Here is a 57,671-nt window from a genome sequence, read left to right as displayed (position 1 = left end):
TGACGTTGCCATTGGCCGACGCCAGGGCGCTGAACATAGTGAGTGCTGCAAACAAGGCATATTTCATGGTGTTACTCCGCAGTTAGTTAGTTAGTAAGTGAGTCGCAGAGCAAGGCGTCATCTGTCTTGCTCATGGGGTGAATTCTAAGAGTGCGTCGAAGTTTTAAGAAATGGTCGATATCGATAGACGCCATCATCGAAAGTGATGGAATAACACGGTCTTTATTAATATCGGGTTAATTGTTCCGGAATCGGTAATTAACTGTTACTGGAACAGACACTTGATCAGCCTTTTTCGCAGTCATCGCCCAAGCGGGTGTATTCGAGCCTGTGACTGACGCCTTTGCTGTCGACATATTCCATCTGCGCCTTGAGTGGCCCGCATTCGCTGGCTGTGCTGCCGGCGTTGCTGATCCGCACCACCTTGGCGATGTCCAGGTCCTGGGTGTAATCGTACTGATCGTTCTGCCCGGCAACGCTCGATGCATCTGCGGCGTTATCGTTCGCGGACGCAAAAAGGCTGAACATGGACAAGGCTGCAAACAGTACATATTTCATGACGAACTCCCCACTCATCTGGCAGTGCAAGCGATGTTGACGACGAGGCTTGCTGATGGGGTGATTCTAAGTAGCGCGTTGAGTGGATCAGAAATACTGTCTCTCGATACGGCTTATCAAGCGCGGTGATACTTCAAATACATAGCGATACGTTAACGCAACTGGCGAGAATAAACGTCAGTGGCTCATTCTGAAACAGGGAAGGTCGATAACCCGGATTCGCCTGTGCAGGGCGAATCCGCTCACTCAGTTCGGTCTTGGCCGGGTTTATGCGCCGAGTGTCTGCACAATCTCGGCAAACCCGGGTCTTTGCATGACATCGTGCTGCACGCATCTGGCTTGCAAGGCCTGCAACGCCGCAGCGTCGCTTTCGCTGGCATCGCAACAGGCCAGCAGCTCTGCCATCAAGATACCGAAGGCTCGCACCTCAACGGATTCGAGCATCTGCCCGGTGTCCTGATCGGGATAGAACGCCGCCGCGCCAAAGTCACCCAGAAGGCTGTCCCCGGTCTCTTTCCAGAGAATGTTGTGGGCGTACAGATCGCCATGGTTGATCCCGCGAGCGTGCAGATGACGACAGGCTGCCGCGATGCCCGCTGCCACGCGTCGCACGGTGGCCAGGTCCATGCGCGTGCCGTCGTAGATGTCCCGGGTGCAAGACTCCAGGCTCGGCGGGCGGGCGAGGGTGACGTAGGTCGGGGAGATCAGTTGCATCACCAGGCCGCGAGCCTGCTGTGGATGCCCCAGAATCTGCCCCTCGACCGGGATCAGGTTCGGATGCTGGCCCGCCGCGATACACGCCGCCATTTCATTGAGCGGCGAGCCATCGCTGGTCAGTTCGCCCTTGTACAGTTTCACCGCGACGTCGTGGCCCGCCCCATCGTCATCGACCCAACGGCCTTGCTGGATCACCCCGGAAGCGCCTTCGCCGAGCACCTGCTGCAGCGTCAGTTGCTGCCACGGAATCTGCTGGATAGGGTTTTGGGTGTGAATGTCGTTCAGTGGATTGCCGGCGAATGCCAGCCAGGCCAGCGCCGGCATCTTGAGCAACCAGTGGGGAATCTGCCGAAACCCGTTAGCGGAGATGCGCACCAGCTCCAGGCGATGACACGCTGCAAGGGATTCAGGCAGGCTGCTCAGGCGGTTGCCGGCGAGCATCAGCTTTTGCAGATGCGGGCAGTGTCCGAGTTCATCGGGCAGCGATTCGATGCGGTTGTCGGTCAAGACCAGCGAGCGCAACTGCGGCGGCAGTGAACGTGGCGAAACCTCCACGATCTCGCAGGCCTTGAAACCGACGAAAAACAGCTGCTCGCACTGCCCCAGCGCCTCGGGCAGGCGAGTAAACGGGTTGTTTGAGCAGAAGAGGATTTTCAGGTGCTTGAGGCGGTGCAGATCGGCTGGCAGTTCGGTCAGGCGATTGCCACTCAGGTTCAGCACTTGCAGCGAATCGCTGAGGCTGAAAATTTCGTCGGGAAACGTTGTCAGGCCGCAGCTGAGGTCCAGCCGCGTCGCGCCCGCCAGCTTGCCGGCGCGCAGGTCTGCAAGTGTATGCATGGGGAAGAAATGCCCGTAGTGGGAAGCCCGCCATGATAACGATTTAGCGCTGGGTTGTGCTTGTTAGCGTGCGTTCAACCGCGGACCGTCATCCCAGGCACCGATCCAGCAATTGATGCATGCGTGCGAGCGTGGGTGCGGATTCGGCGTAGAGGATGCGATACACCATGGGCGCGACCACGGCGTCGACCAGTTCATCGGCCGACGGACTGCGTTCGCCGCGAGCCTGCGCCCGGTCGATGATGATCTGCAATTGATCGCGGACCATGTTCAGGCACTTGCCGGAGCAGAGCGTCGCGCTGCTGGCGACCACGTCGCGCATCATCTCGCGGCCGGGCGCAGAATTGGTTTCTTCGAGGTAGACCTCGACCCAGGTGCGCAGATCGTCACGCAGATTCCCGCAATCCACCGGTTCGTCGGGTCGCAGACGCTCGACGGCGGCGTCGGCGAGCAACGACGTGAGATCGCCCCAGCGGCGATAGATGGTCGACGGCGTAACGCCCGCGCGCGCTGCAATCATCGGCACGCTCAGCGCCGAACGCTCCTGTTCCTGGAGGAGATCGCGCACTGCAGCGTGGATCGATGTCTGCACCCGGGCACTGCGGCCGCCGGTGCGAATGCCTTCTTTGATAGCCATGGAGCGGACCTTAACACAAAGTATTTGCTTTAAGCGGATTCAGCTCGCACACTCGCTAACGCTAAAACATAGCTTTTGTGGTGTGCTTTTTCGGGAGAGTGTACTCGTGTCTGATTCTTTGCAGAACCCGCAACTCGATGGTAGGGGCCGCGGTCACCTTGGGTACCTGGCGTTTGTGATGCTGTGCTTTTTTGCGGCCTCCAGCGCGCCGACGCCGCTTTATCACGTGTACCAGCAGGCGTGGGGATTTTCCTCGGCTCTGTTGACGCTGATTTTTGCCGTCTATGCCTTGAGCCTTCTGACGACATTGCTGGTCTTCGGTTCACTGTCGGACTACCTGGGACGCCGCCCGGTGATCCTGGTGGCGCTGCTGCTGGAAATCCTCTCGATGCTGTTGTTCATCGGCGCCACGGACGTCAGTTGGCTGATTGCCGCCCGGGTGCTGCAAGGCGTTGCCACCGGTATCGCCAGCAGCGCACTGGGTGCGGCAATGCTCGACACCGATCAGCAACAGGGACCGCTGATCAACAGCATCGCGCCGATGTTCGGCATGGCGATCGGGGCATTGGGCACCAGTGTATTGGTCGAGTTTGCGCCGATGCCGCTGTTGTTGGCGTTTCTGGTGTTGTTGGCCGCGTTTGTGTGTCAGGTGGTGTACCTGTGGCGGGTTCAGGAAACGGTCACCCCACAACCCGGTGTGATGAAGAGCCTCAAACCTGCGCTGCATGTGCCCCAGCGCGCCCGCAGCACGTTGTTGCTGGTGTTGCCGGCGGACATCGCGGCCTGGGCGCTGGGCGGCTTCTTTCTGTCGCTGGCGCCTTCATTGCTGACGGCGGCAACGGGGTCCAGATCCGTGCTCAACGGCGGCCTGGCCGTTGCAGCCCTGACGATCAGTGGTGCGATTTCGATCATGAACCTGCGTCTGCGCGCCCCGCAACTGGCGTTGCTGGTGGGCTGCAGTTTCCTGGCGGTCGGGGTGTCGGTGATTCTTCTGGCAGTGAACCTGGGGTGGCTGTGGCTGTTCTTCACTGGGGCCGTGGTGGCGGGTGTCGGCTTTGGCGCCAGTTTCCTCGGCGCGTTGCGCTTGTTGCTCCCCTTGGCCCACGCCCATGAACGGGCCGGTTTGATGGCGACGTTTCTGGTGCTCAGCTATCTGGCGTTCTGCATACCGGCGTTGGTCGCGGGGCTGGCTGTGAAAACCGAAGGGCTGATCGTCACCACCAACGTCTATGGATCGGTGGTGGTCGTGCTGGCGCTGCTGGCCCTGGCGGGCCTGCTGACACAGCGCGCCGCCCGGCCCAAGGCTGCTTGATCGCCCTTGCGTGCGACCGTTGCGCATTGGCGTCTGCCCACGCCATCCGGACAGAATCAAAAGTCTGTTCAAAGACGCCACCGCCTGCAAGCCGTACTGCTACAAAAGCTGCGGGATTGCAGGACACGCCGAACGCCTTCTGGCCAAAGGCCGTGGGAGCCCGACTTGTCGGCGATCTGGCGCGCAGCGCCAGCAAAACCTGTGTGTGCGGTGTGCCTGATGCGCCGAGCTGGCTGATCTTACTGCCGGTACCCGGCAGATCGCCGACAAGTCAGGCTCCCACGCCCTCCGGGCAGCCTCAAAAGCCTGCTAAAAGACGTTACCGCCAGCCAGGCCTGTTCAACGACGGCACCGCCGGCAAGCCGTACTGATACAAAAGCAGCGTGCTGAGGCTCCATGATCGCTGGGGAGCCGGCTGTGCCAACGGACTGCGCAGCCTCGTGCGCTCCTGCTAATTTCATTCCTGTGTCGTCAGCCCTCATAAAAACAATCACAGGGATCCACGGATGAATGACAGAAAACCCGCGTCCGCGAGCGCGCACTACGCCCGGCATCATCAACGTTCCATCGCCGATCGTGAGCAATACTGGGCCGAACAGGCAAGGCGCCGGGCTCCAGCAACCGAGCGGTCCCCGGTTACGCGGTTCAGGTCATGGACGAAGCCGGGCATCTGCTCGAGGCCGGTGAACAGGGCTCCATCGTCATTGCGCTGCCGCTGCCTTCCGGCTGTAGCCAGACGCTGTGGGGTGATCATTCGCGCTATCTGCAAGCGTATCTGCACGCTTTCCCCGGCTACTACAACACCGGCGACGGCGGTTATGTGGACGAGGAAGGCTTCGCCGATCACGAGGGCTATACGACTCCAGCGACGATTGACGACCCTGCGATCCTCGCCGAAATCGCCAAGGCCCTCGCTTGATCGTTGCTTTGTATCACTCAAGTTACACATCGAGCGGCCGACAGTCTGTGTAGGGCAATACCCATCTACTCGGACATGGAAGTGACATGACAGCGATTTCTTCTGTTTCGGCCGCTCAACCCCTGGTGGTTGCCAAAGTGGCGACCAGCGAGCCGCTCACCGGCAACGTCGTCACGTCGGCGAACAGTGCGTCTTCTCCCTCATCGGTCGTGAGCCTGGGGCAGGACGCCGCTATCGTCGACGCTCAGACGTATAACGTCCGAGGCCTGATCGCCAACCCTGACATCCCGCCCGCCTGGGAATACACCCAGCAGGACCAGGTGTCGCTGAACATGATGGGCAACTTCAGCACCACGTCCGGCGTCGGTCGTTTTCAGGGGTTGGGCGCTTCGCTCATGTCGCAACTGGCACACACCGGCAAGAGCATTTCCCAGTCGGTGATTCGCACGTCTACCGCCAAGGCGCTCGAACCGGCCGAGCTCGCGGCGGCCCAGGCCAAACTGCACAGCGCGGCTGCCGACAATTCCATCACGCTGACGCTCAAGACCGCCAGCGGCAAAACCGTGCAGTTGACGCTGACCAGTCAGGATAACGGGCTGGCGGTGCAGGCCCAGGTCTCCGGGGGCGACCTGAGCGATGACGAGCTGTCGGCGCTGGGCCAGATGGCCGACGGCTTTCAGTCCGCCATCGACGGCCTGACCGCCCGGCCGCCGCAACTGAAGCTGGACGCGCTGACCCAGTTCGATGCCAGCGTGTTCTCATCGGTCGACCTGAATACCCGAATCAAGCTCGATGAGCAGAGCATCCAGACCCTGCAATTGCACGCCGATGCCGACGTGCGCTCGGTAAAGATGAGCGGTGCGCTGGGCAATCTGGACATGTCAGTGGACCTGAAAAACGCGGCCGTGCTCGGCGACAGCGACCAGCAGGCCAAGGCGCTCAAAGGCTACATGAGCCAGATCGAGGCGGCGCGCAAACGTGGCGACGGCGATCAGCAATTGCTGTCGATGTTCGAAGATGCGTTCACGACTCTGCACAGTCACTACCCAGCCACCCGAGTGTCCGACGCGCCGCAGTCGGTCAGCTCCATCGAGCTGACCGACACCGATCACAGCCTGCTCACCGGCCTTGCCGACTTCAGGGCGTCGGTCAGCGAGAAAGGCGAATACGCCAACCCGGCGCGACCCAGTGAGATGGACAGTTTCGCCTATGACCTGTCGCAGTCGACGCAATCGAAGGGCCGTGATCAGCTCAACCGGAGCATCGTTCAGGAGCAGCAGTCGCACTTGACCGCCAGCTACCACAAGCCATTGTGGTCGGGGCAGAAGCTGGACCTGAGCAGAGACCCGGCTTCGCAGAATTACCTGTATTACCAGATCAGCGATCAGGCCAGCAGCAAGACCAGCATCGGCTACGACAAGGGCGCACTGGTGAATGCGAGCGTGAGTCAGTCGGCCAGTCAGTCCACGCGGATCTCCCGTTACGTCATGGGACATCTGGAAGACGACAAGACCACGCCGCTGAAATCCTCGAAAACCCAGAATTTCCTCAGTGTGCTGAACCAGGCCTTGCAGCAGGACAAGGAAGCGAAGCTCGGCCACGGGGTTTCATGGCTGAAGCAGACACTGGCCGGGATTCAGGACAAGGTGCTGTTGCAGAGCGATCCGGCTCGGCTGCAGGGTCAGGTTTGACCCGTCTGATGCACCCGATTGCCTGTCTCCCGTTGCCAGGTGGCCAACCCGTTTCGGGATTGGCCACAGACCCGCAACGGCCGATGCCCTGCTAGATCGGTTGCTTGATCGCCTGGCGCGCGGCCTGGGCGGCGGGGTCGTCTGCCGGGCCAACCACAGCGTAGTTGTAACGCCCGCTTGACCAGTAATCGGCCTGCAACTCGCCATCGCGACGGGTACCGCGAGGCAGCAGGTGATTTTGCACTCCCGGTGGGCGGATGTAGAAACTCAGCGTGCGTCCGTCGGCATCCTTGTACACCACCATGGCCGCGGCGCCCTGTTCGGTGCTGGTCAGGCGTCCGCTCACCGGCTTGAAGCCGGCTGACTCAAGGTCCGGCAGACGATTGGCCTGAGCGAAGTTCTTGTCCAGCCAGACTTGCACATTGTTCGGTTTACCCGCGTTCCAGTCGCTGGCCATGCTGTCGTTGACCGCGAACATCCGGTACGCCTGGACCGCGTCCGCCATGGGCAGAACAGCGCTGGCCAGCGTCATCTCACGGGCCTGCCAGCCACTGAGGCCGCCAATGCCCACGGCGATCAGCAACACCGCCGCGGTCGCGAAGTGACGCGTGCGATTGCGGCGTAACCGTTGACGAATGTACGCAGGGTCCAGTTCCGGATTCATCGGTCTGTGCAGCTCGCCACTGAGGCCGGCGCGCAGGTTCTGAACATCCCGTTGCCAGGCTTGCAGTTGCTTTGCCATCTCCGGGTTGGCCGCCAGATAGGTTTCCAGGGTTTGTTGATCGGCGTCGTTGAGCTGACCGTCGACGTAGGCGTGCAGGTCGCGTTCGCTGGGGGGCAAGGTGATCATTTCAATATCCGCAGGACAGGGGTGGTGATTTCGCCTTCGCTGAGCAGGCGCAGGGCCTGGCGCGCGCGTGACAGGCGGGACATGACAGTGCCCACCGGTACATCGAGAATTGCAGCCACTTCGTTGTAGCTCAAGCCTTCGACCGAGACCCAGAGCAACAGTGCGCGCTGCTCGGTGTTCAGCCGCTCGAAAGCCTGCAAGGTGGTCTGGGCGACGACCGTGCGCTCGACGGAGGGCTCGAAATGGTCCTCCTTGCCACCGGTGAACAGCTCGAGCATGCGGCTGTATCGGCGCGAACGTCGATGACTGTCGAGAAATTGCCTATAAAGAATGGAGAACAGCCAGGCACGCAAGTCGCCGTCAGGCCGCTTGCTGCTCCAGGCCGACAACGCTTTTTCCAGGCTCGACTGCACCAGATCGTCGGCGCTGCTGGGGTCGCGGGTCAGCGACACGGCGAAGCGGCGCATGCGTGGCAGCAGTTCTCGTAATTGATCGTCAACATCATTCATAGGAGGCTTCCAGGTCGATCAGCGGGATCGTTTCGGATCGTATGACCAGAAAGACGCACGCCAATGCAAGTTATTCCACCGCTAAAAAAATAACTATCGTGTCGTGGAATAAAGCCTTGGCTGCCACGTCCCACTGCACCCTGACTGATTGATAGCAGTCAACCGACGTTTTTCTTAGAGGCCTCAGGCCCGGAGAGTTTTCCATGGTAGACCGTGAGCCGCCGTACCCCCGCAAACCGCCCCTCAGTACGCCGCAGAAACTGGCGCGCATGGCCGGCATTGGCCTGGTGGTGCTGATCGCTGCCGGGGCCTTCGCCTATGTCAACGGCAGTCTGGACCCGCAACGCCTGACCCCGGCACGGGTGGTCGATGTGTTCGAGCACAACAATGGCGTTCACCCGGGGTATCGGCGCAATCACCCAAAAGGCATTTGTGTCGCCGGGTACTTTGAAAGCAATGGCGCGGCGGCGACGCTGTCCAGAGCGCAAGTCTTCGCGGCGGGCCGCACCCCGGTGATCGGGCGACTGGCGCTGCCGACCGGCAACCCTTACTCGCCCGACAGCGCCGCGCCGCTGCGCAGTTTCGCGGTGCAATTCACGCAACCCGACGGCGAGCAGTGGCGCACCGGAATGAACAGCATGCCGCTGTTCCCGGTCGGCACGCCGCAGGCCTTCGTCGATCTGCAAAAGGCCACGGCGCCGGATCCCAAGACCGGCAAGCCTGACCCATCCAAACCCCCGGCATTCTTCGCCGCGCACCCCGAGGCCCAGCCGTTCCTGGCGTGGGTCAAGACCGCGAAACCGTCCGCCAGTTTTGTCACCGAGACTTACAACAGCATCAACGCGTTCGTGCTGGTGGATTCGAACGGCAAGCGACAGGCCGTGCGCTGGAGCCTGGTGCCTGAAGCCACAGCGAGTGAGCCGGCGCCCGACGCCAAGGATTACTTGCAGAAGGATCTGACAGAGAAACTGGAAAGCGGCCCGCAACGCTGGAAGCTGGTGCTGACAGTGGCCAATGCTCAGGATCCGACCAACGACGCGTCGAAAGCCTGGACGGGCAAGCACAAGACCGTCGACGCCGGGACGCTGGTGGTGGACAAGGACAGCCCGCAACTCAATGGCGACTGCCGCGACATCAACTATGACCCGCTGATTCTGCCAAGCGGCATCGAAGGTTCCGACGACCCACTGCTGGCCGCGCGTTCGGCGGCGTACGCGGCGTCCTACATGCGTCGTACCAGTGAAGTCGATCAGCTGAAAGCCGAGCCCGCGCAGGAGAAACAGCCATGAGTACGCCAACCCCCCATTTCGCCCCACTGGCACGGGCGCTGCACTGGCTGATGGCGCTGATGATCATCGCCATGCTGTTCATCGGCGCCGGGATGGTCGCCTCCGTGTCCGAGCGCCACGAGTGGTTACTCAATCTGCACAAGCCTCTGGGCATCGCGATTCTGTTGCTGGTGATCGTGCGTCTGATCGTGCGGCTGTGCACCCACACGCCGCCGTTGCCCGCCGACTTGCCCGCCTGGCAGGCACTCGCGGCGAAGCTGTCGCACTATCTGCTGTATGCATTGATGCTGGCGATGCCGTTGATTGGCTGGGCGATGATTTCAGCGGCCGGGGACCCGGTCGTGCTGGGGACCTCGTTGCGCCTGCCTTCGATCGTGGCTGCACACGCCGAAACCTTCGCGTTCCTGCGCAAGGCCCATCGTTATCTGGCCTATCTGTTCTTCCTGACCATCCTCATGCACCTGGCGGCCGCACTGTTTCATGGCTGGATCAGGAGGGATGAGGTGCTGGACAGCATGTTGCGCGGGAAATAAACGTGAGCGGTGCTGGAGGCATCGACGCTGCCGGGCTGGTGTGAGAGCGGACCTGCTGGCGAATGCACTGGATGCCTTGCCTGGCGCCTGCACAATGCATGAACCGTAGCGGTCCGGCTTGCCGGCGGTGGCGTCTCTGACAGTGCCACCGCTGGCCCGCCGGGCTGCTACAGGGGATGTGTGTTCAGCGACAGACTCAGCGCAGCACCGAAACCATCTGCCCCAACGTGGTCAACACATCCCGCGCCAGCTGCATCGAGCGTTTGCCTGACCAGCCAGTGACGACATCGGGCGCGTCGTCGTTGTCCTTGAACGGCATTTCCAGGGTCAGTGCCAGGCATTGGTAACGCTCGCCGACGCTGTTGCACGCCAGGTTCATGTTGGCCTTGCCCGGCGCCGATTTCGGGTAGCCGTATCGGGTCTGGAAGTCGGGGGTGAGGTTGCAAAGGCGTGTGCGGAAGTCGGCTTCCAGCGCCTTCTGCTTGTCGGTGTAACCGGGGTTGCCTTCGCACGCGGCCGTGAAGACGTAAGGGATTTCTTCGTCGCCATGTACGTCGAGGAACATGTCCACGCCATACTTTTCCATCTGTTCCTTGATGAAGAACACCTCGGGGCTCAGCTCGGGGGTCGAATCCTGCCAGGCGCGGTTCAGGTCCTTGCCCTGCGCGTTGGTGCGCAGGTGGCCGTGGAACGAGCCATCCGGGTTCATGTGCGGCACCAGGTACAGATCGGCCGAGGCGAGCAGGGTCTGCAACTCTGCGTCGTTTTCCTGCAGGCGCTCGATCACGCCTTCCATGAACCACTCGGCCATGTGCTCGCCGGGGTGCTGTTGGGCGATGATCCAGATCTTGCGCTTGCCTGGCGCGCCGTCACCCTTGCGCAGCAACGGAATCTCACGGCCTTCGACGCTTTTGCCGGTGGCGAGCAACTCTGTTCCGGCCTTGTTCAGTGCCTGATCGATCAGCCAGTCATGACGTTCGCGGCTGTAAGGCTCGAAATAGGCAAACCAGATCTGCGGCTGTTCGGGAGTGAGGTTGAAATTCAGCGCCTTGCCGTCGAAGTGGCTCGGCACGCGAAACCAGGTCTTCTGATCGTACGACGCGGCGGCGTTGTAGCCGGTCCAGGCGCGGTTGTAGCTGGATTCGCTGGCATTCGTCAGGCTGAACCCGTGGGGCTGGCCGACCCGCATGCCGTCGACCTTGAAGTGAAACCATTGGAAGTGCGGGCTGCGGGTGTCGGGGCGCATGGCCAGTTGCACATGCTGCGGATCGCTCGCATCGAGCACGACGATGTTACCGCTGTCGAAATCGCAAGTAATGGAAAGGGCGGTCTGGATCACGGAAAGTTCCTGAGTACGTTAATGCCAACGCAACGCCACTGGGTGGCTGTTATGACAGGTACTTTACACGGATCGAGAAAACCGGCGGCGACAGAAACGGTTGACGATGAGACTCAGGTGAAGGCTTCTGCGGCGACCAGCAAGCTGCACAGAAATGCGGTCAACAGCAACCAGCCGATGTAGACGCGGCGTTTGCGTCGATGCCAGCCGCTTGCGCCCAGAATCGCCGCCGGCGCCTGAAGTCTGCGCCACAGGCGTTCGGTGGCCTGGAAAGCGCTGAGGTGCAGGGCGTCGGCATCCAGCCAGTGGCGGAATTCGATACGCTGGCTGGCCGTGGCCTGCGGGCTTTGAAGATGCACATACCAGCGCACCGCCTGCAGGTTGATGGGCGCTGCGGTGTCGTCGCTGCACTGCTCCAGCACACGGATCATGCAACGCTCCACGGATTCGACGTCCTGTTCCAGCAGGTGCGCGATGTCGGCGTAGGGCAGTTGGTCGAGACGACTGAGCAGGAAGATTTGTTGGGTTTTGCGCGGCAGTTTCTGGATGCGACGGCGATAGGCGTCGGTTTGCTGGCTGACCGGCAATTCGGGGAGCCGATTGGGCAGCGTGAACAGGGAGGTGAGCTGATTAGTCATGGCATTTCACTCTCGGGTCATCCGTGGGTCGTCCTTTGAGGAAGGAGTGGGGGGCATCGTCCGTGACGCGGATCGATGCTAGTGCATATGAGATCCATTCTCAAGTTAAGTCGTTTATGGCTGATTTTTTACCAAATATGTCTTTTTTGACCTGCGTGGCGGTTCAGCGCTCCATTTTCTTTTGCTATCATGCGCGCCATCGCGCTCGCCTCACCATCGCGAACCCTCTTCATTAGCCTGAAGAAAGCAACACACGACCAACCCAGACCCTGAAAAAGGGCAAAAAAAGACCCGGCGAAAAAGCCGGGTCAAAAACCGTGATTAGCCTGATGAGAAGATAATCCAGAAGCCGACCTAAGGCTTCAGGGTTACCAACCGATCTCGCGACCGGTTGCGCTCAATAATAATCATTATCATTTGCACGTCAAATGTTTTTTCGCTTTCTCGCGAAATAAATTTTCCGTGTGCCTAATCGATGGGCAGCTCCGTCGTTCTCTTCACTACGCTCATTGCAATGTTCGAATGTGCTTCCTGCACGTGCGGGCTCTGCAGCAGGTGATCGCGCAAAAAACGCTCGTAGCTGGCGATGTCCTGCACCACGACCTTGAGCATGAAATCCATATCCCCGGCCATCGTGTAGCACTCCAGCACCTCGGGAAAGCCGATGATCGCGTTCTCGAACTCGGTCAGGTAACGCCGTCCGTGACCGGATAACTTCACGTCGACGAACACGGTCATGGTCAGGCCCAGTTTGGCCGGGTTGAGCAGAGCGACCTTGCGCTCGATCACGCCTTCTTCTTCCAGCCGATTGATCCTGCGCCAGCACGGCGATTGCGACAGCTCGACGCGTTCCGCGATCTCGGCGGCAGAGAGGTTGGCATCGTGCTGCAACAGGCGAAGGATTTTGCGATCAATGGGACTGAGTTTGACCTGCATGAATTGACCCTTTTTTATTGTTTAAATGGAACAGGCATGCACGATATGAGCAGATTTCGGCCAATTTAGAAAGAAAAAGCCCACGCCGCACAGGCAGTATTTGGCCTGTGAGCGCCGGGCTGAACCGTCCCGGCGTCCGAGCGACAAACGACTGGCTCACGAGGCCCAGGCTGCGCCGCTCACCACATTCAAAACGCACTGATAAAAACAAAGGAGTGCCTGAATGTCTTTGGCCGATATTCGTCTGGACGATAAGTACCGACTCGCAACCGGCAACCTGTACCTGACCGGAACCCAGGCGCTGACTCGCCTGCCGATGCTGCAAAAGCAGCGCGACGAGGCCAGGGGCCTCAATACCGCCGGCTTCATCTCCGGTTACCGCGGCTCGCCACTGGGCAATCTCGACAAGAGCCTGTGGGACGCCAAGGATTATCTCCAGGAGAACGCCATCCATTTCCAGCCTGGGGTCAACGAAGAGTTGGCGGCCACGGCGGTGTGGGGCAGCCAGCAGGTCAACCTGTTTCCCCACGGCAAGTACGACGGCGTGTTCGCGCTGTGGTACGGCAAGGGGCCGGGTGTCGACCGTTGCGGTGACGTGTTCAAACACGGCAATTCGGCCGGTGTCGCGGAAAACGGCGGGGTACTGATCCTTGCCGGCGACGACCACGGCTGCAAATCATCGACCATTGCGCACCAGAGCGAACACGCCTTCATCGCTTCGATGATTCCGGTGCTCAACCCGAGCAACGTTCAGGAAATCCTCGATTACGGCATCGTCGGCTGGGAACTGTCGCGCTACAGCGGGTGCTGGGTGGCGATGAAGACCATTGCCGAGAACGTCGATTCCTCGGCTGTAGTGGAAGTCGATCCACTGCGCATCCAGACGCGTATTCCCGAAGACTTTCAGTTGCCCAAGGACGGCCTGCACATTCGCTGGCCGGATCCGCCTTTGGCCCAGGAAGCGCGGCTCAATACCTACAAGATCTACGCCGCCCGTGCCTTCGCCCGCGCCAACGACCTGAACAAGGTGATGATCGATTCGCCGCAGCCGCGCCTGGGTATCATCACCACCGGTAAATCCTATCTCGACGTGCGCCAGGCCCTGGAAGAACTGGGCATCGACGAAGACCTCTGCGCCTCGGTGGGCATTCGCGTGCTCAAGGTTGGCATGAGCTGGCCGCTGGAGCCTGTGTCGGTGCATGGCTTCGCCGAAGGCCTCGACGAAATTCTGGTGGTCGAAGAAAAACGCAGCATCATCGAGGATCAGCTGACCGGCCAGCTGTACAACTGGCCGGTGGATCAGCGTCCGCGGGTTGTCGGTGAATTCGACGAAGAAGGCCGTTCGCTGTTGCCGAATCTTGCAGAGTTGACGCCCGCGATGATCGCCCGGGTGATCGCGAAACGTCTGGCGCCGATCTACAGCAGTCCGAAAATCGAAGCGCGTCTGCAGTTTCTGCAAGACAAGGAAAAGGCCCTCGCCGCGCCACTGTTCAAGACCCAGCGTACCCCGCATTTCTGCTCGGGCTGCCCGCACAACAGCTCGACCAAAGTCCCCGAGGGCAGTCGCGCCCTGGCGGGCATCGGCTGCCATTACATGACCATCTGGATGGACCGCGAAACCGACACCTTCACTCAGATGGGAGGCGAGGGCGTGACCTGGATCGGTCAGGCCCCGTTCACCGAAACGCCCCACGTGTTCCAGAACCTGGGTGACGGCACCTATTTCCACTCCGGTCATCTGGCGCTGCGTGCTGCCGTGGCATCAAAGGTCAACATCACTTACAAGATCCTCTACAACGACGCCGTGGCCATGACCGGCGGGCAGCCCATCGATGGCGTATTGCGCGTCGATCAGCTCAGCCGTCAGGTCTTCAACGAAGGCGTACAGCGTATTGCGCTGGTGTCGGACGATCCGGACAAATACCCGAGCCGCGAGCAGTTCGCCCCGATCACCACCTTCCACCATCGCCGTGACCTGGACGCCGTGCAACGTGAACTGCGTGAATTCAAAGGGGTGTCGGTCATCATCTACGATCAGACCTGTGCCACCGAGAAGCGCCGCCGTCGCAAGCGCGGCACGATGGTCGATCTGGACAAGCGCGCGATCATCAACCCGGCGGTTTGCGAAGGGTGTGGCGATTGCGGTGTGAAGTCCGGATGCCTGTCGATTCTGCCCAGGGAAACGGCACAAGGGCGCAAGCGTGAAATCGATCAGAGTGCCTGTAACAAGGACTTCAGCTGCGTCGAGGGTTTCTGTCCCAGCTTCGTGACGGTCCACGGTGGCAAGTTGCGCAAGCCGCAGTTGCCGGAACAGGTGCAGGCGTTCGCGGCATTGCCTGAACCGACGCTGCCGAGTCTCGATCAGCCCTACAACATCCTGCTGCCGGGCGTAGGCGGTACCGGTGTAACGACCGTTGGCGCGATGCTCGGTTACGCGGCGAACCTGGAAGGCAAGGGATGCAGCGTGCTGGATCAGGCCGGGCTGGCGCAGAAATTCGGCCCTGTGGTGAGCCACATTCGCATCGCAGCGCGTCAGCAAGACCTGTTCGCGGTGCGCATCGCTGCCGGTGAAGCGCACCTGCTGCTGGGCTGCGATCTGCTGGTGTCTTCGGGCCCCGATGCGATTGCCAAGTTAAACAGCGCAAAATCCCACGCCGTGGTTAACAGCCAGCAAACCCCGACCGCCGAGTTCACCCGCAACCCGGACGCTGAGTTCCCAGCCGACGCGATGATGCAGACCATCATCGAGGCGGTCGGTGAAGAGAAAACCCATTTCGTTCAGGCGACCGACCTGGCCACCCGACTGATGGGCGACAGCATTGCCAGTAACCTGTTCATGCTCGGCTATGCCTTCCAGCTTGGGTTGATTCCGCTGACCTCGGCGGCCATCGAGAAGGCCATCGAACTCAATGGCGTGGCGGTCAATCTCAACCAGCAGGCGTTCCTGTGGGGGCGTCGAGCGGCGTTCGACCTGCCGGGTGTACAGACTGCGGCCAACCCTCAGGCGGCGCCGGTTCAGGAACCTGAAGCGCCGAGTCTGGAGCAGCGTCTTGCAATCAACGTGAAAAATCTGACCGAGTATCAGAACGCGGCCTACGCCGAGCGGTATCTTGCCCTGGTGCACAAGGTGCGCGATGCCGAAGCCAGACGGTTCCCGGGCGAACCAGCGGTATTGACCGAAGCGGTGATGTTCAACGGCTTTAAACTGCTGGCCTACAAGGACGAGTATGAAGTCGCACGCCTCTACAGCAACGGCGAGTTCACCCGGCAACTGGAGGCGCAATTCGAAGGGGATTACCGCCTGGAGTTTCACCTGGCACCGTCATCGCTGGCCAAGCGTGACCCCAACAGCGGCGCGCCTCGCAAGCGCAGTTTCGGTCCCTGGATGCTGAAGGCTTTCGATGTGCTGGCGAAGTTCAAATTCCTGCGTGGCACGGCATTCGATCCGTTCGGTCGCAGCCTGGAACGGCGTCAAGAGCGGGCGTTGATCGACAGCTATGTGTCCGACATCGAACTGATTCTGACCCATCTGAACGCCGCGAATCGCCATACAGCCCTGAGCCTGGCGCGGCTCCCCGAGCGGATTCGCGGTTACGGTCACGTGAAGGAAAGCGCGATGAAGGCCGCAGCGTTGCAGGCAGTGCGGATGCGTCAAAGCCTGATCAGCGGCGAAGTGGAATTGCCGAAGTTGTATGAAGTCGCGGCGTAAGAAAGAAGTCGCAGCGTAAGAAAAGGGTGAGGCCATTTAAGCCTCACCCTTTTTTTGATGCTGCCCTTGACCCGCCAGGCCGGGCGCCGGTCCGCTGGTTGGCGATGGCACAGACGCCACCGCCAGCGAGCCGCGCGGCTACAGGGGTTGGGTGCTCAGTTCTACCAGCACCGCCCCTTCGGCGACCATCTCACCTTCAGCGCAATACAACGCAGCGACTGTCCCGGCGCAATTGGCCCGAATGCTGTGTTCCATTTTCATGGCCTCCAGCACCACCAGCGGCGTACCTGCTTCGACCTGCTGACCCGCTTCGACCAGCACCCGCACAATACTGCCGTTCATGGGCGCGCTCAAGCCGCCTTGCTGAGTCTGGCTTGCCTCGACGGTGGCAATCGGATCAACCCGCTGGACTGCCAGCAGGTCCCCTTGCCGGCGCAGATAAAGCGTGTCGCCCCGACGGATCGCCAGCGTCCTATGCTGCATGCCATCCAGATCGATCGACAACTGATCGCCAACGAGCGCGACGCTCCGGGACTGGTCTCCACGCAAATGCAGTGTGCGCGTCTGGCCTGCGCAGGCGAGGTGAAGATCGATTTCGCTCGGCAGTCCCAGACGCAAGCCGCTCACCGCCGACCAGGGCGAATGAGGGTCATCGCGACGGGGCAACGAGGGCGTGCTTTCCCGGTAGGCGTGCCCGGCGATTTGCCAGAATTCGTTCGACAGTGGCGCGGGCTCCGGCAACAGGTCCGACTCATGTCGGGGGATGAAACCGGTGTCCAGCTTCGCCTCGGCAAACGCGGGATGGCCAATGATTCGCCGCAAGAACCCCAGGTTGGTGCGCAGGCCGCTGACGGCGAACTCATCGAGCATCGACAGCAGCCGCAGACGCGCCTGTTCCCGGTCCTCACCCCAGGCAATCAGCTTGCCGAGCATCGGGTCATAGAACGGTGAAATCTCGTCGCCTTCGCTGACACCGCTGTCCACCCGCCGACCGGGGCCGGGCATCGATTCGCGATAAATCTCAAGCCGGCCGGTGGCGGGCAGAAAGTCATTGGCCGGGTCCTCGGCATACAGCCGCACTTCGATGGCGTGGCCGTTCAGCGGGACCTGATCCTGGCTGATGGGCAGTGCCTCACCCTGGGCGACACGGATCTGCCAGGCGACCAGGTCCAGCCCGGTAATCGCTTCGGTGACCGGATGCTCGACCTGCAGACGGGTGTTCATCTCCATGAAAAAAAACTCGCCGCGCACGTCCAGCAGAAACTCCACCGTACCGGCGCCGACATAACCGATCGCCTGAGCGGCACGCACGGCGGCTTCGCCGATGGCGCGCCGCAGTTCAGGGCCAAGACCGGGGGCCGGCGCCTCCTCGACGACCTTCTGATGACGACGCTGAATCGAGCAATCGCGCTCGTTGAGGTACAGGCAGTGTCCGTGCTGATCGGCGAATACCTGGATCTCCACGTGACGCGGCTGCAACACGTATTTCTCCACCAGCATGCGCGAGTCACCGTAGGAAGACAGGGCCTCGCGCTGCGCAGAGGCCAGTGCGTCCGCCAGATCCTCTTCGCGTTCGACCACCTTCATGCCTTTGCCGCCGCCGCCGGCCGTGGCCTTGAGCAATACCGGATAACCGATCCGCGCCGCGGCCTCGCGGAAAGTGGCAGCGTCCTGTGCTTCGCCGTGGTAACCCGGCACCAGCGGCACGCCGGCAGCTTGCATCAAGGTCTTGGCCGCCGATTTGCTGCCCATGGCATCGATGGCCGAGGCGGGCGGGCCGAGGAAGACCAGGCCCGCCCGCTCCACGGCACGGGCGAATCCGGCGTTCTCGGACAGAAAGCCATAACCCGGATGAATCGCCTGTGCGCCGCTGCTTCTGGCGGCGGCGATCAGCTTGTCGATCTGCAGGTAGCTGTCCGCCGCTTTGCTGCCACCCAGGTCCACGGCGATATCCGCTTCGCGAACGTGCCGAGCATCGCGGTCGGTGGCGCTGTGCACCGCGACGGTGGTCAGGCCCATGGCCTTGGCGGTGCGCATTACCCTGCAGGCGATTTCGCCGCGATTGGCGACCAGTACACTCGTCAGCGCGATGGTTTTCGGGGCGCTCATCAACGGGATTCTCCATGCTTGTCGTTGTCACCGCGCCAGGCGGGTTCACGCTTGTGCAGAAAAGCGCGCAGGCCTTCCTGGCCTTCGGCGCTCACCCGGATGCGGGCGATCGCGTTTTCGCAGTAGCGGCGCAGGGCAGGGGTCAGCTCACCATGGCCGACTTCACGCAGCAATTCTTTGCTGACACGCATGGCCTGGGGGCTATTGAGCAGCAGATTGTCCACCCAGCGCTCGACCTGATCATCCAGTTCGGCAGCCGGAAAGCTCTCGGCCAACAAGCCGATTTCCCGCGCGCGTGGCCCGCTGAAACGTTCAGCCGTCAGGGCGTAGCGACGGGCGTGGCGTTCGCCGATGGCCTGAGTCACGAACGGGCTGATGACCGCCGGAGCGAGGCCGATCTTGACCTCGGACAGGCAGAACTGCGCCTCGTCTGTGCCAATGGCCATGTCGCAGCAACTGATCAGGCCCAGTGCGCCGCCGTAGGCTGCGCCTTGCACCACTGCCAGCGACGGCAGTTTGAGTTTGGCGAGGTTGTACATCAGCTCGCCCAGTTCGCGGGCATCGCCCAGGTTGGTGTTGTAGTCCAGATTGGCGGATTCCTGCATCCAGGCCAGGTCCGCCCCGGCGCTGAAATGTTTGCCTCGGGCGCGCAACAGCACAAAGCGCAGGCTGCTGTCGCTCTGGATTCGGTCCAGGGCGATGATCAGCTCGCGAATCATCTGCGCATTGAAGGCGTTGTTCTTTTCCGGGCGATTGAGCCACAGGGTCGCGAAGCCCCGTGGGTCGAACTCAAGTTCCAGGGTGTGGAAGTCATTCATGGGTCTTTCCTCGGTCACATCCGGAACACGCCGAAGCGGGTCGGTTCGATGGGCGCGTTGAGTGCGGCGCTGATCGCCAATGCCAGCACCTCGCGGGTTTGCGCCGGGTCGATCACACCGTCGTCCCATAAACGGGCGCTGGAGTAGTAGGGGTGACCCTGGTGCTCGTATTGATCGAGAATCGGCTGCTTGAGCGCAGCTTCCTGCTCGGCGCTGAAGGTATGGCCGCTGCGTTCGGCCTGCTCGCGCTTGACTTGCGCCAGCACGCCCGCTGCCTGTTCGCCGCCCATGACGCCGATACGTGCGTTGGGCCACATCCACAGAAAGCGCGGGTCATAGGCGCGCCCGCACATCCCGTAGTTTCCGGCACCGAAGCTGCCACCGATGATCACCGTGAACTTGGGGACGCGCGCGCAGGCCACGGCGGTGACCAGCTTGGCACCGTGCTTGGCGATGCCGCCCGCCTCGTACTTCTGACCCACCATGAAGCCAGTGATGTTCTGCAGGAACAGCAGCGGAATCCCGCGCTGACAGGCCAGTTCGATGAAGTGCGCGCCTTTCTGCGCGGCCTCGGCGAACAGAATGCCGTTGTTGGCGAGAATCGCGATGGGGTAACCGTTCAGGTGCGCGAAGCCGCAGACCAGCGTCGTGCCAAACAGGGCCTTGAACTCATCGAACACTGACCCGTCGACCAGCCTCGCAATCACTTCCCGCACGTCGAACGGCTGCTTGGGATCAGCGCAAATGACGCCGTACAGCTCTTCAGGCGAGTAGAGCGGGGCGATGGGCTCGCGTGTCTGTAGCTCGCCCAGCTTGCGCCAGTTCAGGTTAGCCACGCTGCGACGCGCCAGTGCAAGGGCATGTTCGTCGCTGTCGGCATAGTGATCGGCAACGCCTGAAACCTTGCAGTGCACATCGGCACCGCCCAGCTCTTCGGCAGTGACCACTTCGCCCGTGGCTGCTTTCACTAACGGAGGGCCTGCGAGGAAAATCGTCGCCTGTTGGCGCACCATGATTGCCTCGTCGGCCATCGCCGGGACATAGGCGCCGCCGGCCGTGCACGAACCCATCACTACCGCTATCTGCGGGATGCCCTGGGCGCTCATGTTCGCCTGATTGAAAAAGATCCGGCCAAAATGCTCGCGGTCGGGGAACACCTCGTCCTGGCGAGGCAGGTTGGCGCCACCCGAGTCCACCAGATAGATGCACGGCAGGCGGTTCTGCTGGGCGATGGTCTGCGCCCGCAGGTGTTTCTTGACGGTGAGCGGGTAGTAAGTGCCCCCTTTGACCGTGGCGTCGTTGGCAATGATCATGCATTCAACGCCTTCGACCCGACCAATGCCGGCAATCACACCGGCTGCCGGAACGTCCTCGCCATAAACGTCATGGGCCGCCAACTGGCTGATTTCCAGAAACGGCGAGCCTGGGTCCAGTAAGCGGTTGATGCGGTCCCGGGGTAACAACTTGCCTCGCGAGGTGTGGCGGTCCTGCGCTTTGGCGCCGCCGCCCTCATGAACCTGTGCCAACAACTGGCGCAGATGATCGACCTGTTTTTGCAGGCTGGCGCTGTTGGCAGAAAATTCCGCCGAGCGCGGATTGATGCGGGTGTGCAAGGTAGTCATGCGGCCTCCGGCGCTGTCAGCGGGTTTCGTTGAACAGTTCGCGACCGATCAGCATGCGACGAATCTCGCTGGTGCCAGCGCCGATTTCGTACAGCTTGGCGTCGCGCAGCAGACGGCCTGCCGGAAACTCGTTGATGTAGCCGTTGCCGCCAAGAATCTGAATGGTGTCCAGCGCCATCTGGGTGGCACGCTCGGCGGAATACAGAATCACCCCGGCGGCGTCCTTGCGCGTGGTTTCGCCGCGCTCACAGGCTTGGGCCACGGCGTACAGGTAGGCGCGGCTGGCGTTGAGCTGGGTATACATGTCGGCGACCTTGCCCTGGATCAGCTGAAACTCGCCAATGCTCTGGCCGAACTGCTTGCGGTCGTGGATGTAGGGCAGAACCACGTCCATGCAGGCCTGCATGATCCCGGTAGGGCCGCCGGAAAGCACGACGCGTTCATAGTCCAGGCCGCTCATCAGCACCTTGACGCCACCATTGAGTGTGCCGAGGAGGTTCTCTTCCGGAACTTCTACATCGTCGAAGAACAGCTCGCAGGTGTTGGAGCCGCGCATGCCCAGCTTGTCGAACTTGTTGCCCCGCGAGAAACCTTTCCAGTCGCGCTCGACGATGAACGCGCTGATGCCGTGAGGACCTTTTTCCAGATCGGTCTTGGCGTAGATCACGTAGGTATTGGCGTCGGGTCCGTTGGTGATCCAGGTCTTGCTGCCGTTGAGCACGAAGCGGTCACCGCGTTTGTCCGCGCGCAGCTTCATCGAGACCACATCGGAGCCGGCATTCGGCTCGCTCATGGCCAGTGCGCCTATGTGCTCGCCGCTGATCAGCCTGGGCAGATAACGGGCCTTCTGTTCAGGATTGCCGTTGCGGTTGATCTGGTTGACGCAGAGGTTGGAGTGCGCGCCGTAGGACAGCGCCACCGAAGCCGAGCCCCGGCTGATCTCTTCCATGGCCACCACGTGGGCCAGATAGCCCAGTCCGGCACCGCCATATTGTTCATCGACCGTGATACCCAGCAGGCCCATCTCGCCGAACTTGCGCCACATGTCGGCGGGAAACAGGTTGTCCTGGTCGATCTGCGCGGCGCGTGGGGCGAGTTCCGCAGCGACGAAGGCCTGCACCTGATCGCGCAGCATGTCGAGGGTCTCGCCTAGACCGAAATTGAGCGTGGGGTAGTTCATGAGCCTGCGTTCCCTTGTTGTTTTTAGAGGGGAGGTCAGATGGCAACAATCTGTGTTACCTTTACGTTAACGTAAACCTGCGGGCGTCAGAATGTCAATGTCAGGACTGTGCTGATGGAGAGTAGAGAAGGGGGATTTCCGAACGCCAGACAGCACGAAGGGGAGCCAAGGCTCCCCTCCAAGTTCAGTTGCATGCTCTTTTTTATTTTTAGGCGGCCTGTTGTTGTTTTTGGTGGCCCTACCTTTTTTGCTTTTTGAGCGACCCCCATTCGGGGTCAAGAGCAAACGTATTTTTTTGAGCGCTGATGCTGCTTCGATCTTGCGATTCAACCGGGCCTTGCGCTACCTGAAGGTAGTTTTATTGTTCTCTGCCTGGTCCAGAGGCCTGCGCCTCACAAAGCGATCCACTCCAAAAAAATCAGTTAGCTGCGTCTCTGTCCGTGTTGTTCTTGTTATGTCAGAGCCGATTCGTCTTGTTTTTATTGGTTTGCTGCCATTTGTTATTTTTGTTGTACGTAAGACATAGCAGAAGCCATGCCAACTTTTCTCGATCTTGCTGAAGGCCCGGAAGACGGGGCTTTGCGCAAAAACCTGAAATCGCGGTGCTGCTTGATCCGTGATCAGGTGTTTCCGTGTTACCCGTTTCTTTCCCTCCATTGCCCACAAGGGTAACACTGTGTGACAAGTTGTCGCACATCAGCCCGACAAACGCGCCTTCGCCACCCGCGATCCATTGGAACGGCCCAGCACGTCACTGATCCGTTGACCCGCCGCAATCAGCTTGTCGAGATCGACTCCGGTGTCGATCCCCAGGCCATTGAGCATGTACAGCACATCCTCGCTGGCAACATTGCCACTGGCGCCTTTTGCATAGGGGCAGCCGCCGAGGCCCGCGACAGAGCTGTCGAACACTTGAATGCCTTCCTCCAGGCCGGCGTAGATGTTGACCAGCGCCTGTCCGTAGGTGTCGTGAAAGTGCCCGGCGAGCCTGCCACGGGGAATCTGTCCGGCCACCGTGTTGAACAGCTCACGGGTCGCGCCCGGCGTGCCCGTACCGATGGTGTCTCCCAGTGACACTTCGTAACAGCCCATGGCGAACAGCTCATTGGCGACGGCTGCCACCTGTTTGGCCGGGACCACGCCTTCGTAGGGGCAACCCAGCACGCATGAAACGTAACCACGCACCCGGACACCGTGCAGCCGGGCAGCTTCCATGATCGGCAGAAAACGATCCAGGCTTTCACTGATCGAGCAATTGATATTGCGCTGCGAGAACGCTTCGGAGGCGGCCGCGAACACCGCGATTTCCTCGGCCCTGGCAGCCAGCGCATCTTCAAAACCGCGAAGGTTCGGTGCCAGTGCTGCGTAAGTGACGCCGGCCTTGCGTTCGATGGCGGCAAACACATCCCCTGATCCGGCCATTTGCGGCACCCACTTGGGCGATACGAAACTGCCGACCTCGATGTACCCCAGGCCAGCGTCCGACAGATCGTTCACCAGCCTCACCTTGTCGGCGACGCAGATCGGTACAGATTCGTTTTGCAGCCCGTCACGGGGACCGACTTCAACCAGGCGAACGCGTTGGGGGAGCGACATGATGAGGGCAGTCCTTTCTTGAACGTTTCTAGGAAGTTCGTTTAACGATCTGTCAGTCAACGGAATTGCCCAGTGCGAGCTTGCACCGTTCTTCGGCAGTATCCAGTTCCATTTGCATCTGCTGAATGTCCAGCAACTGCTGATCCAGTTGCGCGCGACGCTCGGCAATCTTCCCCAGCATCGTGGTCAGTTGCTTCTGGTTACCGCCGCTGGGGTCGTAGAGCCCAATCAGGTCGCGGCATTCGGCGAGGGAGAAACCGATGCGTTTGCCCCGCAGGATCAGCTTGAGGGTGACTTTGTCGCGGGCCGAATAGATCCGCTCCAGGCCGCGCCGCTCCGGGCTGAGCATGCCTTGTTCTTCATAAAAACGGATGGTGCGAGTGGTGATGTCCAGCTCGCGGGCGAGGTCGGAAATGCTGTAGGTCAGGTTGCTCATGGACGTGCTCGTAGTAGTCGTGCTTCCGGCGAACGTACGGCTACCTTGACGTTAACGTCAAGGTCGCAAGCGAGCAAACGTCTCCCGATTTGCAGTCATGCTTGAGGCGTTCGTGAAATCGCAACTGCCAGCAAGCCGGACTGATACAGATGCGCGGGGTGACGCGGGTTCCATGATCGTTCCTCGAAACCACCTGAAGTGTGACTAGAAAGCACATGAGGTATTTCGCGTAAATTCAAATAGAACAATTACCTGACTACGGCCTCAAGTTCTTTCTCCAGCTTGCGTTCCTGCGCCACCACCAACTGGCACAGTTCGATGATCTGTTCGCGCATCCAGCGATTCGCAGGATCCTGATCAGTGCTCTCGTGCCAGTACAGATGGGTCTCCACGGTCGGCACGTCATTGACCGGCAAATGAACGAAGTGCAGATCGTTGCGTCGGGCGAAGCGTTCCGGGACGGTCATCACCATGTCGGTCTGTTGCAACACCTGTGACGCCATCAGATAGTGCTGAGAGCGCAGGGCGATCTTGCGCTGGATACCCATTTTTCCCAGCGCCAGATCCACATACCCCAATCCGCTGCGGCGACTGGAAATATGGATGTGCGCCACCGACAGGTAATCGTCCAGGCTGATGCGCGCCTTCGGCGCCAGCGGGTGGCCTTTGCGCATCGCACAGACGTAGTTGTCCTCCATGAGCTTGACGTGGCGCACCTGGGGATCGGTGTTGAGCGGCGCATCCACGGCGAAATCCAGCCGGCCGGCGGCCAGTTCCTTGGTGGTTTCCCGACGCTTGGACAGAAAACTTTCGATGGTCACGGCAGGCGCAAGGCGGCGAAGACGCTGGAACAGCGCCGGCAGAATGATCGCCTCGGTGAGGTCGGTCATGCTGATGCGGTAGTTCTTGTTGGCCTGGAGGGGGGTGAAGATCCGGCTTTCCTGGACCGACACCCGCAGCAGCGACAAGGCGTTGCGCACCGGCCCGATGATGTTCTGCGCCATCGGCGTAGGCACCATGCCTTGGGCGGTCCGTACGAACAGCGGGTCGTTGAAGGTTTCCCGCAGTCGGGCCAGGGCGTTGGACACAGCGGGCTGGGTGATGCCGACGATCTGACCGGCACGGGTCAGGTTGGCTTCGGTATAGATGGCGTCAAAGACAATAAAGAGGTTGAGATCGACCTTGCTCAGGTTCATTGCTGTGCGCCTCACGCTGCTTTTGTTATTGGGCTGTGATTCGGACCTGACTTGGTACGGACGTTCAGGAACGGAGTGATCATATATCGGTTATGAATGTTTATACACGCCGAGAATAGGTTAGATAAATACAGGGCCCTGATCTAGCATCCCGTCATGACTTGAAATCACCTCATAGAAGGTAGCTGCCCGATGGATTTCGCTTACTCCCCGAAGGTTCAGGAACTGCGCGAGCGCGTCACTGCGTTTATGGACACCTACGTGTACCCGGCCGAGCCGGTCTTCGAGCGCCAGGTCGCCGAAGGGGACCGCTGGCAGCCGACCGCGATCATGGAAGAGCTGAAGGCGCGCGCCAAGGCCGAAGGGCTGTGGAACCTGTTTCTACCCGAGTCCGAGCTGGGCGCAGGCCTGACCAACCTTGAATACGCGCCACTGGCCGAGATCATGGGCCGTTCGCTGCTGGGGCCGGAGCCGTTCAACTGCTCGGCGCCTGATACCGGAAACATGGAAGTGCTGGTGCGTTACGCCAGCGAAGGTCAGAAACAGCAGTGGCTCGAACCTTTGCTGCGTGGCGAGATTCGCTCGGCGTTCGCCATGACCGAACCGGACGTCGCCTCGTCGGACGCCACCAATATGGCCGCCCGTGCCGTTCGTGACGGTGATGAGTGGGTCATCAACGGTCGCAAGTGGTGGACATCCGGCGCCTGCGATCCGCGCTGCAAGATCATGATTTTCATGGGCCTCAGCAATCCCGATGGTCCACGCCACCAACAGCATTCGATGATTCTGGTGCCTACCGACGCGCCCGGCGTGAAAATCGTGCGTCCCCTACCGGTGTTCGGTTACGACGACGCTCCCCATGGGCATGCCGAAGTGCTGTTCGAGAACGTGCGGGTCCCGTACGAAAACGTCCTGCTGGGAGAAGGGCGTGGCTTCGAGATTGCCCAGGGACGCCTCGGCCCTGGCCGGATTCATCACTGCATGCGTTCGATCGGCATGGCGGAACGGGCGCTGGAATTGATGTGCAAGCGTTCGGTGCAGCGCACGGCATTCGGTCGCCCGTTGGCGCGCCTTGGCGGCAATATCGACAAGATTGCCGATTCGCGGATGGAAATCGACATGGCGCGGCTGCTCACCCTCAAAGCCGCTTACATGATGGATACTGCGGGCAACAAAGTGGCGAAGAGCGAGATTGCCCAGATCAAGGTGGTCGCACCCAACGTTGCGCTCCGGGTGATCGATCGGGCGATCCAGATCCACGGCGGTGCAGGTGTTTCCGGCGACTTCCCGCTGGCGTACATGTACGCAATGCAGCGTACGCTGCGCCTGGCCGACGGCCCGGATGAAGTGCACCGTGCGGCCATCGGTAAATATGAAGTGGGTAAGTACGTGCCCAAAGAGCTGATGCGCAGTGAGCATCGTTGAGTCATTGGCAATGACACCCGGTAGCCGTGCTCCTGCTTTTGATTCTGGCCGAAAGCCGTGGGAGCCGGCTTGCTGGCGAAAGCGTAAGGCCCGTTACATCGATGTCGAATGCCTCACCCGTTCGCCAGCACGCCGGCACACGTATCCCAACGCTACTCCACCCACACCTCGACGCGTCGATTCTTGATCCGGCCTTCGTCGACATCATTGGTTGCCACGGGCATCTCGTCGCCAAAACCGCGCACATCATGCAGGACAACCTGGCTTTTCAGCAGCTCTCGGCGCACAGCCATGGCGCGCAGTTTCGACAGCAGCTGCGCCCGCGCAGGGTCGCTTTTCGCATCGCCAAAACCCACCAGCGTGACTTTCTGATCGAGCTTGTCATGGGCTTTGAGGTAATCGACCACCCGTTTGAGGTCCAGCCGGGCTTTGGTGTCCAGTGAAGCGCTGCCCTGTGCGAACCGGAAGTTCACCGACAGTCGCTCGGCCTCTCGAGTCAGGTTCTGATACTCCAGGGGCATCTGTGACGTAGGCCGGACTTTGACGGCCTGAATCGTCTGGGCGACGAATCCGTTCTGCGCAACGATGGACTGGCCCTGCGGGCTCTGGGCAAACCGGACCAGCGCCTTGGCCCAACGCTGTCCGGATTCGGGGGGTAGATAGAAATAGAGTCGGCGGGACAAGGGATAGTCTTCGGTGGCGATCAGGCTGACGCTGGGCAACATGGCCTTCGATTCACCGTCGATGATCGCCACGGCTTTCGCTTTGCGCACGTAGGGCAGGCCGATGAAGCCGATGCCCTGGCGGTCGTTGCTGACCTCATCGGACAGCCCTTCGCTGGACTCGAAGCGACGGGCATCGCGGGCCAGGCCTTTGTCGAATCGGGCCAGCACCAGTTCATTGAAGGTGTCGAACGTACCGGATTGCTGATCGCGAGCATAAAGGTGAATGGCGCCGCCCGTACCGCCCAGTTGCTCCCAGTCATGGATCTCGCCGCAGAAGATCCTCGCCAACTGATTGATGCTCAGTTCTCGTACCGGGTTGGAGGGGTGCAGGATCACCGCGACGCCGTCAATGGCGATCACCTGCTCGGCGTTCTGGCTGCGCAGGTCACCCAAGGCTGCCAGATCGCTGACTTCACTGTTCTTGATAGGCCGTGAAGACGCGGCCAGATCGGCTTGACCTGCTTTCAGCGCCGTGAATCCGGTGCTCGACCCGTGCGCCGCGATCTCGACACTGAGGGTCTGACCGGAAGGCATTTGCCCAACCACACGGATTTCGTTAGAGCGCGTTCCCGATTGCTGTTGGACGTTCTGCGCGCCTTGCTGAGTCAGCAGGCCGACGACCAGCGCCGGGCCGAGCTGCGCACCGATGGTATTGGAACCCTGGATTCGCAATGCGGGCAGATTATCGGACGGCAAGGGCAGGGCAGTTGCCTGTGCTCCCAGCGAAAAAGCGCCAGACAGCGCTGCTGCAAAAACGAAACGAAAAAATCGGCTGCGCTGCATGTGCGGCATCGTCCAGGGGCCAAGGGTGGCCGGAGAATAAGACAGATGCGTTACGCCGATATGACAGGCCGGTGCGGGCGCCGGCGCTGGTTTCCAGATCGTAAACCCTGTAGCAGTCCGGCTTGCCGGCGGCAGCGGTCGCGTAACCGCTACTTGCCGGCAAGCCGTGCTGCTCCAAAGCTCACTGGAGTGATTCAGCTCAACTCAAGCCAGATCGGCGCGTGATCCGACGGTTTTTCCATCCCGCGCAGATCATAATCCACGCCCGCCGCCTTGATGCGCGGTTGCAGGCCGTGAGACGCCAGGATCAGGTCGATGCGCAGACCACGCTTGGGCTGGTCCTCAAAACCACGGCTGCGGTAATCGAACCAACTGAACTGGTCGACCACTTCCGGATATAGATGACGGAAGCTGTCCACCAGGCCCCAGTTCTTCAGCTTGGCCATCCACTCGCGCTCTTCGGGCAGGAAACTGCACTTGCCGGTCTTGAGCCAGCGTTTGGCATTGTCAGGGCCAATGCCGATGTCGCTGTCCTCCGGCGAGATGTTCACGTCGCCCATCACCACCAGCGGCTGGTCGTTGCTGAACCGGGTTTCCAGCAGTTGCTGAAGGTCGGCGTAAAACCGGGTCTTGGCCGGGAACTTGGTAGGGTGGTCGCGACTTTCGCCCTGAGGGAAATAGCCGTTCATGATCGTCACCGGCGTGCCGTTGCGATCAGCGAACGTGCCCCAGATGAAACGGCGCTGGGCTTCCTCGTCGTCGGTGTCGAAACCTTTGTGCAGCGACAGCGGCGGCAGACGCGACAGCAGCGCAACGCCGTAATGGCCTTTCTGACCATGGAAATGTACGTGGTAGCCCAGCGCTTCGATGTCTGCCTGGGGGAATTGGTCGTCCGAGACCTTGGTTTCCTGCAGACCGATGACGTCAGGCTGGTGTTTTTCAATCAGCGCTGCCAACTGATGGGGGCGGGCGCGCAGGCCGTTGATGTTGAAAGACACAATTTTCATAGACGGCAGTCCTGGCAAAAAACAAACAGCGATGCTAGCCGACCTGTCTGCCAACGGCCAGCACCATAGCGGCATCTCGAAACGGACGGGCTGCTACGCTGTGACAAATGCCTGAAAAATCGCCGGAACTGTCGTCAGAGCCCACGACTCGAACGCTTGACACTGCGAACCCGTCCCACCGAGGCGGGTCGTCATCGAAAGGGACACCATCACATGCCTGAATCAACGACTGCATTGGCCGACATTCGCCAACTGGACAGCGGATATTCCCGAGAGGCCCGCTCTCTGTTGTATCAGGCCTACCGCCACGAACCGAGCTTCGGCTATCTGTTCGAATCCGGTCGCACCGGCTACGAGCAGCGGGTGCGCGCGACGATTCGCGGACTGGTGAAGCAGCACTTTTTGCAGGACCTCCCGGCACTGGGCCTGTTCGTCGAGGACCGTCTGGTGGGCGTTGCACTGATCGCGCCACCTCAGCGCCGTTTGGGCATCACCGAAAGCTGGGCGTGGCGTTTGCGGATGGTCATGGGCACCGGTCTGCGCTGCACCCAACGCTATCTGGAGTACTACAACGCGGTGCTGGCGTGCCTGCCGAGCGACGCGGTTCATGTCCTGCCGCTGCTGGGGATTCATCCGGATTTTCAGGGGCGTCACTACGGCGAGCAACTGTTACAGGCGCTGCACGACTGGTGCGCGGTCGATGAGAACTCACAGGGCATCGTGCTGGACACGGGCAATGGTCATTATCTTGAGTTCTACAAGCGACAGGGGTACGAGGAAATCGGTGAAGTTGCCGTAGGACCCATCCGGGAGCACGTATTTTTCCACCCCAACCCTCAGGTTTCATTGGGCTCCATGGCTTGATCGCGGGTCATCTCTCCATTTTTGCGGGTTCCAGCAGCACCCGCCGCTCGTGTTAGCATCCGCGCCTATGAAGTTTCCCGGTCGATTTACCAGCGGTTTTCTCCTGATGTTTTCCAGTTGTGCGGCGTTCGCCGATGCCCAGCTGGACGTGCGGATCAAACCTTCCAACTCCGAGCTCAAATCCAACATTGAAGGGTACGTGGGCGATCTTGGCGAGCGCGACGAACAGGCGCTAGAGCGTTTCAGCGTGGGCGCTGTCGAGCAGGCGCAAAAAGCCGCCCAGGCGTTGGGCTACTACCAGGCGCAGATCGACAGTGAAGTCGAGCGCAGGGACAAGGACCTGCACCTGGTGCTCAACGTCCAGCCTGGTGAGCCGGTGCACCTGCGCAAGGTGACGGTCCGGATCGACGGGCCCGCCAGCCAGCTCAAGGCGTTCAGGGTGCCGAAGAGCGACGCGCTCAAGTCCGGCGCCGTGCTCAACCACGGACATTACGAAGACGCCAAGCGCCTGATACAGAATCAGGCCGCGCGTTATGGTTTTTTCCAGGGGCGCTTTGTCACTCAACGTCTTTCGGTTGATCCCCGTGCCGGTGTCGCCGACATCGAACTGGTCTATGACAGCGGGCCACGTTTTTCTCTGGGCAAGGTGTCGTTCAGCGGCGATTCTCCTTTCGATGAGGACCTACTGCGGCGCATGGTGCCATTCAAGGAGGATACGCCCTACGACTCGGAGCTGATCGCCGAGCTGAATCAGGCCATGCAGTCCAGCGGGTATTTCGAAGGTGTACGCGTGGATGCGTCGCCCACCGATGCACAGGGCCAGGTCATTCCGGTCAACGTTCAACTGGAAACCCGCAAGCCCCGCACCATGGGCCTGGGGCTGGGGTATTCCACCGACGTTGGCCCTCGCGTCAAGGCCAACTGGACGCGGCACTGGGTCAACCCCCAGGGCCACAGTTATGGCGTGGAATCCGAGCTATCCGCACCTCGGCAGAACGTCGGGCTGTTTTACGACATTCCGCTGGACCCGCCGCTGACCGACAAGCTGCGTTTCGCTGGCGGTTATCAATACGAAGAAATAGCTGACACTGACAGCCTGAGTAAATTGCTCACCGTGGGCCCGGAGTGGCACAGCAAATTGCCCAGTGGCTGGGAGCGCGTCATTTCCCTGAAGTGGCAACGCGAAGAATACCGCCTTGGCGATGACGCAGGCTTGAGCACGCTGTTGATGCCTGGCATCAGCTACTCCTATCTGCGCAGCGACAACCGCATCGACCCGCACAATGGTTACCGCTTGCAGTTCGACACTCAAGTGGCGAAAGAAGGGCTGGGCTCGGACGCCAACGTCGTGCATGGCACGGCATTGGTGAAAGGCTTGACGACCATCGCGCAGAACCATCGTTTTCTGGGGCGTATTCAGGTCGGTGGCACCGCTACCAACGGCTACAAATCCATCCCGCCCTCGCTGCGCTTCTTCGCCGGTGGCGATCAGAGCGTGCNGACAAGATCGGGGGTCGCTACATGGTTGCTGGCAGCGCCGAATATCAATATTCGATCGCTGAGAAGTGGCGAATCGCGGCGTTCGTCGACGAAGGCAATTCATTCAACTCGCTGGACCTTCCGAACCTGAAGACAGGCGTCGGTATCGGTATTCGCTGGGTTTCACCCGTCGGCCCGCTGCGCCTGGATCTGGCACACGCACTGGACGACGACGGCGGTATTCGTCTGCACTTCTCGATGGGACCTGAACTGTGACGCGTACGGCACTGTTTAAACGTGGCGCACTCATTGTCGCCATGGCTCTTTTAACCCTCGTTCTGCTGATTGCCGTAGCCATTGGCCTGGTGCTGGGCACCCAATCCGGCAGTCGCTGGGCGCTGGAACGGGTGCCGGGCCTGCACCTGGAGAACTTCTCCGGTCATCTCGGCGGCGGATGGCAGGCCGATTCGCTGGTCTGGCAACAGGGTGAAAGCAAGGTCCAGGTCCAAGCGCCGGTGTTCGAGTGGTCGCCGTCGTGCCTGACCCGCATGACGCTGTGCATCGACACCTTGCAGGCGGGTGACATTCGCTTGCAGTTCCCGCCCTCCAGTGGCGCAGCCAGTAGCGGCCCGATCACGCTGCCTGATCTCAAGCTGCCGCTGGCCATCGAACTGGGCCAGGTGCAGATCGGCAGTCTGCACCTGGACGGCAGCGAGCAGGTGCGCGACCTGCAACTGGCCGCACACTGGACTGCCGACGGTTTGAAGATCGATTCGGTTCATGCCCGGCGTGACGACATCGTTGTTGACCTCAGCGGTTTGCTCAAGCCCGCTGCCGACTGGCCGCTGACGGCCCAGGGCCAGGTCAAACTGCCGGATGTGAGCGGCCAGCCGTTGTCCCTGACCTTGAACGTTCAAGGCGATCTGCTCAAGACCCTCACGCTCAACGGGCAAACCAGCGGTTACATCGACGCGAAGCTGGTGGGTGAGTTGCAACCGCTGGTGGAGAATCTCCCTGCGCAAATCGCGATCACCAGCGACCGGTTCAAGGCCAGCGCCAATCTACCGGATACCCTCCAGGTCAACACACTGACCCTGAACGCCAAGGGCGACCTGGCACAGGGTTACGCGATTCTCGGCAATGCCAGTTTGCCCGCCGAACAGGGGCCAGTGACGCTGGCACTGCAAGGGCGAGTCGATGCAAAGGGCGCGCAAGTGACCACGCTTGATCTGACCGCCAGCGCCGAGCAACGGCTCAAACTCAGTGGCACGGTCGACTGGCAGAAAGGCCTGAGAGCCGAGGCGAAGATCGACTGGCTGGACTTCCCGTGGCATCGCCTGTACCCGGTGATCGACGAGCCACAGGTCAGTGTTCATGCCTTCAATGGCGAGGTGTCTTACACGGACGGCAAGTACCTGGGCAACTTCGCGGGAGACTTCAAAGGCCCTGCGGGTCCGTTCAGCCTGACAAGCCCTTTCAGCGGCGATCTGCAGCAGATTTTCCTGCCGCAGCTGGAGCTTGTCGCGGGGCAGGGCAAGGCCAGCGGTCACCTGAATGTGCAGTTCGCCGATGGCGTTGCGTGGGACACTGCGCTGGATCTGAGTGCCATCGATCCGTCGTTCTGGGTCGCGGAGCTGCCGGGTTCTCTGGCAGGTCCCTTGCGCAGCAAAGGTGCGTTCAAGAACGAGCAGTTGAATCTGAATGCCGATCTGGACCTCAAGGGGCGGTTGCGCGGTCAGCCGGCGGTGTTGCAGGCCAAGGCCGACGGCGCGGGGGACAAGTGGAACGTCAGTGCCTTGCAGATTCGCCTGGGCGACAACCGCATCGACGGTACCGGCAGCTTGCAACAGAAACTTGCCGGGCAACTGGACCTCAATCTGCCGCGTCTGGGTCAGTTGTGGCCGCGACTGCAAGGCCAGGTCAAGGGCCGCGTGGATCTGGCGGGAACGCTCCAGGCGCCCCAGGGGCAGTTGGCGTTGCAAGGCAATCAGCTCGCCTACGAAACCAACAAGCTGCAAAGCCTGAACCTGACCGCGAAACTGGACAACGCTCAACGCGCCGCCATCGACCTGAAGACCCGGGGCATTCAGGTGGGCGATACGGCGCTGGGCGCGCTGACGGTCAATGGTCAGGGCGATATCAAACGTCAGCAGGTCAAACTCGATCTGCAAGGGCCGCTGCTCAAGCTGGCCCTGGCGCTGGACGGTAATCTGGACAAAGGCAACTGGCGCGGTCGTCTTGCCAGTGGCGATATCCAGACCGGGGGCCAGGACTGGAAGCTTCAGCAGCCGGCCAAGCTCGAGCGTCTGGCCGATGGCAAGATCAATTTCGGCGCACACTGCTGGATGTCGGGGCCTGCAAGCCTGTGCGGCGAGGATCAACGGCTGATGCCCGACCCGCGCCTGCGTTACCACCTCAAGCAATTCCCGCTGGAAAGTCTTGCGCAATGGCTGCCCAAAGACTTCGCCTGGAAAGGCGCCCTCAATGCCGATGTTCAACTGGACATTCCGGCTGCGGGCCCCAATGGCCAAGTGGTGATCGATGCCAGTGGCGGCACCTTGCGGGTCAAGGAAAAGAACCAGTGGCTTGATTTTCCTTACCAGATGCTGAAGCTGACCAGTAGCCTGACGCCGAAGAAAGTCGACACCGCCCTGGATTTTCGTGGCGGCAAACTCGGCGATCTGCTGGCGCGACTGAGCATCGATCCTCTGGCGAAGAACAAGACCGTCAATGGTGATTTCAACCTCAGTGGCCTGGATATTTCCGTGGCGCGCCCATTCGTGCCCATGATCGAAAAGCTCAATGGCAAGCTCAATGGCAGTGGCCGGATATCGGGTGGATTGCTGGCGCCGCAGGTCAACGGCAACGTGGCATTGAGCGACGGCGAGGTGTCCGGGCCGGAGCTGCCGGTCAGCCTGGAAAAGCTCAGCGTACAGGCCTTGATTGCCGGCGAGAACGTGCAGCTCAAAGGCAACTGGAACAGCGGCCCTACAGGTCAGGGCAGCATCGGCGGGCACATTGCGTGGGCCGAGGCCCTGGATGTCGATGTCAGCCTGCAAGGCTCGCATCTGCCGATCACGGTCGAACCCTATGCCAAGCTCGAGGCTGCGCCGGATCTGAAAATCACCCTCAAAGGGGAACGACTGGCCGTTTCCGGCAAGGTCTTGATCCCCAAAGGCGAGATCACGGTTCGCCAGTTGCCACCCTCAACGGTCAAGGTTTCCGACGATACGGTGATCGTCGGCGCGCAGACGGAGCAGGGTAAGCCGCCGATGGCGATCGCCATGGACGTCAACGTCGAAGTCGGGCAGGAGAAACTCAGTTTCAGTGGCTTCGGCCTGACCGCCAATCTCGCGGGGCATGTGCACATTGGCGACAACCTCGACACCCGTGGCGAACTCAATCTCAACGATGGTCGCTACCGGGCGTACGGGCAACGCCTGACCATTCGCAAGGCCCGGTTGTTGTTCGCCGGTCCCGTGGATCAGCCGTATCTGGACATCGAAGCGATTCGCCAGACCGACGACGTGATCGCCGGCATACGCCTGAGCGGCAGTGCAGAGCAGCCGACGACCACGGTCTTTTCGGAGCCTGCCATGAGCCAGGAACAGGCGCTTTCCTATCTGGTACTGGGTCGTCCGTTGGCCACCACTGGTGAGGACAACAACATGATGGCTCAGGCCGCGCTGGCCCTCGGGCTGGCAGGCAGTTCGTCCACCGCGGGCAAGCTGGCGTCGGGCCTGGGAATCAAGGACTTCGATCTCGACACGTCCGGCAGTGGCGACAAGACCGCGGTTGTTGCCAGCGGCAAGATCACTGACAAGCTCAGTCTGCGTTACGGCGTGGGGGTGTTCGAACCTGCCAACACCATTGCCCTGCGTTATCTGCTGAGCAAGAAGGTGTACCTGGAGGCAGCGAGTGGCGTGGCGAGTTCGCTGGATATTTTCTACAAGCGGGATTTCTAGTGCTATGAGCAAATTACTGTCGGAGCGCGGTTGCCCGCGATTGCGATCTGCGCCCACCGTTATCGGTGGCTGACACAACGCGATCGCGGGCAAGCGCGCTCCTACAGGGGTTATGCTCTCGGCCAGAGACTCAACCGAGGGCCGGGATCCGGAGCTGCAGCTGACAACAAATTCATGTATACCCGTAGGTCACCAAGCGGTTTCGTGGTTAACTTCCAGTCTTTTCCAGCAACCTCAGAATAAGGACTCAGCTCATGGCTCAAGTGACTCGTAGAGGCTCCCCGGTACACATCAGCGGCGAACTGCCGAAGGTCGGCAGCAAGGCGCCCGCTTTCAAACTGGTCGGTGGCGATCTGTCTGACGTGACACTGGAAACCTTCGCCGGCAAACGCAAGGTGCTGAACATCTTCCCAAGCGTCGATACCCCGACCTGCGCCACCTCTGTGCGCAAATTCAACGCCCAGGCCAGCGAGCTGAACAACGCCGTGGTGCTGTGCATCTCCGCTGACCTGCCGTTCGCCCAGGCGCGCTTCTGCGGCGCTGAAGGCCTGGAAAACGTGAAGAACCTGTCGACCATGCGTGGCGCTGATTTCATGGAAACCTACGGTGTGGCCATCGCGGACGGCCCGATGGTCGGCCTGACCACCCGCGCAGTCGTGGTCCTGGACGAAAACGACAACGTCCTGCACAGCGAGCTGGTTCCGGAAATCGGCCAGGAGCCGAACTACGACGCCGCACTGGCAGTGCTCAAGTAAGTTGTCCGTTGCGTATTGCCGAACACCTCGCTGTAATACATCGCAACACAAGGCGGCCTGACTCGATCAGGCCGTTTTCATTTGCAGGTCAGCACCTTACCAAAGTAAGCACTAGGTAAATTGCCGGTAAAGGCCCTTTGCTTGGCACGTATCTATGCTTATTGTTCAGCCTCCCGAAGACGCTCACGCGCACACTGGTTGACTTATTCATGCAATCGTCTGGTTCCCGTAACTCCCGTCGCTGGCTGATTAGCCTGTTGGTTCTCTTGATTGTCGCAGGCGTCTGCTGGCGCTTCTGGCCGGCCTCGACGCCAAAAACCGATGCCACGGCGCAGCAGAGCGAGGAGGCGCACAAGGGCCTGACCCGTTCGGGCAAGCCTGCCAAGCGTCCCGGTTTCGGTGGGTCCACCGGCCCGGTTCCAGTGCGGGTAGCGCCAGCGACCACCGGGGACTTCCCGATCTACTACAAGGCGCTGGGCACCGTCACCGCAATGAACACCATCAACGTCCGTAGCCGGGTGGCGGGCGAACTGGTCAAGATCAATTTCCAGGAAGGCCAGCAGGTCAAGGCCGGCGATCTGCTGGCGGTGATCGACCCACGCAGCTACCAGATCGCCCTGCAACAGGCTGAAGGCACGCTGATGCAGAACCAGGCGCTGCTCAAGAATGCGCAGATCGACGTACAGCGTTATCGGGACCTGTACAAGGAAGACAGCATCGCCAAGCAGACCCTGGACACCGCCGAATCGCTGGTCGGTCAGTATCAGGGCACGATCAAGACCAATCAGGCGGCGGTGGGCGACGCCAGACTCAACCTCGACTTCACCCAGATTCGTGCGCCGATTTCCGGTCGCATCGGCCTGCGCCAACTGGACGTCGGCAACCTGGTCGCCGCCAACGACACCACCGCGCTGGTGATCATCACCCAGACCAAACCGATCACGGTCAATTTCACGCTGCCTGAGAAAGACCTGGCCGACGTACTTGGGCACTACCGCAACGGCGACAAACTGCCGGTGGAAGCCTGGGACCGGGGTGACGTGAAACTGCAGGCCAAGGGCGTGCTGGCGAGCATCGACAACCAGATCGACATCACCACCGGCACTCTGAAGTTCAAGGCGCGCTTTGATAACGATAACGAAGCGCTGTTCCCCAATCAGTTCGTTAACGCGCGCCTGCTCGCCAACACCTTGAAGAATGTCGTGCTGATTCCGTCGGCAGCGGTGCAGTTCGGCGTCAACGGCACCTTCGTCTATGCGTTGGACGGCGACAAGAAAGTGCGAATCCGTCAGTTGAAGACCGGGCCGAGCGATGAAAACTCCACGGTCATTACCGAAGGCCTTGCCGCCGGCGACCGCGTGGTGCTGGAAGGCACCGACCGGCTTAAGGACGGCAGCGACGTGGAAGTGGTCAACGACAGCAAGGACGTACCGGTGACGCCGGGCGGCAAGTTGCAGGGGCAACCGGCCAAGGACAAGGAAAGCGGTGAGTCGGCCGAGGCCGCCACCACGAAGAAAGGCAACGTATGAACCTGTCACGCCTGTTCATCCTCAGGCCCGTCGCCACCACGCTGAGCATGCTGGCCATCGTGTTGGCCGGCCTGATCGCCTACACCTTGCTGCCGGTGTCGGCATTGCCGCAGGTGGACTATCCGACCATCCGGGTCATGACCCTGTACCCCGGTGCCAGTCCGCAAGTGATGACCAGTGCCGTGACCGCGCCGCTGGAGCGCCAGTTCGGGCAGATGCCGGGCCTGACGCAGATGGCGTCCACCAGTTCCGGTGGTGCCTCGGTGATCACGCTGCGTTTCAGCCTGGACATCAACATGGATGTCGCCGAGCAGGAAGTGCAGGCCGCGATCAATGGCGCGACCAACCTGTTGCCGAGCGATTTGCCCGCGCCGCCGACTTACAACAAGGTCAACCCGGCCGATACGCCGGTGCTGACCCTGGCGATCACCTCCAAGACCATGCTGCTGCCCAAGCTCAATGACCTGGTCGACACGCGCATGGCGCAGAAGATCGCCCAGATCAGCGGCGTCGGCATGGTCAGCATCGCCGGTGGTCAGCGTCAGGCGGTGCGGATCAAGGTCAATCCCGATGCGCTGGCGGCCAACGGCCTGAACCTGTCGGACGTTCGCACGCTGGTCAACGCCTCCAACGTCAACACGCCCAAGGGTAACTTCGATGGCCCGACCCGAGTCTCGATGCTCGACGCCAATGATCAACTCAAATCCCCCGAGGAGTACGCCAACCTGATTCTGGCCTACGCCAACGGTGGCCCGTTGCGGCTCAAGGACGTGGCGCAGATCGTCGACGGCGCGGAAAACGAGCGTCTGGCGGCCTGGGCCAACGAAAACCAGGCGGTGCTGCTGAACATTCAGCGCCAGCCCGGCGCCAACGTCATCGACGTGGTCGACCGGATCAAGGCCTTGCTGCCGAGCATCACCGACAACCTGCCTGCCGGCCTGGACGTCGTGGTCCTGACCGACCGCACGCAGACCATTCGCGCCTCGGTCAGCGACGTGCAGCACGAGCTGCTGATTTCCATCGTGCTGGTGGTGTTGGTGACCTTTCTGTTTCTGCGTCGCCTCAGCGCCACGATCATTCCTTCGATTGCCGTGCCGCTGTCGCTGGTGGGCACCTTCGGCGTGATGTACCTGGCCGGCTTCTCGGTCAACAACCTGACGCTGATGGCCATGACCATTGCCACCGGTTTCGTGGTGGACGATGCGATCGTCATGCTGGAGAACATTTCCCGGCATCTGGAGGAGGGCGAGACCCCCTTGCAGGCGGCGCTCAAAGGCGCCCGGCAAATCGGTTTCACCCTGATCTCGCTGACCATCTCGTTGATCGCGGTATTGATTCCGTTGCTGTTCATGGCGGACGTGGTCGGACGATTGTTCCGCGAGTTCGCCATCACGCTGGCGGTGGCGATCCTGATTTCGCTGGTGGTGTCCCTGACGCTGACGCCGATGATGTGCGCGCGGCTGCTCAAGCGCGAACCCAAGGAAGAGGAGCAGGGCCGTTTCTATCGCGCCAGCGGTGCCTGGATCGACTGGCTGATCGCGTCCTACGGCCGCAAGCTGCAATGGGTGCTCAAGCATCAACCGCTGACCCTGCTGATCGCCATCGCCACGCTGGGTGTCACGGTGTTGCTGTACCTGGCCGTGCCGAAAGGCTTCTTCCCGGTGCAGGACACGGGCGTGATTCAGGGCATATCCGAAGCGCCGCAGTCGGTCTCGTTCGCCTCCATGAGCGAGCGGCAGCAGGCGCTGGCGAAGATCATTCTGCAAGACCCTGCGGTGGCGAGCCTGTCGTCCTACATCGGCGTCGACGGGGATAACGCCACGCTCAACAGCGGGCGCATGCTGATCAACCTCAAGCCACACAGTCAACGGGATCTGACCGCGACGCAGGTGATCCAGCGCATTCAGCCTCAGGTGGATCAACTGTCCGACATTCGTCTGTTCATGCAGCCGGTGCAGGACCTGACCATCGAAGACCGCGTCAGCCGCACCCAATACCAGTTCAGCATGTCTTCGCCGGATGCCGAGCTGTTGAGCCTGTGGAGCGGCAAACTGGTGGATGCCCTGGCCGAGCGCCCGGAACTGACCGACGTCGCCAGCGATCTGCAAGACAAGGGATTGCAGGTGTACCTGAATATCGACCGCGATGCCGCCAGCCGACTGGGTGTCACGGTCGCCAATATCACCGATGCCCTGTACGACGCTTTCGGCCAGCGGCAGATTTCCACGATCTACACCCAGGCCAGCCAGTACCGCGTGGTGCTCCAGGCGGCGGCCGGTAATGACTTGGGCCCGCAGGCGCTGGAGCAGATTCACGTCAAGACCGCCGATGGCGGACAGGTCAAACTGTCGAGTCTGGCCCGCGTCGAGCAGCGTCAGGCGCAACTGGCGATTGCCCATATCGGCCAGTTCCCGGCGGTGATGATGTCGTTCAACCTGGCGCCCGGCGTGGCGTTGGGACAGGCGGTGGAAGTCATCGAGCAGGTGCAGAAGGACATCGGCATGCCGATTGGCGTGCAGACCCAGTTCCAGGGCGCCGCCGAAGCGTTTCAGGCGTCGCTGTCAAGCACGTTGCTGCTGGTGCTCGCCGCCGTGGTGACGATGTACATCGTGCTGGGCGTGCTGTACGAAAGCTACATTCACCCGATCACCATTCTCTCGACCTTGCCGTCGGCGGCCATCGGCGCCTTGCTGGCGCTGATTCTCAGCGGCAACGATCTGGGCATGATCGCCATCATCGGCATCATCCTGCTGATCGGTATCGTCAAGAAGAACGCGATCATGATGATCGACTTCGCGCTGGACGCAGAGCGTAATCGGGGCGTGGATCCAGAGACGGCGATCTACGAAGCGGCGCTGTTGCGTTTCCGGCCGATCCTGATGACCACGCTGGCGGCCCTGTTCGGTGCCATTCCGTTGATGTTCGCCACAGGCTCCGGCGCCGAACTGCGCCAGCCGCTGGGTCTGGTGATGGTGGGCGGCCTGCTGGTAAGTCAAGTGCTGACGCTGTTCACCACGCCCGTCATCTATCTGTACTTCGATCGTCTTGGCCGTCGCTGGAAACGCAAACCGGCCGCGCCAGCCCCGCTGGAACAGGCCGACGCATGAACCTCTCGGCCCCCTTCATCCGCAGACCCGTCGCAACCATGCTGCTGAGCCTGGCAATCATGCTGCTGGGCGGCATGAGCTTCGGCCTGTTGCCGGTCTCGCCGCTGCCGAACATGGACTTCCCGGTGATCGTGGTCACGGCTTCGTTGCCCGGCGCCAGTCCGGAAATCATGGCGTCGAGCGTGGCGACACCGCTGGAGCGGTCCCTGGGCACCATCGCCGGGGTCAACACCATGACCAGCCGTTCGAGTCAGGGCACCACGCGGGTGATTCTGCAGTTCGACATGGACCGCGACATCAACGGCGCGGCGCGGGAGGTGCAGGCGGCGATCAATGCCTCGCGCAACCTGCTGCCCAGCGGGATGCGCAGCATGCCGACGTACAAGAAGGTCAACCCGTCGCAGGCACCGATCATGGTCCTGTCGCTGACCTCGGACGTGCTGGAAAAGGGCCAGTTGTACGACTTGGCCTCGACCATCCTGTCCCAGAGCCTGTCCCAGGTGAATGGTGTGGGCGAAGTGCAGATCGGCGGCAGTTCGCTGCCGGCGGTGCGGGTCGAGCTGGAGCCCAAGCTGCTGGATCAGTACGGCGTGTCGCTGGATGAGGTGCGCACCACCATCTCCAACTCCAACGTGCGCCGGCCCAAGGGGTTCGTCGAAAGTGCCGAACACAACTGGCAGGTGCAGGCCAACGATCAACTGGAGAAGGCCAAGGATTACGAGCCGTTGATCATCCGCTACCAGAACGGTGCGGCGCTGCGGCTCAAGGACGTGGCCAGGGTCAAGGATTCGGTGGAGGACCGCTACAACAGCGGCTTCTTCAACGAGAAGTCGGCGGTGCTGCTGGTGATCAACCGTCAGGCCGGGGCCAACATCATCGAAACCGTGGCGGCGATCAAGGCGCAGTTGCCAGCGCTGCAAGCCGTGCTGCCCTCCAGCGTCAAGCTGGATCTGGCGATGGACCGCTCGCCGGTGATCAAGGCCACGCTGCACGAAGCGGAGATGACCCTGCTGATTGCCGTGGTGCTGGTGATCATCGTGGTGTTCCTCTTCCTCGGCAATTTCCGCGCCTCGCTGATTCCGACCCTGGCGGTGCCCGTGTCGCTGGTGGGCACGTTCGCCATCATGTACCTGTTCGGATTTTCGCTGAACAACCTGTCGCTGATGGCGCTGATTCTCGCCACCGGCCTGGTGGTGGACGACGCCATCGTCGTGCTCGAGAACATCTCCCGGCACATCGACGAAGGTGTGCCACCGATGCAGGCGGCGTATCGGGGTGCGCAGGAAGTGGGCTTCACGCTGCTGTCGATGAACGTGTCGCTGGTGGCGGTGTTCATTTCGATCCTGTTCATGGGCGGGCTGGTGGAAAGTCTGTTCCGCGAGTTCTCCATCACCCTGTCGGCGTCGATTGTCGTGTCGCTGGTGGTCTCGCTGACATTGACCCCGATGCTCTGTGCCCGCTGGCTCAAACCCCATGTGCCCGGCACGGAGAACCGTTTGCAGCGCTGGAGCCAGCGTGTCAACGACCGCATGGTCGCCGGTTATGATCGGACACTGGTCTGGGCGTTGCGTCATCGGCGCCTGACCATTCTGACGTTGCTGCTGACCATCGGCGTCAACATCGCGCTGTACGTGGTGGTCCCGAAAACCTTCCTGCCGCAGCAGGACACCGGCCAGTTGATGGGCTTCGTGCGCGGCGACGACGGCCTGTCGTTCTCGGTGATGCAGCCGAAGATGGACGTGTTCCGTACGGCAATCCTCAAGGACCCTGCGGTGGAAAGCGTGGCCGGCTTCATCGGTGGCAACGGCGGTACGGGCAACGCCTTCATCATCGTGCGTCTGAAACCCATCTCCGAGCGCAAGATCGGCGCCGAGCAAGTGGTCGAGCGGCTGCGCAAGGAAATGCCGCAAGTGCCGGGCGGGCGCCTGTTCCTGCAACCCGACCAGGACCTGCAACTGGGGGGAGGCCGTGAGCAGACCAGTTCGCAGTATCAGTACATCCTGCAAAGTGGCGACCTGGAGAGCCTGCGTCTGTGGTACCCGAAGGTCGTCGCTGCGCTCAAATCGCTCAAGGAACTGACCGCCATCGACGCCCATGACGGCGGGGGCACCCAACAGGTGACGCTGATCGTCGACCGTGACGCCGCCAAGCGTCTGGGCATCGACATGAACATGGTCACCACGGTGCTGAACAACGCCTACAGCCAGCGTCAGGTCTCGACCATTTACGACCCGCTGAACCAGTATCAGGTGGTGATGGAGGTCAATCCCAAGTACGCGCTGGACCCGATCACCCTGGAACAGGTGCAGGTGATCACCGCCGACGGTGCGCGAGTGCCGCTGTCGACCATCGCCCATTACGAGCGCAGTCTGGAAGACGACCGGGTCAACCACGAAGGTCAGTTCGCGTCCGACAACGTGTCCTTCGATCTGGCCGACGGCGTCACTCTGGATCAGGCCACGGCCGCCATCGAGCGCGCGGTCGCTGCCGTCGGCCTGCCGGAGGACGTGATCGCCAAAATGGCCGGCACTGCCGATGCATTCGCCGCGACTCAGAAGAGCCAGCCGTGGATGATTCTCGGCGCGCTGGTGGCGGTGTACCTGGTGCTCGGGATTCTCTATGAAAGCTACATTCACCCGCTGACCATTCTCTCGACGCTGCCGTCGGCCGGTGTCGGTGCGCTGTTGAGCATTTATCTCACGGGCGGGCAGTTCAGCCTGATCTCGCTGCTGGGGTTGTTTTTGTTGATCGGCGTGGTCAAAAAGAACGCCATTCTGATGATCGACCTGGCGCTGCAACTCGAGCGCGGCAGCGGCATGTCGCCGCTCGAATCGATCCGCCAAGCCTGTCTGCAGCGCCTGCGGCCGATTTTGATGACCACGCTGGCGGCGATTCTCGGCGCGGTGCCGTTGCTGCTCAGCAGCGCCGAAGGTGCCGAAATGCGCCGTCCGTTGGGCCTGACCATCATCGGCGGCCTGATCCTCAGCCAGATTCTCACGCTCTACACCACCCCCGTGGTTTACCTTTACCTCGACCGTCTGCGTCATCGCGTCAACAAATGGCGCGGCGTGCGCACGGATGCTGCCCTGGAAACTCCGCTATGACCCATCGCCCGAACGCTTCTGTACCGCAGCGGAACCTGCCTTTTCGGCGCACCTTCGGCATTGCGCTGTGCGCGCTGATGCTCAGTGCCTGCGCGGTCGGCCCGGACTATAAAAAGCCGGACGTCACCACGCCCGCGCACTTCAAGCAGGCCGAGGGCTGGACCCAGGCCAACCCGAGCGACGCCATCGCCCGTGGCGCCTGGTGGGAAATCTATGGCGATGCGCAGTTGAACGGGCTGGTGGAAAAACTCAACACCTCCAACCAGACGGTCGCCCAGTACGAAGCCCAATACCGGCAAGCGGCGGCACTGGTGCGCAGTGCTCGCGGCGCTTTCTTTCCAACCCTCGATCTGACCACCAGCAAGAACCGGTCGAGTCAGGGCACCGGCAGCAGCAACTCCAGCCTGAGCAGTTCCAGCAGCGGGATTCGCGACACGTACAACGCGCAGTTGGGGGTGAGCTGGGAGGCCGATGTCTGGGGCAAGCTGCGTCGCGGTCTGGAAGCCGACAAGGCCAGCGCCCAGGCCAGTCTGGCCGACCTGGCCTCGATGCAGTTGAGCCTGCAATCGCAACTGGTGCAGAACTACCTGCAATTGCGGGTGATCGACGAGCAGAAGCGTTTGCTGGAAGCGACCGTGGACACCTACGAGCGCTCGCTCAAGCTGACTCAGAACCAGTACCGCGCAGGGATTTCCGGGCGTGACGCCATCGCCCAGGCGCAGACCCAACTAAAAAGCACCCAGGCCGACCTGATCGATCTGGCCTGGCAGCGGGCGCAGTTCGAAAGCGCAATCGCGGTATTGATGGGGCAGCCGCCGGCCGATTTCAGCCTGGCGCCGACCACCCGCATCCCGGCGCTGCCGCAGATTCCGGTGCAGTTGCCGTCGCAACTGCTCGAACGTCGCCCTGACATCGCCGCCGCGGAGCGTTCGGTGATGTCCGCCAACGCCAACATCGGCGTCGCCAAGGCTGCGTATTACCCGGACCTGACCCTGAGCATGAATGGTGGCTACAGCAGCAGTACCTTCAGTAACTGGATCACGCTGCCGAACCGCTTCTGGTCGGTGGGGCCGCAACTGGCCATGACCCTGTTCGACGGTGGTCAGCGCGCTGCCGAGGTCGATCGCACCGAAGCGGTCTACGACCAGACCGTGGCGCAATACCGGCAGACGGTGCTCGACGGTTTCAAGGAAGTCGAGGATTACATGGCGCAATTGCGCGTGTACGAGCAGGAAGCCGGGGTGCGTAAAGAGGCACTGGATGCGGCCCGCGACTCGTTGCGTCTGACCAGTAACCAGTACAAAGCCGGATTGATTGGCTATCTTGATGTGGTAAACGTGCAAACCACAGCGTTGAGTAATGAACGTAGCGTGCTGACACTGTTGCAAAGCCGACTGATTGCCAGCGTTCAATTGATCGCGGCATTGGGTGGCGGCTGGAATGCCGAGACCGGTCTGACGCGTGAACCCGAGATGTCCAGACGCTGATCATGGGTAAAGGCTCATTGCCATGATTACGACGGGCTGACGCGACTTTCATGTGGAAATCGGTACAATCGCCGCCGTATTCCTGGGCCTTCTGGCCTTATCTGCTTGAGTCATGAGTCGCGCCCCATGCTGATTGGACACTACACGTTGTCGCTGGTCCTGGTTTCTGTACTGGTGGCCATTCTGGCGTCCTATACCGCGCTCGATCTTTCGGGACGCATCGCCAGTTCCAGAGGCCGGGCGATGGCCATGTGGATTTGTGGCGGCGCCTTGTCCATGGGCATCGGCATCTGGTCCATGCACTTCATCGGCATGCTGGCGTTCAAACTGCCCATCGACCTGGGTTTCGACCTGGGCCTGACCCTGCTCTCATTGCTGGTGGCGGTTCTGTCGTCGGGGTTTGCGTTGTGGCTGGTGAGTCACACACATGTGCCGTTGCTGCATATTTTGTTCGGTGCGCTCGCCATGGGCACCGGCATCAGCACCATGCACTACACCGGCATGGCGGCGCTGCGCATGCAGCCGGGCATCGATTACGACCCCACACTGTTCGGCCTGTCGCTGGTCATTGCGGTCAGCGCATCGGCCGCCGCCCTGTGCATAGCCCTGCGCCTGCGCAAGCAAACCCCTTACGTTCACCTGGCCCGTGGCGGGGCTGCGGTGATCATGGGATTCGCGATTGTCGGCATGCATTACACCGGCATGGCCGCCGCGAATTTCCCCGAAGGCAGTTTCTGCGGTGCAGCCGTGACCGGCCTGCGCACCGATGGCCTGGACAAACTGGTGTTGGTCACCAGTCTGGCGGTGCTCACCATCACTTTGCTCACGTCTATTCTCGACGCCCGCCTGGAAGCCCGCACCGCACAACTGGCGCAATCCTTGAGTGAAGCCAACCGCGAGCTGACCCAACTGGCACTGCACGACACCCTGACCGGGCTGCCCAACCGGATTCTGCTGGCCGACCGCATCGAACAGGCCATGCGCAAGGTCGATTCCCAAGGCGGTCTGTTTGCCCTGATGTTCATGGACCTGGACGGCTTCAAGCCGGTCAACGATGCGTTCGGGCATCACGTCGGCGATCAGTTGCTGCGTGAAGTGGCGATGCGCATGCGCGACAACTTTCACCGTCATGACACCCTGGCGCGGATCGGCGGCGACGAATTCGTGTTGCTCGTCGAGCTGGAAGAAATCGACGATGCGACCACCGTGGCCTCGCGCCAGGTGGCGCTGGTGGGCAAGCCGTTCACCGTGCAGGATCACGACCTTCAGGTGACAGTGAGCATCGGCATCAGTCTGTACCCCGGCAACGGCCGCACCCAGCAGGAACTGCTGATGAACGCCGACGCCGCGATGTACCACGCCAAGAGCGCTGGCAAAAACGGCTACAGCTTTTTCGATGCGTCGATGAACACCAACGCGCGCAACCAATTGCAACTGTTGCAGGACCTGCGCACCGGGCTGCGCGAAGGACAGTTCTGCCTGCATTACCAGCCTAAGTTCTCTGCCAGTTCCGGTGAGCCGGTGGGCGCCGAAGCGCTGGTCCGCTGGAATCACCCGGAGCACGGGCTGCTGATGCCGGACAAGTTCATTGGCCTGGCGGAAAAGACCGGTCTGATCATCAACATCGGTGAATGGGTGCTCAATGAAGCCTGTCGCCAGATGCGTGTCTGGTATGAGGCGGGTTACAGCCATTGGCGGATCGCGGTGAATCTGTCGGCATTGCAATTCTGTCACGCCGGTCTGGTGAAGACCGTCGCGCAATCGCTGGCGGCGCATGGCCTGCCGGCCAACTGTCTGACCCTCGAGATCACCGAAACCACCGCGATGAGCGATGCTGACGCCAGCATGACCGTGCTGCAGCAGCTGTCAGACATGGGCGTGGACCTGTCCATCGACGATTTCGGAACCGGGTATTCGAGCCTGATGTACCTCAAGCGCCTGCCGGCAAACGAGCTGAAGATCGACCGCGGTTTCGTTCGTGATCTTGAACATGACAGCGACGATGCAGCCATCGTGTCGGCCATCGTCGCGCTCGGCCAGGCGTTGAATCTGCGGATCGTGGCCGAGGGCGTGGAGACCAGCAGCCAACAGAATTTCCTGACCCGTCTGGGCTGCGATTCGTTGCAGGGCTATCTGCTGGGGCATCCATTGCCAGCGGACCGCTTCATGGCGGATATTAGCGCGGCACACAAGCGCGTTTCTGCGAACACACTTTGACGTTTCATGCTTTGCACAACATTAAAAAAGCTCAGATTGATTCGGACACATCCATGGAAAAAAACCTCCTCATCACTGGCGGCTCCAGAGGTATTGGTGCGGCCACGGCAGTTCTGGCGGCATCGCAGGGTTATCGCGTCTGCATCAATTATCTGTCTGACCATGCGGCCGCCGAGCGCGTCTGCGGGCAGATTCGCGAGGCGGGCGGACATGCCATCGCAATTCAGGCGGACGTGAGCAACGAGGACGAGATCATCCGCCTGTTCTCCCGGATTGACTCCGAACTGGGGCGGCTGACCGCGCTGGTCAACAACGCCGGCACCGTGGGCGAGACCTCGCGGGTCGAGAACATGTCGGAATTCCGTATGCTCAAGATCATGATGAGCAATGTCGTCGGGCCGATGCTGTGCAGCAAACATGCGCTGTTGCGTATGCTGCCACGCCACGGCGGGCATGGCGGCAGCATCGTCAACGTGTCATCGGTGGCGGCGCGTCTGGGCTCGCCCGGTGAATACGTGGACTACGCCGCGTCCAAGGGCGCGCTGGACACCTTCACCATTGGCCTGGCCAAGGAAGTGGCGGGGGAGAACGTGCGGGTCAATGCCGTGCGTCCCGGCTACATCTTCACCGAGTTCCACGCCTTGAGTGGCGATGCACAGCGGGTCAGCAAACTCGAACCGACCATCCCCATGGGCCGCGGCGGCTTGGCCGATGAAGTGGCCGAAGCGATCCTGTGGTTGCTGTCGGACAAGGCGTCGTATTCGACCGGCACGTTCATTGATCTGGGGGGAGGCCGCTGACTGGCGGTTACCGTCCTGATCCTGAGTGGAGCGCTTTAGAATCGGGCCAAAGGCCGTGGGAGCCTGACTTGTCGGCGATCGGCTGCGCACCAGTCGCAAAACCCGCGACTTCGGTTTATCGGGTGCGCCGATTTTGCTGCCGCTTCGCGCCAGATCGCTGGCAAGCCAGGCTCCTACGCCCTCCGGGCAGAAGCCGATCGCAGTCGAGTTCCCCAGCCCTTCGGGTATAAGCCGCGCATTGACGGCAGGGGGCTTTTGATTCTGGCCAGAGGCCGTGGGAGCCTGACTTGTCGGCGATCGGCTGCGCAGCAGTCGCAAAACCCGCGACTTCGGTTTATCGGGTGCGCCGATCTTGCTGCCGCTTCGCGCCAGATCGCTGGCAAGCCAGGCTCCCACGCCCTCCGGGCAGAAGCGGTTGGCAGTCAAGCTCCTACGCCCTCCGGGCATAAGCCGCGCGTTGATGGCAGGGGGCTTTTGATTCTGGCCAGAGGCCGTGGGAGCCTGACTTGTCGGCGATCGGCTGCGCAGCAGTCGCAAAACCTGTGACTTCGGTTTATCGGGTGCGCCGATCTTGCTGCCGCTTCGCGCCAGATCGCTGGCAAGCCAGGCTCCCACGCCCTCCGGGCAGAAGCGGATCCCAGTCAAGCTCCCCAGCCCTTCGGGCATAAGCCGCGGATTGATGGCAGGGGGGGGATTCTGGCCAGAGGCCGTGGGAGCCTGACTTGTCGGCGATCGGCTGCGCAGCAGTCGCAAAACCTGTGACTTCGGTTTATCGGGTGCGCCGATCTTGCTGCCGCTTCGCGCCAGATCGCTGGCAAGCCAGGCTCCCACGCCCTCCGGGCAGAAGCGGATCCCAGTCAAGCTCCCCAGCCCTTCGGGCATAAGCCGCGGATTGATGGGGGGGGGGGGATTCTGGCCAGAGGCCGTGGGAGCCTGACTTGTCGGCGATCGGCTGCGCAGCAGTCGCAAAACCTGTGACTTCGGTTTATCGGGTGCGCCGATCTTGCTGCCGCTTCGCGCCAGATCGCTGGCAAGCCAGGCTCCCACGCCCTCCGGGCAGAAGCCGATCCCAGTCAAGCTCCCCAGCCCTTCGGTATAAGCCGCGGATTGATGGCGGGGGGGGGGGATTCTGGCCAGAGGCCGTGGGAGCCTGACTTGTCGGCGATCGGCTGCGCAGCAGTCGCAAAACCTGTGACTTCGGTTTATCGGGTGCGCCGATTTTGCTGCCGCTTCGCGCCAGATCGCTGGCAAGCCAGGCTCCCACGCCCTCCGGGCAGAAGCGGATCCCAGTCAAGCTCCCCAGCCCTTCGGGCATAAGCCGCGGATTGATGGCAGGGGGGGGATTCTGGCCAGAGGCCGTGGGAGCCTGACTTGTCGGCGATCGGCTGCGCAGCAGTCGCAAAACCTGTGACTTCGGTTTATCGGGTGCGCCGATTTTGCTGCCGCTTCGCGCCAGATCGCTGGCAAGCCAGGCTACACGCCCTCCGGGCAGAAGCGGGTGGCCGGGAAGCTCAGCGGCTACGCACTCGGCAAAAGCCGCTGAGTATTGGCTCTTCTCCGATCACGCTACCATCATCGACCGAATGATCTTGCCCAACGTCTCCATTGCCCGTTCCGAGGTGTCACTCCACGGGCTTCCGTAGTTCAGCCGAATGCAGTTCTTGAAGCGGCGGGTCGGCGAAAAAATGGGGCCGGGGGCGATGCTGATGCCTTGCGCCAGCGCCACCTGAAAGACTTTCAGCGAATCGATCTGCTCCGGCAACTCCAGCCATAAAAAGTAGCCCCCGGACGGTTGGCTGACTCGCGTCTGTGCCGGAAAGTAACGCGCCACGGCGCCGAGCATGGCGCGCAACTGGTCTTCCAGGCTGTTACGCAGTTTGCGCAGGTGGCGATCGTAACCGCCGTGTTGCAGGTAATCGGCGATGGCGGCCTGAGCGGGCATCGACGCGCACAGCGAGGTCATGATTTTCAGCCGCTCGACTTTCTGCGCATAGCGACCGGCAGCGACCCAGCCCACCCGGTAACCCGGCGCGAGGCTCTTGGCGAAGGAACCGCAATGCAACACCAGGCCCTCGGTGTCGAACGCCTTGGCCGGTTTGGGCGCGTGTTGTCCGTAATACAGCTCGGCGTACACGTCGTCCTCGATCAGCGGGACCTGATGCCTGCGCAGCAACTCGACCAGTTCGCGCTTGCGGGATTCGGCAACGGTGGCGCCGGTCGGGTTCTGAAAGCTGGTCATGCTCCAGCAGGCCTTGATCGGGTGGCGTTCAAGGGTCTGCTCAAGCACGATCAAGTCAATGCCGGTCTGTGGATGAACCGGGATTTCCACGGCCTTGAGCTTCAGGCGTTCCAGCACCTGCAGACACGCATAGAAGGCAGGGGCTTCAATGGCCACCAGATCACCCGGTTCAGTGACGGCCTGCAGACACAGATTCAGCGCTTCCAGCGCGCCATTGGTGATCAGCAGTTCCTCCATCGGCAGCGTCTGGCCGGCAACCATGTAGCGCAGGGCGATCTGGCGCCTGAGGGTCGGGTTGCCGGGGGACAGGTCGCTGACCACCATGCTCGGGTCCATGTCCCGTGTGGCACTGGCCAGCGAGCGCGCGAGGCGTTGCAGGGGAAACAGCCCGGCGCTGGGGAAGGCCGAACCGAAGGGAACCGTGTTGGGGTCCTTGATCGATTGCAGAACCGAAAACACCAGCTCACTGACGTCCACTTCCGTGGACTCGCCGACCTGCACACCCGCCGCTGCGGTAAGTCCAAGGGCATGCCCCCCAGGTTGAGCGGCGAACGTCTCGTTCACCGGGCCATCGTTGACGAAATAGCCGGAACGTGGCCGGGCGCGAATGAGACCGCGCCGTTCGAGCAGGTAATACGCCTGAAACACGGTCGACGGGCTGACCCCGTGAGTCTGACTGGCATAACGCACCGACGGCACGCGCTGCCCGGCGGCCAGCACGCCGGAGCGGATCAGCTCGGCAATGTCGTCGGCAAACTTTTCATAGCGCTTCATTGAGAACCCGCAACCAGAGACTGAAGATTCCGGTGCAAGCGCAGCCGTGAATCCGGGATGACCGGACTATGCGCGTCCAGGCCGTTTCAGTACAGATGCAGATTTTTCGATAAAGAGCGGATCAGATGTGCTGAACAGGCTTCTGTAGCCGTGGGAGTTGCCGGCGCAGGCGTCTTCGAAAACCGCTACCGCCGGCAAGCCGGGCTGCTACAGGGGCGAGCCTTATATGACCGGCGAATCCTCTCCGGGCTCGACGCCAATCGTGTGGTGCCGCAGGTCCTTGGCCTTGTAGACCGTCAACGCGTCTGCCTCGGCCTCGGTGATGGGGACCTTCTTGCCGCCAATGTCAGCTTCGGACATGTGCGTGGCGTCATTGGTGGTGATCACCACGTCTGGCACGGCGCTGCGGTAAGTGGTCCCGTCTACCACGGCCGAGCAATGCTGGTTGTTGCTGTCGAATTCCAGAGGCATGGTCGTACTCCTTCGCGGGCTGGTGAACGTACGACTGCGATGGCCATCCAATCGTTTCTCGCATCCGACAGAGGGGCGCAGCACTCCGGGCGAGCGATGCTGTCCATTGCTCAGCGGGCCCGCCAAGAGAGGCCTGTCGCGAAAGTCAAAGGAATGCCCATGAACGCCTGGTGGCAAGAAGTCGTCGAGACGCTACAAGCCGAGTTTTCCGACATCACCGATGCTTCCCAACTGACCCGTGTCACCGTGCGCCTGGTGATCGCCGCGCTACTCGGCGGGATTCTCGGTTTCGAGCGTGAGCACAAGGGCAAGGCGGCCGGGGTGCGAACGCACATGCTGGTGTGCATGGGCGCGGCGTTGTTTGTGCTGGTGCCGCGTCTGGCCGGTGCCGACGATCAGGCCTTGAGCCGTGTGGTGCAGGGCATCGTTGCCGGGATCGGCTTTCTCGGCGCAGGCACCATCCTAAAAGGCGACAAACTCAACACCCATCAAGTGAAGGGGCTGACAACGGCGGCTGGATTGTGGATGACGGCTGCCATCGGTATTGCAGCGGGCAGTGGTCGGGAAATGACCGCCGTACTGAGCACGATTCTGGCGCTGGGTATTTTCAGCCTCATGCCGATGATCGTCGAACGCTTCGACACGCCCCAGGAAGAAAAGGAAAAGGACCCCAAGCGCAGGGACGGTGGGGATTCGCACCAACCCTGAGCACGCCGAAGCGTGCCCGGTTCAAGTCATGCAGGCGTCACCGAAAGCCGCGCGTCACTCGGGGAAATCCTCACCCAGAATTGCGGGCGGCTCCGAGCTTGGCGGATCGCCCTTGGGAGGTTCGATCACGGGCGGCATTGTTGGGGGAGGCGGTTCTTCGGGCTTTGGCACCGGCAGTTCGGGGTCGTCGATATTCGGATCGGGCGTTTCTGCGGGAATCGGAATGTTCATTGCTTGACCTTCCTACAGCGCTGGCTGGAACAGGCGGGAGTACCGTATTTTCAACGCGCTCGCAGGTTCGACAGCGGGGCGCTTTGAATGATTCAGCGCAAATTTCCGGTCGAGGAGCCGCCTGCGACTAAGCTGCCCATGAATCGATTTTTTGCCGCGCAAGCTCTTTGAACTTTTCCCCGACGCAGGCGTTCGGAACCTATGCGGCCACGTCGGGATATGTTCTGCCCGCTGGTTCGCCCTTATTCGGTTATGGATGAAAACGCGATGCAATGGACTCTTAACAAGGAGCGTCCCTGGGGCGTGAGGAGTGATGCTCGATGAATGTGACTGCTGATCAGCCATACGGCCCTGATTCCCTGGCCACCGATGTTCCACACCCAACCCAGCCTTTATCCCTGACTCAGGCCCTGCAACTGCCGCGAATCGTCATCGAAGATACGCAGCCAGTGATCGAGGCCGGGCAGCTTGCGGCCAAAGCCATCATTGGCCAGCCGGTCACCGTCACCAGCAAAGTGTTTGCCGACGGTCACGACAAGATGGCGGTGCGTATCCGTTATCGCGCCGCCGACGAGCAGGAATGGCACACGGCGCCGATGCGCGATCTGGGCAACGACAGCTGGACCGGTGAATTCATCCCGACCGCGGTCAGCCGCTACCTGTTCCGCCTGGAAGCCTGGATCGATCAGTTCGCCAGTTATCGCTATGAACTGGAGAAGAAGTACGCCGCTGGCGTCGACATCGGTCTGGAGCTGGAGGAAGGGCGGCTGCACCTGGTGCATGCCTCCGAACGCAGCCAGTACGAGTTGCGCGGGCAGATCGACAGCCTGTTGCAGCGTTTGGCGGAGAACACTGAACACGAAGCGCAGGTGGCATTGCTGCTGCACAGCGAAACCGCCGCCATCATGGCCAAGGCCGATAATCATGCGTTTCTGAGCCGCAGTGTCGAGTTCCCGCTGGACGTGGAGCGCGAGCTGGCGCAGTTCGCCAGTTGGTACGAGTTGTTCCCGCGCTCGATCACCGACGACAAGCACCGCCACGGCACGTTCAACGACGTGCACGGCCGGTTGCCGATGATTCGCGACATGGGCTTCGACGTGCTGTATTTCCCGCCGATTCACCCTATCGGCCGTGCCCATCGCAAAGGGCCGAACAATTCGTTGCAGGCAGGGCCGGATGATCCGGGCAGCCCCTACGCCATTGGCAGCGCGGACGGCGGCCACGACGCGATCCATCCACAACTGGGGACCCGCGAGGACTTCCGCAATCTGGTCGCTGCCGCCGCCGAACACGGTCTGGAAATCGCCCTGGATTTCGCCATTCAGTGCTCGCAAGACCATTTGTGGCTCAAGGAGCATCCGGGCTGGTTCTCGTGGCGGCCCGACGGCACGATCCGTTACGCGGAAAACCCGCCGAAGAAATACCAGGACATCGTCAACGTCGATTTCTACGCCCCGGATGCCATCCCCAGTCTCTGGCTGGAGCTGCGGGACGTGGTGCTGGGCTGGGTGAAGGAGGGCGTGAAGATCTTCCGCGTCGACAACCCGCACACCAAACCACTGCCGTTCTGGCAATGGATGATCGCCGACATCCGCGCCCAGCATCCGGAGGTGATGTTCCTCGCCGAGGCCTTCACCAAGCCGGCGATGATGGCGCGTCTGGGCAAGGTCGGCTATTCCCAGAGCTACACCTATTTCACTTGGCGTAACACCAAGGCTGAACTCAGCGAATACCTGACGCAGCTCAATGAGTCGCCGTGGCGCGAGTGCTACCGGCCCAATTTCTTCGTCAACACGCCGGACATCAACCCGCATTTTCTGCACGACTCCGGTCGCGCCGGTTTCCTGATCCGCGCTGCTTTGGCGACCATGGGGTCGGGGTTGTGGGGCATGTACTCGGGGTTCGAGTTGTGTGAATCGGCGCCGGTACCGGGCAAGGAGGAATACCTGGATTCGGAGAAGTACGAAATCCGTCCCAGGGACTTCACCCAGCCGGGCAATATCATTGCCGAGATCGCCCAGCTCAACCGCATCCGTCGGCAGAACCCGGCGTTGCAGACCCACCTGGGCCTGCGCATCTACAACGCGTGGAACGACAACATCCTGTACTTCGGCAAACGCAGCGCGGACGGCAGCAACTTCGTGCTGGTCGCGGTCAGCCTCGACCCGCACAACGCCCAGGAAGCGTATTTCGAACTGCCGCTGTGGGAAATGGGCCTGCCGGATGACGCCGCAACCCTGGGCGAGGATCTGATGACCGGGCACAGCTGGACCTGGTACGGCAAAACGCAGTTCATGCGCATCGATCCGACGTATCAGCCTTTCGGCATCTGGCGCATCAGAACCACAAACCCATAATTCAAAGGATGTGGTCATGGCGAAAAAACCTCGCAACGCTGCCTTCATCGATGACCCGCTCTGGTACAAGGATGCGGTGATTTACCAGGTGCATGTGAAGTCGTACTTCGATTCCAACGACGACGGAATCGGCGACTTCCCTGGCCTGATCGCCAAGCTCGACTACATTGCCGAGCTGGGCGTGAACACCATCTGGCTGCTGCCGTTCTACCCCTCGCCTCGGCGAGACGATGGCTACGACATCGCTGACTATCGGGGTATTCACACCGATTACGGCACCATGGCCGATGCAAAGAAATTCATCGCCGAAGCGCACAAGCGCGGTTTGCGGGTGATCACTGAGCTGGTCATCAATCACACCTCCGACCAGCATCCGTGGTTTCAACGCGCCCGGCATGCAAAAAAAGGCTCCAAGGCCCGGGACTTCTACGTCTGGTCCGATGACGACCAGAAATACGACGGCACGCGGATCATCTTCCTCGACACCGAAAAATCGAACTGGACCTGGGACCCGGTCGCCGGCCAGTACTTCTGGCACCGGTTTTACTCGCACCAGCCGGACCTCAACTTTGACAATCCGCAGGTCATGAAAGCGGTGCTCGAAGTCATGCGCTACTGGCTGGACATGGGCATCGACGGCCTGCGGCTGGACGCCATTCCTTACCTGATCGAACGCGATGGCACCAACAACGAGAACCTTCAGGAAACCCACGATGTTCTGAAGAAGATCCGTGCCGAGATCGACGCCAACTACCCCGACCGCATGCTGTTGGCCGAGGCGAATCAGTGGCCTGAAGACACACAGTTGTACTTCGGCGATCGCAAGGGCAAGGACGGCGACGAGTGCCACATGGCGTTCCACTTCCCGCTGATGCCGCGCATGTACATGGCGGTCGCGCAGGAAGACCGCTTTCCGATCACCGATATCCTGCGCCAGACCCCGGAAATTCCGGAGAACTGCCAATGGGCGATTTTCCTGCGCAACCACGATGAATTGACCCTGGAAATGGTCACCGACCGTGAGCGCGACTATCTGTGGAACTACTACGCATCGGACCGCCGCGCGCGGATCAATCTGGGCATCCGTCGCCGACTGGCGCCGCTGCTGGAACGCGACCGCCGCCGCGTGGAGCTCCTCAACAGCATGTTGTTGTCCATGCCAGGTACGCCGACGCTGTATTACGGTGACGAAATCGGCATGGGTGACAACATTTATCTGGGCGACCGCGACGGCGTGCGGACACCCATGCAATGGTCCATCGACCGCAACGGCGGGTTCTCCCGCGCCAATCCGGCGAGCCTGGTACTGCCACCGATCATGGACCCGCTCTATGGCTATCAGTCGGTCAACGTCGAGGCTCAGGATCACGACCCGCATTCGCTGCTCAACTGGACCCGGCGCATGCTCGCTGTGCGCAAACAGCAGAAGGCCTTCGGTCGCGGCACGCTGAAAATGCTGTCTCCGAGCAACCGCCGCATCCTGGCCTACACCCGCGAATACACCGGGGCCGATGGCAAGAGCGAGATCATTCTGTGCGTCGCCAACGTGTCGTCCGCCTCTCAGGCGGCGGAACTGGAGCTTTCCCACTACGCCGGTACGGTGCCGGTGGAAATGCTCGGCGGCAGCGCCTTTCCACCTATTGGCCAGCTCAATTACCTGCTGACGTTGCCGCCTTACGGCTTCTACTGGTTCTTGCTGGCCGCGGAGAATCAAATGCCCAGCTGGCACGTCGAACCGGCCGAAAGCATGCCGGACTTCCCGACCCTGGTGCTTAAGCAGCGCCTGGAAGAACTCTTGGACGAACCCCTGCGCCAGACCATGGAGCAGACCTCGCTGTCGGTGTACCTGCCGAAACGGCGCTGGTTCGCGGGCAAGGGCACGGCCATCGACAACGTGCACATTGCCTACGCCGTACGCTTCGGCACGGCCCAGCGCCCTGTGTTGCTCAGCGAAATCGAAGTCACTGCAGGCGGCGACGTGGCGCGCTACCAGTTGCCGTTCGGCTTTCTGGCCGAAGACGATTTCAGCAGCGCCTTGCCGCAGCAACTGGCGTTGGCCCGCGTGCGTCGCGGCCGTCAGGTCGGGTTGATCACCGACGCGTTTACCCTTGAGCCGTTCATTCGCGCCGTGATCAAGGGCATGCAGGACCAGACCGTGCTGCCGACCAATGACGGCGAACTGCGCTTCCAGCAGACCTCGAAGCTGGCGCCGC

General features: G+C 61.3%; 39 protein-coding genes and 4 pseudogenes (1 of these 43 cut by a window edge). 21 read left to right on the top strand and 22 right to left on the bottom strand.

All coding sequences use genetic code 11. From position 1 onward, the window contains the following. The 4 genes from D3M70_RS15900 to D3M70_RS15885 form a co-directional block, all read right to left on the bottom strand. Window positions 1-67 carry the beginning of a DUF2790 domain-containing protein gene (locus D3M70_RS15900; protein WP_120126677.1) on the bottom strand. It extends 206 nt beyond the left edge of the window, so only the first 67 of its 273 coding nucleotides appear in the window; it begins with the start codon at window positions 65-67; its stop codon lies off the left edge, out of view. A gap of 218 nt (window positions 68-285) precedes the next feature. After that, window positions 286-558: a DUF2790 domain-containing protein gene (locus D3M70_RS15895; protein ID WP_120126676.1), complete on the bottom strand. Its 273-nt coding sequence runs from the start codon at window positions 556-558 to the stop codon at window positions 286-288. 267 nt (window positions 559-825) lie between these two features. Continuing rightward, window positions 826-2,112 (bottom strand): leucine-rich repeat-containing protein kinase family protein, encoded by a 1,287-nt coding sequence (locus D3M70_RS15890; RefSeq protein ID WP_120126675.1) that lies wholly within the window; start codon window positions 2,110-2,112, stop codon window positions 826-828. An 88-nt stretch (window positions 2,113-2,200) separates the two neighbouring features. Continuing rightward, window positions 2,201-2,749, bottom strand: coding sequence for a TetR/AcrR family transcriptional regulator (locus D3M70_RS15885; protein WP_120126674.1), 549 nt, complete (start codon window positions 2,747-2,749; stop codon window positions 2,201-2,203). A gap of 106 nt (window positions 2,750-2,855) precedes the next feature. Here D3M70_RS15885 and D3M70_RS15880 point away from each other — a divergent pair, with 106 nt between their 5' ends. The 3 genes and pseudogenes from D3M70_RS15880 (at window position 2,856) to D3M70_RS15865 (ending at window position 6,671) form a co-directional block, all read left to right on the top strand. Continuing rightward, window positions 2,856-4,061 carry an MFS transporter gene (locus D3M70_RS15880; protein ID WP_256659867.1) on the top strand — a complete coding sequence of 402 codons (1,206 nt, stop codon included), beginning with the start codon at window positions 2,856-2,858 and terminating at the stop codon, window positions 4,059-4,061. Between the two features lie 586 nt (window positions 4,062-4,647). Next, window positions 4,648-4,920 (top strand): annotated as a pseudogene (prpE, locus tag D3M70_RS15870) (propionyl-CoA synthetase); the annotation flags it as partial. Window positions 4,921-5,066: 146 nt separating this feature from the next. Next, window positions 5,067-6,671, top strand: coding sequence for a lactate dehydrogenase (locus tag D3M70_RS15865; protein WP_120126670.1), 1,605 nt, complete (start codon window positions 5,067-5,069; stop codon window positions 6,669-6,671). A gap of 91 nt (window positions 6,672-6,762) precedes the next feature. Here the strand turns inward: D3M70_RS15865 and D3M70_RS15860 are convergent, their stop codons facing one another. Continuing rightward, window positions 6,763-7,521 (bottom strand): anti-sigma factor, encoded by a 759-nt coding sequence (locus D3M70_RS15860; RefSeq protein ID WP_120126669.1) that lies wholly within the window; start codon window positions 7,519-7,521, stop codon window positions 6,763-6,765. After that, the gene (locus D3M70_RS15855) at window positions 7,518-8,030 is read right to left on the bottom strand and encodes a sigma-70 family RNA polymerase sigma factor (protein ID WP_120126668.1); all 513 of its coding nucleotides are present in this window, start codon (window positions 8,028-8,030) and stop codon (window positions 7,518-7,520) included. Before D3M70_RS15855 ends, D3M70_RS15860 begins: the two co-directional genes overlap by 4 nt. Before the next feature lie 203 nt (window positions 8,031-8,233). Here D3M70_RS15855 and D3M70_RS15850 point away from each other — a divergent pair, with 203 nt between their 5' ends. Next, window positions 8,234-9,319: a catalase family peroxidase gene (locus D3M70_RS15850; RefSeq protein WP_120126667.1), complete on the top strand. Its 1,086-nt coding sequence runs from the start codon at window positions 8,234-8,236 to the stop codon at window positions 9,317-9,319. Continuing rightward, window positions 9,316-9,852, top strand: a complete 537-nt coding sequence (locus D3M70_RS15845) for a cytochrome b (protein WP_120126666.1) — start codon at window positions 9,316-9,318, stop codon at window positions 9,850-9,852. The genes D3M70_RS15850 and D3M70_RS15845 overlap by 4 nt, the downstream gene beginning before the upstream one ends. Window positions 9,853-10,048: 196 nt before the next feature. Here the strand turns inward: D3M70_RS15845 and D3M70_RS15840 are convergent, their stop codons facing one another. From D3M70_RS15840 to D3M70_RS15830, 3 genes are all read right to left on the bottom strand, one after another. Beyond that, window positions 10,049-11,188, bottom strand: a complete 1,140-nt coding sequence (locus tag D3M70_RS15840; RefSeq protein ID WP_256659882.1) for a M14-type cytosolic carboxypeptidase — start codon at window positions 11,186-11,188, stop codon at window positions 10,049-10,051. Window positions 11,189-11,304: 116 nt separating this feature from the next. Further along, window positions 11,305-11,829, bottom strand: coding sequence for a DUF4880 domain-containing protein (locus D3M70_RS15835; RefSeq protein WP_120126665.1), 525 nt, complete (start codon window positions 11,827-11,829; stop codon window positions 11,305-11,307). 468 nt (window positions 11,830-12,297) lie between these two features. Next, window positions 12,298-12,765: an Lrp/AsnC family transcriptional regulator gene (locus D3M70_RS15830; protein WP_120126664.1), complete on the bottom strand. Its 468-nt coding sequence runs from the start codon at window positions 12,763-12,765 to the stop codon at window positions 12,298-12,300. A 223-nt stretch (window positions 12,766-12,988) separates the two neighbouring features. Here D3M70_RS15830 and D3M70_RS15825 point away from each other — a divergent pair, with 223 nt between their 5' ends. Then, window positions 12,989-16,474, top strand: coding sequence for an indolepyruvate ferredoxin oxidoreductase family protein (locus D3M70_RS15825; protein ID WP_120126663.1), 3,486 nt, complete (start codon window positions 12,989-12,991; stop codon window positions 16,472-16,474). 138 nt (window positions 16,475-16,612) lie between these two features. Here the strand turns inward: D3M70_RS15825 and D3M70_RS34235 are convergent. From D3M70_RS34235 to D3M70_RS15785, 8 genes and pseudogenes are all read right to left on the bottom strand, one after another. Further along, window positions 16,613-16,942, bottom strand: a pseudogene (locus tag D3M70_RS34235) (acetyl-CoA carboxylase biotin carboxyl carrier protein subunit); the annotation flags it as partial. Continuing rightward, a pseudogene (locus D3M70_RS15820) lies at window positions 16,943-18,583 on the bottom strand (acetyl/propionyl/methylcrotonyl-CoA carboxylase subunit alpha); the annotation flags it as partial. It abuts the pseudogene before it with no gap. Further along, on the bottom strand, window positions 18,583-19,401 hold the full coding sequence (locus tag D3M70_RS15815; RefSeq protein WP_120126661.1) for a gamma-carboxygeranoyl-CoA hydratase: 819 nt from the start codon (window positions 19,399-19,401) through the stop codon (window positions 18,583-18,585). The gene D3M70_RS15815 and the pseudogene D3M70_RS15820, both read right to left, overlap by 1 nt. A gap of 14 nt (window positions 19,402-19,415) precedes the next feature. Then, complete coding sequence (locus tag D3M70_RS15810) at window positions 19,416-21,023, bottom strand: carboxyl transferase domain-containing protein (RefSeq protein ID WP_120126660.1); 1,608 nt, start codon at window positions 21,021-21,023, stop codon at window positions 19,416-19,418. Window positions 21,024-21,039: 16 nt separating this feature from the next. Next, the gene (locus D3M70_RS15805; RefSeq protein WP_120126659.1) at window positions 21,040-22,203 is read right to left on the bottom strand and encodes an isovaleryl-CoA dehydrogenase; all 1,164 of its coding nucleotides are present in this window, start codon (window positions 22,201-22,203) and stop codon (window positions 21,040-21,042) included. Between the two features lie 696 nt (window positions 22,204-22,899). Further along, on the bottom strand, window positions 22,900-23,799 hold the full coding sequence (locus tag D3M70_RS15795) for a hydroxymethylglutaryl-CoA lyase (RefSeq protein ID WP_120126658.1): 900 nt from the start codon (window positions 23,797-23,799) through the stop codon (window positions 22,900-22,902). 52 nt (window positions 23,800-23,851) lie between these two features. Further along, entirely contained in the window at window positions 23,852-24,235 is a 384-nt protein-coding gene (locus D3M70_RS15790; protein ID WP_120126657.1) for a MerR family DNA-binding transcriptional regulator, read from the bottom strand. A gap of 248 nt (window positions 24,236-24,483) precedes the next feature. Further along, entirely contained in the window at window positions 24,484-25,431 is a 948-nt protein-coding gene (locus tag D3M70_RS15785) for a LysR family transcriptional regulator (RefSeq protein WP_120126656.1), read from the bottom strand. A gap of 192 nt (window positions 25,432-25,623) precedes the next feature. Here D3M70_RS15785 and D3M70_RS15780 point away from each other — a divergent pair, with 192 nt between their 5' ends. Next, window positions 25,624-26,856 carry an acyl-CoA dehydrogenase gene (locus D3M70_RS15780; RefSeq protein WP_120126655.1) on the top strand — a complete coding sequence of 411 codons (1,233 nt, stop codon included), beginning with the start codon at window positions 25,624-25,626 and terminating at the stop codon, window positions 26,854-26,856. 152 nt (window positions 26,857-27,008) lie between these two features. On the opposite strand, the gene D3M70_RS15775 is transcribed toward D3M70_RS15780, so the two are convergent. Both D3M70_RS15775 and xthA read right to left on the bottom strand, forming a co-directional pair. After that, a complete protein-coding gene (locus D3M70_RS15775; RefSeq protein WP_120126654.1) occupies window positions 27,009-28,364 on the bottom strand; it encodes a substrate-binding domain-containing protein in 1,356 nt (451 codons plus the stop codon). 194 nt (window positions 28,365-28,558) lie between these two features. Beyond that, window positions 28,559-29,371, bottom strand: a complete 813-nt coding sequence (gene xthA / locus D3M70_RS15770) for an exodeoxyribonuclease III (RefSeq protein ID WP_120126653.1) — start codon at window positions 29,369-29,371, stop codon at window positions 28,559-28,561. 213 nt (window positions 29,372-29,584) lie between these two features. Here xthA and D3M70_RS15765 point away from each other — a divergent pair, with 213 nt between their 5' ends. From D3M70_RS15765 to D3M70_RS15720, 11 genes and pseudogenes are all read left to right on the top strand, one after another. Beyond that, window positions 29,585-30,235, top strand: coding sequence for an N-acetyltransferase (locus D3M70_RS15765; RefSeq protein WP_120126652.1), 651 nt, complete (start codon window positions 29,585-29,587; stop codon window positions 30,233-30,235). A 67-nt stretch (window positions 30,236-30,302) separates the two neighbouring features. After that, a pseudogene (locus tag D3M70_RS15760) lies at window positions 30,303-31,734 on the top strand (autotransporter assembly complex family protein); the annotation flags it as partial. Window position 31,735: 1 nt separating this feature from the next. Continuing rightward, the coding region (locus tag D3M70_RS33265) for a BamA/TamA family outer membrane protein (RefSeq protein ID WP_256659866.1) at window positions 31,736-31,990 on the top strand (255 nt) is incomplete at its 5' end. Between the two features lie 41 nt (window positions 31,991-32,031). Then, window positions 32,032-35,679: a translocation/assembly module TamB domain-containing protein gene (locus D3M70_RS15755; RefSeq protein WP_120126838.1), complete on the top strand. Its 3,648-nt coding sequence runs from the start codon at window positions 32,032-32,034 to the stop codon at window positions 35,677-35,679. Window positions 35,680-35,933: 254 nt separating this feature from the next. After that, complete coding sequence (tpx, locus tag D3M70_RS15750) at window positions 35,934-36,434, top strand: thiol peroxidase (protein WP_120126651.1); 501 nt, start codon at window positions 35,934-35,936, stop codon at window positions 36,432-36,434. 194 nt (window positions 36,435-36,628) lie between these two features. Continuing rightward, complete coding sequence (locus D3M70_RS15745) at window positions 36,629-37,963, top strand: MdtA/MuxA family multidrug efflux RND transporter periplasmic adaptor subunit (protein ID WP_120126837.1); 1,335 nt, start codon at window positions 36,629-36,631, stop codon at window positions 37,961-37,963. Next, a complete protein-coding gene (locus D3M70_RS15740; protein WP_120126650.1) occupies window positions 37,960-41,070 on the top strand; it encodes an MdtB/MuxB family multidrug efflux RND transporter permease subunit in 3,111 nt (1,036 codons plus the stop codon). Before D3M70_RS15745 ends, D3M70_RS15740 begins: the two co-directional genes overlap by 4 nt. Continuing rightward, window positions 41,067-44,174 carry an efflux RND transporter permease subunit gene (locus tag D3M70_RS15735; protein ID WP_120126649.1) on the top strand — a complete coding sequence of 1,036 codons (3,108 nt, stop codon included), beginning with the start codon at window positions 41,067-41,069 and terminating at the stop codon, window positions 44,172-44,174. Before D3M70_RS15740 ends, D3M70_RS15735 begins: the two co-directional genes overlap by 4 nt. Beyond that, window positions 44,171-45,661 carry an efflux transporter outer membrane subunit gene (locus D3M70_RS15730; RefSeq protein WP_120126648.1) on the top strand — a complete coding sequence of 497 codons (1,491 nt, stop codon included), beginning with the start codon at window positions 44,171-44,173 and terminating at the stop codon, window positions 45,659-45,661. Before D3M70_RS15735 ends, D3M70_RS15730 begins: the two co-directional genes overlap by 4 nt. Window positions 45,662-45,787: 126 nt before the next feature. After that, on the top strand, window positions 45,788-47,878 hold the full coding sequence (locus tag D3M70_RS15725) for a bifunctional diguanylate cyclase/phosphodiesterase (protein ID WP_120126647.1): 2,091 nt from the start codon (window positions 45,788-45,790) through the stop codon (window positions 47,876-47,878). Window positions 47,879-47,931: 53 nt separating this feature from the next. Next, window positions 47,932-48,678 (top strand): SDR family oxidoreductase, encoded by a 747-nt coding sequence (locus D3M70_RS15720; protein WP_120126646.1) that lies wholly within the window; start codon window positions 47,932-47,934, stop codon window positions 48,676-48,678. A gap of 1,561 nt (window positions 48,679-50,239) precedes the next feature. Here the strand turns inward: D3M70_RS15720 and mapR are convergent. Continuing rightward, window positions 50,240-51,691 carry a GntR family transcriptional regulator MpaR gene (mapR, locus tag D3M70_RS15715; protein ID WP_120126645.1) on the bottom strand — a complete coding sequence of 484 codons (1,452 nt, stop codon included), beginning with the start codon at window positions 51,689-51,691 and terminating at the stop codon, window positions 50,240-50,242. A gap of 222 nt (window positions 51,692-51,913) precedes the next feature. Then, window positions 51,914-52,162 (bottom strand): DUF3203 family protein, encoded by a 249-nt coding sequence (locus D3M70_RS15710; RefSeq protein ID WP_120126644.1) that lies wholly within the window; start codon window positions 52,160-52,162, stop codon window positions 51,914-51,916. 159 nt (window positions 52,163-52,321) lie between these two features. On the opposite strand from D3M70_RS15710, the gene D3M70_RS15705 reads away from it, so the two are divergent. After that, window positions 52,322-52,870 (top strand): MgtC/SapB family protein, encoded by a 549-nt coding sequence (locus D3M70_RS15705; RefSeq protein WP_120126643.1) that lies wholly within the window; start codon window positions 52,322-52,324, stop codon window positions 52,868-52,870. A 54-nt stretch (window positions 52,871-52,924) separates the two neighbouring features. Here the strand turns inward: D3M70_RS15705 and D3M70_RS31995 are convergent, their stop codons facing one another. After that, entirely contained in the window at window positions 52,925-53,101 is a 177-nt protein-coding gene (locus tag D3M70_RS31995) for a hypothetical protein (protein ID WP_165869813.1), read from the bottom strand. A 320-nt stretch (window positions 53,102-53,421) separates the two neighbouring features. Between D3M70_RS31995 and D3M70_RS15700 the strand changes: the two genes are divergently transcribed. After that, complete coding sequence (locus D3M70_RS15700; protein ID WP_120126642.1) at window positions 53,422-55,458, top strand: alpha-1,4-glucan--maltose-1-phosphate maltosyltransferase; 2,037 nt, start codon at window positions 53,422-53,424, stop codon at window positions 55,456-55,458. A 16-nt stretch (window positions 55,459-55,474) separates the two neighbouring features. Further along, the coding region (treS, locus tag D3M70_RS15695; RefSeq protein WP_256659865.1) for a maltose alpha-D-glucosyltransferase at window positions 55,475-57,671 on the top strand (2,197 nt) is incomplete at its 3' end.

The organism is Pseudomonas sp. LS-2 (assembly GCF_003605735.1).
Classification (GTDB): Bacteria; Pseudomonadota; Gammaproteobacteria; order Pseudomonadales; family Pseudomonadaceae; genus Aquipseudomonas.
This window is presented reverse-complemented; position numbering and strand designations above follow the sequence as displayed.

Coding starts and splice junctions, on each gene's coding strand:
- D3M70_RS15775 (WP_120126654.1), bottom strand. CDS start 28,364: ATGCAGCGCAGCCGATTTTTTCGTTTCGTTTTTGCAGCAGCGCTGTCT.
- xthA (WP_120126653.1), bottom strand. CDS start 29,371: ATGAAAATTGTGTCTTTCAACATCAACGGCCTGCGCGCCCGCCCCCAT.
- tpx (WP_120126651.1), top strand. CDS start 35,934: ATGGCTCAAGTGACTCGTAGAGGCTCCCCGGTACACATCAGCGGCGAA.
- D3M70_RS15725 (WP_120126647.1), top strand. CDS start 45,788: ATGCTGATTGGACACTACACGTTGTCGCTGGTCCTGGTTTCTGTACTG.
- mapR (WP_120126645.1), bottom strand. CDS start 51,691: ATGAAGCGCTATGAAAAGTTTGCCGACGACATTGCCGAGCTGATCCGC.
- D3M70_RS15755 (WP_120126838.1), top strand. CDS start 32,032: ATGGCTCTTTTAACCCTCGTTCTGCTGATTGCCGTAGCCATTGGCCTG.
- D3M70_RS15785 (WP_120126656.1), bottom strand. CDS start 25,431: ATGAACCTGAGCAAGGTCGATCTCAACCTCTTTATTGTCTTTGACGCC.
- D3M70_RS15865 (WP_120126670.1), top strand. CDS start 5,067: ATGACAGCGATTTCTTCTGTTTCGGCCGCTCAACCCCTGGTGGTTGCC.
- D3M70_RS31995 (WP_165869813.1), bottom strand. CDS start 53,101: ATGAACATTCCGATTCCCGCAGAAACGCCCGATCCGAATATCGACGAC.
- D3M70_RS15705 (WP_120126643.1), top strand. CDS start 52,322: ATGAACGCCTGGTGGCAAGAAGTCGTCGAGACGCTACAAGCCGAGTTT.
- D3M70_RS15850 (WP_120126667.1), top strand. CDS start 8,234: ATGGTAGACCGTGAGCCGCCGTACCCCCGCAAACCGCCCCTCAGTACG.
- D3M70_RS15895 (WP_120126676.1), bottom strand. CDS start 558: ATGAAATATGTACTGTTTGCAGCCTTGTCCATGTTCAGCCTTTTTGCG.
- D3M70_RS15740 (WP_120126650.1), top strand. CDS start 37,960: ATGAACCTGTCACGCCTGTTCATCCTCAGGCCCGTCGCCACCACGCTG.
- D3M70_RS15710 (WP_120126644.1), bottom strand. CDS start 52,162: ATGCCTCTGGAATTCGACAGCAACAACCAGCATTGCTCGGCCGTGGTA.
- D3M70_RS15860 (WP_120126669.1), bottom strand. CDS start 7,521: ATGATCACCTTGCCCCCCAGCGAACGCGACCTGCACGCCTACGTCGAC.
- D3M70_RS15790 (WP_120126657.1), bottom strand. CDS start 24,235: ATGAGCAACCTGACCTACAGCATTTCCGACCTCGCCCGCGAGCTGGAC.
- D3M70_RS15855 (WP_120126668.1), bottom strand. CDS start 8,030: ATGAATGATGTTGACGATCAATTACGAGAACTGCTGCCACGCATGCGC.
- D3M70_RS15810 (WP_120126660.1), bottom strand. CDS start 21,023: ATGACTACCTTGCACACCCGCATCAATCCGCGCTCGGCGGAATTTTCT.
- D3M70_RS15730 (WP_120126648.1), top strand. CDS start 44,171: ATGACCCATCGCCCGAACGCTTCTGTACCGCAGCGGAACCTGCCTTTT.
- D3M70_RS15830 (WP_120126664.1), bottom strand. CDS start 12,765: ATGCAGGTCAAACTCAGTCCCATTGATCGCAAAATCCTTCGCCTGTTG.
- D3M70_RS15720 (WP_120126646.1), top strand. CDS start 47,932: ATGGAAAAAAACCTCCTCATCACTGGCGGCTCCAGAGGTATTGGTGCG.
- D3M70_RS15815 (WP_120126661.1), bottom strand. CDS start 19,401: ATGAATGACTTCCACACCCTGGAACTTGAGTTCGACCCACGGGGCTTC.
- D3M70_RS15780 (WP_120126655.1), top strand. CDS start 25,624: ATGGATTTCGCTTACTCCCCGAAGGTTCAGGAACTGCGCGAGCGCGTC.
- D3M70_RS15700 (WP_120126642.1), top strand. CDS start 53,422: ATGAATGTGACTGCTGATCAGCCATACGGCCCTGATTCCCTGGCCACC.
- D3M70_RS15825 (WP_120126663.1), top strand. CDS start 12,989: ATGTCTTTGGCCGATATTCGTCTGGACGATAAGTACCGACTCGCAACC.
- D3M70_RS15845 (WP_120126666.1), top strand. CDS start 9,316: ATGAGTACGCCAACCCCCCATTTCGCCCCACTGGCACGGGCGCTGCAC.
- D3M70_RS15765 (WP_120126652.1), top strand. CDS start 29,585: ATGCCTGAATCAACGACTGCATTGGCCGACATTCGCCAACTGGACAGC.
- D3M70_RS15890 (WP_120126675.1), bottom strand. CDS start 2,112: ATGCATACACTTGCAGACCTGCGCGCCGGCAAGCTGGCGGGCGCGACG.
- D3M70_RS15795 (WP_120126658.1), bottom strand. CDS start 23,799: ATGTCGCTCCCCCAACGCGTTCGCCTGGTTGAAGTCGGTCCCCGTGAC.
- D3M70_RS15885 (WP_120126674.1), bottom strand. CDS start 2,749: ATGGCTATCAAAGAAGGCATTCGCACCGGCGGCCGCAGTGCCCGGGTG.
- D3M70_RS15805 (WP_120126659.1), bottom strand. CDS start 22,203: ATGAACTACCCCACGCTCAATTTCGGTCTAGGCGAGACCCTCGACATG.
- D3M70_RS15735 (WP_120126649.1), top strand. CDS start 41,067: ATGAACCTCTCGGCCCCCTTCATCCGCAGACCCGTCGCAACCATGCTG.
- D3M70_RS15835 (WP_120126665.1), bottom strand. CDS start 11,829: ATGACTAATCAGCTCACCTCCCTGTTCACGCTGCCCAATCGGCTCCCC.